The sequence below is a fragment of the Kushneria indalinina DSM 14324 genome, assembly GCF_003385845.1.
GTDB classification, from domain to species: domain Bacteria; phylum Pseudomonadota; class Gammaproteobacteria; order Pseudomonadales; family Halomonadaceae; genus Kushneria; species Kushneria indalinina.
The window spans coordinates 688,053-745,723 of the sequence record NZ_QRDJ01000008.1; the positions used below are offsets into that span (position 1 = coordinate 688,053).

At 60.0% G+C, this 57,671-nt stretch carries 51 protein-coding genes, 6 tRNA genes and 1 other RNA gene (2 of these 58 cut by a window edge); 34 read left to right on the plus strand and 24 right to left on the minus strand.

Going from position 1 to position 57,671, the window contains the following annotated elements:
* On the plus strand, positions 1-1,472 hold the 3' portion of the coding sequence (gene rlmKL / locus C8D72_RS14080; protein ID WP_115855147.1) for a bifunctional 23S rRNA (guanine(2069)-N(7))-methyltransferase RlmK/23S rRNA (guanine(2445)-N(2))-methyltransferase RlmL. It extends 736 nt beyond the left edge of the window; 1,472 of the gene's 2,208 nt are visible here — the last part of the coding sequence; its start codon lies off the left edge, out of view; the stop codon is at positions 1,470-1,472.
* Here rlmKL and C8D72_RS14085 read toward each other — a convergent pair whose 3' ends face one another.
* Positions 1,473-1,754: a hypothetical protein gene (locus tag C8D72_RS14085; RefSeq protein ID WP_115855046.1), complete on the minus strand. Its 282-nt coding sequence runs from the start codon at positions 1,752-1,754 to the stop codon at positions 1,473-1,475.
* Positions 1,755-1,928: 174 nt separating this feature from the next.
* On the opposite strand from C8D72_RS14085, the gene pdxB reads away from it, so the two are divergent.
* Positions 1,929-3,080 (plus strand): 4-phosphoerythronate dehydrogenase PdxB, encoded by a 1,152-nt coding sequence (gene pdxB / locus C8D72_RS14090; protein WP_115855047.1) that lies wholly within the window; start codon positions 1,929-1,931, stop codon positions 3,078-3,080.
* An 88-nt stretch (positions 3,081-3,168) separates the two neighbouring features.
* Here pdxB and C8D72_RS14095 read toward each other — a convergent pair whose 3' ends face one another.
* From C8D72_RS14095 to C8D72_RS14125, 7 genes are all read right to left on the minus strand, one after another.
* Entirely contained in the window at positions 3,169-4,329 is a 1,161-nt protein-coding gene (locus C8D72_RS14095) for an MFS transporter (RefSeq protein WP_115855048.1), read from the minus strand.
* Entirely contained in the window at positions 4,326-4,892 is a 567-nt protein-coding gene (locus tag C8D72_RS14100; RefSeq protein WP_115855049.1) for a TetR/AcrR family transcriptional regulator, read from the minus strand. Before C8D72_RS14100 ends, C8D72_RS14095 begins: the two co-directional genes overlap by 4 nt.
* Positions 4,893-5,105: 213 nt before the next feature.
* Complete coding sequence (gene htpX, locus C8D72_RS14105) at positions 5,106-6,008, minus strand: protease HtpX (protein WP_115855050.1); 903 nt, start codon at positions 6,006-6,008, stop codon at positions 5,106-5,108.
* A gap of 133 nt (positions 6,009-6,141) precedes the next feature.
* On the minus strand, positions 6,142-7,362 hold the full coding sequence (locus tag C8D72_RS14110; protein ID WP_115855051.1) for a pyridoxal phosphate-dependent aminotransferase: 1,221 nt from the start codon (positions 7,360-7,362) through the stop codon (positions 6,142-6,144).
* Positions 7,363-7,531: 169 nt separating this feature from the next.
* Positions 7,532-8,452 carry a ribosome biogenesis GTPase YlqF gene (ylqF, locus tag C8D72_RS14115; protein ID WP_115855052.1) on the minus strand — a complete coding sequence of 307 codons (921 nt, stop codon included), beginning with the start codon at positions 8,450-8,452 and terminating at the stop codon, positions 7,532-7,534.
* A gap of 120 nt (positions 8,453-8,572) precedes the next feature.
* Entirely contained in the window at positions 8,573-8,971 is a 399-nt protein-coding gene (gene msrB, locus C8D72_RS14120) for a peptide-methionine (R)-S-oxide reductase MsrB (protein ID WP_115855053.1), read from the minus strand.
* Between the two features lie 161 nt (positions 8,972-9,132).
* Positions 9,133-10,755: a gamma-glutamyltransferase family protein gene (locus tag C8D72_RS14125; RefSeq protein WP_115855148.1), complete on the minus strand. Its 1,623-nt coding sequence runs from the start codon at positions 10,753-10,755 to the stop codon at positions 9,133-9,135.
* Between the two features lie 319 nt (positions 10,756-11,074).
* Between C8D72_RS14125 and C8D72_RS14130 the strand changes: the two genes are divergently transcribed.
* The 11 genes from C8D72_RS14130 (at position 11,075) to C8D72_RS14180 (ending at position 15,973) form a co-directional block, all read left to right on the plus strand.
* Positions 11,075-11,150 (plus strand) — tRNA-Glu (locus C8D72_RS14130).
* A gap of 23 nt (positions 11,151-11,173) precedes the next feature.
* Positions 11,174-11,248: transfer RNA gene (locus tag C8D72_RS14135), tRNA-Gly, on the plus strand.
* Positions 11,249-11,339: 91 nt separating this feature from the next.
* Positions 11,340-11,415: transfer RNA gene (locus C8D72_RS14140), tRNA-Glu, on the plus strand.
* 13 nt (positions 11,416-11,428) lie between these two features.
* Positions 11,429-11,503 (plus strand) — tRNA-Gly (locus C8D72_RS14145).
* Between the two features lie 169 nt (positions 11,504-11,672).
* Positions 11,673-11,748, plus strand: a tRNA-Glu gene (locus C8D72_RS14150).
* 320 nt (positions 11,749-12,068) lie between these two features.
* Entirely contained in the window at positions 12,069-13,022 is a 954-nt protein-coding gene (locus tag C8D72_RS14155; RefSeq protein WP_115855149.1) for an ABC transporter ATP-binding protein, read from the plus strand.
* On the plus strand, positions 13,022-13,795 hold the full coding sequence (locus tag C8D72_RS14160; protein ID WP_115855054.1) for an ABC transporter permease: 774 nt from the start codon (positions 13,022-13,024) through the stop codon (positions 13,793-13,795). The genes C8D72_RS14155 and C8D72_RS14160 overlap by 1 nt, the downstream gene beginning before the upstream one ends.
* 2 nt (positions 13,796-13,797) lie before the next feature.
* Entirely contained in the window at positions 13,798-14,622 is an 825-nt protein-coding gene (gene queF, locus C8D72_RS14165; protein ID WP_115855055.1) for an NADPH-dependent 7-cyano-7-deazaguanine reductase QueF, read from the plus strand.
* A 14-nt stretch (positions 14,623-14,636) separates the two neighbouring features.
* Positions 14,637-15,197, plus strand: coding sequence for a nitroreductase family protein (locus tag C8D72_RS14170; protein WP_115855056.1), 561 nt, complete (start codon positions 14,637-14,639; stop codon positions 15,195-15,197).
* An 82-nt stretch (positions 15,198-15,279) separates the two neighbouring features.
* A tRNA-Ser gene (locus C8D72_RS14175) sits at positions 15,280-15,367 on the plus strand.
* A gap of 309 nt (positions 15,368-15,676) precedes the next feature.
* Positions 15,677-15,973: a hypothetical protein gene (locus C8D72_RS14180; protein WP_115855057.1), complete on the plus strand. Its 297-nt coding sequence runs from the start codon at positions 15,677-15,679 to the stop codon at positions 15,971-15,973.
* Positions 15,974-16,054: 81 nt separating this feature from the next.
* Here the strand turns inward: C8D72_RS14180 and acuI are convergent, their stop codons facing one another.
* On the minus strand, positions 16,055-17,041 hold the full coding sequence (gene acuI / locus C8D72_RS14185) for an acrylyl-CoA reductase (NADPH) (protein ID WP_115855058.1): 987 nt from the start codon (positions 17,039-17,041) through the stop codon (positions 16,055-16,057).
* Between the two features lie 587 nt (positions 17,042-17,628).
* On the minus strand, positions 17,629-18,900 hold the full coding sequence (locus C8D72_RS14195) for an acyltransferase family protein (protein ID WP_115855060.1): 1,272 nt from the start codon (positions 18,898-18,900) through the stop codon (positions 17,629-17,631).
* A 244-nt stretch (positions 18,901-19,144) separates the two neighbouring features.
* Between C8D72_RS14195 and gnd the strand changes: the two genes are divergently transcribed.
* Both gnd and C8D72_RS14205 read left to right on the plus strand, forming a co-directional pair.
* Positions 19,145-20,251, plus strand: coding sequence for a phosphogluconate dehydrogenase (NAD(+)-dependent, decarboxylating) (gene gnd / locus C8D72_RS14200; protein WP_170140612.1), 1,107 nt, complete (start codon positions 19,145-19,147; stop codon positions 20,249-20,251).
* Between the two features lie 96 nt (positions 20,252-20,347).
* The gene (locus tag C8D72_RS14205) at positions 20,348-21,529 is read left to right on the plus strand and encodes a BaiN/RdsA family NAD(P)/FAD-dependent oxidoreductase (protein ID WP_115855062.1); all 1,182 of its coding nucleotides are present in this window, start codon (positions 20,348-20,350) and stop codon (positions 21,527-21,529) included.
* A 46-nt stretch (positions 21,530-21,575) separates the two neighbouring features.
* Here the strand turns inward: C8D72_RS14205 and C8D72_RS14210 are convergent, their stop codons facing one another.
* From C8D72_RS14210 to C8D72_RS14225, 4 genes are all read right to left on the minus strand, one after another.
* Complete coding sequence (locus C8D72_RS14210; RefSeq protein ID WP_115855063.1) at positions 21,576-21,857, minus strand: YqjK family protein; 282 nt, start codon at positions 21,855-21,857, stop codon at positions 21,576-21,578.
* Positions 21,844-22,269, minus strand: a complete 426-nt coding sequence (locus C8D72_RS14215; protein WP_115855064.1) for a phage holin family protein — start codon at positions 22,267-22,269, stop codon at positions 21,844-21,846. The genes C8D72_RS14210 and C8D72_RS14215 overlap by 14 nt, the downstream gene beginning before the upstream one ends.
* The gene (locus C8D72_RS14220) at positions 22,269-22,595 is read right to left on the minus strand and encodes an ElaB/YgaM/YqjD family protein (RefSeq protein ID WP_115855065.1); all 327 of its coding nucleotides are present in this window, start codon (positions 22,593-22,595) and stop codon (positions 22,269-22,271) included. The genes C8D72_RS14215 and C8D72_RS14220 overlap by 1 nt, the downstream gene beginning before the upstream one ends.
* A gap of 93 nt (positions 22,596-22,688) precedes the next feature.
* Positions 22,689-23,594 (minus strand): phospholipase A, encoded by a 906-nt coding sequence (locus C8D72_RS14225; RefSeq protein ID WP_115855066.1) that lies wholly within the window; start codon positions 23,592-23,594, stop codon positions 22,689-22,691.
* A 210-nt stretch (positions 23,595-23,804) separates the two neighbouring features.
* Here C8D72_RS14225 and mscK point away from each other — a divergent pair, with 210 nt between their 5' ends.
* Positions 23,805-27,200 carry a mechanosensitive channel MscK gene (gene mscK, locus C8D72_RS14230; RefSeq protein WP_245955271.1) on the plus strand — a complete coding sequence of 1,132 codons (3,396 nt, stop codon included), beginning with the start codon at positions 23,805-23,807 and terminating at the stop codon, positions 27,198-27,200.
* A 6-nt stretch (positions 27,201-27,206) separates the two neighbouring features.
* Here mscK and C8D72_RS14235 read toward each other — a convergent pair whose 3' ends face one another.
* The 4 genes from C8D72_RS14235 to C8D72_RS14250 form a co-directional block, all read right to left on the minus strand.
* Complete coding sequence (locus tag C8D72_RS14235; protein WP_115855067.1) at positions 27,207-27,968, minus strand: TlyA family RNA methyltransferase; 762 nt, start codon at positions 27,966-27,968, stop codon at positions 27,207-27,209.
* A 70-nt stretch (positions 27,969-28,038) separates the two neighbouring features.
* Positions 28,039-29,145 carry an ABC transporter substrate-binding protein gene (locus C8D72_RS14240; RefSeq protein WP_115855068.1) on the minus strand — a complete coding sequence of 369 codons (1,107 nt, stop codon included), beginning with the start codon at positions 29,143-29,145 and terminating at the stop codon, positions 28,039-28,041.
* A complete protein-coding gene (locus tag C8D72_RS14245) occupies positions 29,145-30,512 on the minus strand; it encodes a sensor histidine kinase (protein WP_115855069.1) in 1,368 nt (455 codons plus the stop codon). Before C8D72_RS14245 ends, C8D72_RS14240 begins: the two co-directional genes overlap by 1 nt.
* A 3-nt stretch (positions 30,513-30,515) precedes the next feature.
* On the minus strand, positions 30,516-31,184 hold the full coding sequence (locus C8D72_RS14250; protein WP_115855070.1) for a response regulator transcription factor: 669 nt from the start codon (positions 31,182-31,184) through the stop codon (positions 30,516-30,518).
* Positions 31,185-31,377: 193 nt separating this feature from the next.
* On the opposite strand from C8D72_RS14250, the gene ffs reads away from it, so the two are divergent.
* The 7 genes from ffs (at position 31,378) to C8D72_RS14285 (ending at position 36,988) form a co-directional block, all read left to right on the plus strand.
* Positions 31,378-31,474: signal recognition particle sRNA small type (ffs, locus tag C8D72_RS14255), an RNA gene on the plus strand.
* Positions 31,475-31,730: 256 nt separating this feature from the next.
* Positions 31,731-33,869, plus strand: coding sequence for a DNA polymerase III subunit gamma/tau (dnaX, locus tag C8D72_RS14260; RefSeq protein ID WP_115855071.1), 2,139 nt, complete (start codon positions 31,731-31,733; stop codon positions 33,867-33,869).
* Positions 33,870-33,919: 50 nt separating this feature from the next.
* Entirely contained in the window at positions 33,920-34,246 is a 327-nt protein-coding gene (locus C8D72_RS14265; RefSeq protein ID WP_115855072.1) for a YbaB/EbfC family nucleoid-associated protein, read from the plus strand.
* A gap of 14 nt (positions 34,247-34,260) precedes the next feature.
* A complete protein-coding gene (gene recR, locus C8D72_RS14270) occupies positions 34,261-34,872 on the plus strand; it encodes a recombination mediator RecR (protein WP_115855073.1) in 612 nt (203 codons plus the stop codon).
* 127 nt (positions 34,873-34,999) lie between these two features.
* Positions 35,000-36,154 carry a ribonuclease D gene (rnd, locus tag C8D72_RS14275; protein ID WP_115855074.1) on the plus strand — a complete coding sequence of 385 codons (1,155 nt, stop codon included), beginning with the start codon at positions 35,000-35,002 and terminating at the stop codon, positions 36,152-36,154.
* A 27-nt stretch (positions 36,155-36,181) separates the two neighbouring features.
* A complete protein-coding gene (locus C8D72_RS14280; RefSeq protein WP_115855075.1) occupies positions 36,182-36,496 on the plus strand; it encodes a YcgL domain-containing protein in 315 nt (104 codons plus the stop codon).
* Between the two features lie 42 nt (positions 36,497-36,538).
* Positions 36,539-36,988, plus strand: a complete 450-nt coding sequence (locus C8D72_RS14285) for a YcgN family cysteine cluster protein (protein ID WP_115855076.1) — start codon at positions 36,539-36,541, stop codon at positions 36,986-36,988.
* A gap of 108 nt (positions 36,989-37,096) precedes the next feature.
* On the opposite strand, the gene C8D72_RS14290 is transcribed toward C8D72_RS14285, so the two are convergent.
* A complete protein-coding gene (locus C8D72_RS14290; RefSeq protein WP_115855077.1) occupies positions 37,097-39,190 on the minus strand; it encodes a S9 family peptidase in 2,094 nt (697 codons plus the stop codon).
* A gap of 51 nt (positions 39,191-39,241) precedes the next feature.
* Here C8D72_RS14290 and C8D72_RS14295 point away from each other — a divergent pair, with 51 nt between their 5' ends.
* Genes C8D72_RS14295 through C8D72_RS14305 form a run of 3 tightly spaced genes read left to right on the plus strand, consistent with a single transcriptional unit; the run spans position 39,242 to position 42,271 of the window.
* Complete coding sequence (locus C8D72_RS14295; RefSeq protein ID WP_115855078.1) at positions 39,242-39,706, plus strand: hypothetical protein; 465 nt, start codon at positions 39,242-39,244, stop codon at positions 39,704-39,706.
* Positions 39,707-39,711: 5 nt separating this feature from the next.
* Positions 39,712-41,490: a VWA domain-containing protein gene (locus C8D72_RS14300; RefSeq protein ID WP_115855079.1), complete on the plus strand. Its 1,779-nt coding sequence runs from the start codon at positions 39,712-39,714 to the stop codon at positions 41,488-41,490.
* Positions 41,483-42,271, plus strand: coding sequence for a class II glutamine amidotransferase (locus C8D72_RS14305; RefSeq protein WP_147301545.1), 789 nt, complete (start codon positions 41,483-41,485; stop codon positions 42,269-42,271). The genes C8D72_RS14300 and C8D72_RS14305 overlap by 8 nt, the downstream gene beginning before the upstream one ends.
* A gap of 99 nt (positions 42,272-42,370) precedes the next feature.
* Here the strand turns inward: C8D72_RS14305 and cysK are convergent, their stop codons facing one another.
* Positions 42,371-43,339 (minus strand): cysteine synthase A, encoded by a 969-nt coding sequence (gene cysK, locus C8D72_RS14310; protein ID WP_115855081.1) that lies wholly within the window; start codon positions 43,337-43,339, stop codon positions 42,371-42,373.
* Between the two features lie 181 nt (positions 43,340-43,520).
* Between cysK and C8D72_RS14315 the strand changes: the two genes are divergently transcribed.
* The 7 genes from C8D72_RS14315 (at position 43,521) to C8D72_RS14345 (ending at position 54,347) form a co-directional block, all read left to right on the plus strand.
* A complete protein-coding gene (locus C8D72_RS14315) occupies positions 43,521-45,197 on the plus strand; it encodes an AMP-binding protein (RefSeq protein ID WP_115855082.1) in 1,677 nt (558 codons plus the stop codon).
* A 162-nt stretch (positions 45,198-45,359) separates the two neighbouring features.
* On the plus strand, positions 45,360-49,343 hold the full coding sequence (gene hrpA / locus C8D72_RS14320; protein ID WP_115855083.1) for an ATP-dependent RNA helicase HrpA: 3,984 nt from the start codon (positions 45,360-45,362) through the stop codon (positions 49,341-49,343).
* A 188-nt stretch (positions 49,344-49,531) separates the two neighbouring features.
* Positions 49,532-50,272, plus strand: a complete 741-nt coding sequence (locus C8D72_RS14325; RefSeq protein WP_115855084.1) for an MlaA family lipoprotein — start codon at positions 49,532-49,534, stop codon at positions 50,270-50,272.
* A gap of 32 nt (positions 50,273-50,304) precedes the next feature.
* A complete protein-coding gene (locus tag C8D72_RS14330; protein WP_115855085.1) occupies positions 50,305-51,447 on the plus strand; it encodes a PP2C family protein-serine/threonine phosphatase in 1,143 nt (380 codons plus the stop codon).
* Positions 51,440-51,931 carry an STAS domain-containing protein gene (locus tag C8D72_RS14335; RefSeq protein WP_115855086.1) on the plus strand — a complete coding sequence of 164 codons (492 nt, stop codon included), beginning with the start codon at positions 51,440-51,442 and terminating at the stop codon, positions 51,929-51,931. The genes C8D72_RS14330 and C8D72_RS14335 overlap by 8 nt, the downstream gene beginning before the upstream one ends.
* Positions 51,932-51,994: 63 nt before the next feature.
* Positions 51,995-53,197 (plus strand): Bcr/CflA family multidrug efflux MFS transporter, encoded by a 1,203-nt coding sequence (locus tag C8D72_RS14340; RefSeq protein WP_115855087.1) that lies wholly within the window; start codon positions 51,995-51,997, stop codon positions 53,195-53,197.
* A 64-nt stretch (positions 53,198-53,261) separates the two neighbouring features.
* Positions 53,262-54,347, plus strand: a complete 1,086-nt coding sequence (locus tag C8D72_RS14345; protein ID WP_115855151.1) for an AI-2E family transporter — start codon at positions 53,262-53,264, stop codon at positions 54,345-54,347.
* An 88-nt stretch (positions 54,348-54,435) separates the two neighbouring features.
* Here C8D72_RS14345 and trxA read toward each other — a convergent pair whose 3' ends face one another.
* Positions 54,436-54,759, minus strand: a complete 324-nt coding sequence (gene trxA / locus C8D72_RS14350; RefSeq protein WP_108843362.1) for a thioredoxin — start codon at positions 54,757-54,759, stop codon at positions 54,436-54,438.
* 124 nt (positions 54,760-54,883) lie between these two features.
* Positions 54,884-55,663 (minus strand): sulfite exporter TauE/SafE family protein, encoded by a 780-nt coding sequence (locus C8D72_RS14355; protein WP_342768076.1) that lies wholly within the window; start codon positions 55,661-55,663, stop codon positions 54,884-54,886.
* 169 nt (positions 55,664-55,832) lie between these two features.
* Here C8D72_RS14355 and cysB point away from each other — a divergent pair, with 169 nt between their 5' ends.
* On the plus strand, positions 55,833-56,804 hold the full coding sequence (gene cysB, locus C8D72_RS14360) for an HTH-type transcriptional regulator CysB (protein ID WP_115855088.1): 972 nt from the start codon (positions 55,833-55,835) through the stop codon (positions 56,802-56,804).
* 102 nt (positions 56,805-56,906) lie between these two features.
* Here the strand turns inward: cysB and C8D72_RS14365 are convergent, their stop codons facing one another.
* A complete protein-coding gene (locus C8D72_RS14365; RefSeq protein WP_115855089.1) occupies positions 56,907-57,527 on the minus strand; it encodes a phosphoadenosine phosphosulfate reductase domain-containing protein in 621 nt (206 codons plus the stop codon).
* A 101-nt stretch (positions 57,528-57,628) separates the two neighbouring features.
* Positions 57,629-57,671, minus strand: the end of a protein-coding gene (locus tag C8D72_RS14370; protein WP_115855090.1) for an ABC transporter ATP-binding protein. Its footprint extends 764 nt past the window's final position; the window shows 43 of its 807 coding nt (coding positions 765-807); its start codon lies beyond the right edge, outside the window; the stop codon is at positions 57,629-57,631.

Consider the following 57,671-nt stretch of genomic DNA (forward strand, 5'->3'; position numbering starts at 1 on the left):
GCTGGGCCGCACACGATGAAACGCTCTGGCAGGAAATCCACGGTGAGGCGGCCCATCGGGCGCGCGTCGGCCGTCGCGAGTGTCAGCTCACGCTCTGTGGGCGTGATCACAATCTGCGTGCGGTGGAGGCAGCACGGTCCAATGCCGGCCGCGCCGGTGTCGAGGCTCTGTTGCACATTGAGCACGGCGATGCACTGTCAGCGCCTCCAACAATGGCGTCCGGCCTTGTGATCACCAACCCGCCCTATGGCGAACGCCTGGGGGAACTGCCGGCGCTGATCAGCCTTTATCAGGGCCTGGGGGCGCTGTTGCGCGAGCACTTTGCCGGCTGGTCGGTGGCGCTTTTGACCGGTGATCCGAAGCTTGGTCACCGGCTGGGCATGAAGGCTCATCGCCAGTACGCCTTCAAGAACGGCAGCCTGGATACCAAACTTCTGCTTATTGATGTTCGTGAGCGTGCGCGTCCGGAAAAGAGCGAACAGGCGCAGGGCACCCCAAAAAGCGATGAGGATGCCGGGGCCGTGACCCATTCGGCCGGGGCGCAGATGTTTGCCAACCGGCTCAGGAAAAATCAGAAGCGCTTGTCGAAATGGCTCAAGCGCTCCGGGGTGGAATGCTACCGGCTTTATGATGCGGACATGCCCGAATACGCGCTCGCCATCGATATCTATGGCGCCTGGGTGCACGTGCAGGAGTATGCCGCGCCGCGCTCGATCGATGCCGGTCAGGCCGAGCGGCGCCTGCTGGAAGCGATCGGTGTGTTGCCGGAAGTGCTGGATGTCCCGGCGGATTACATCTTTTTGAAGCGCCGCGAGCGGCAGTCGGGCCGGGCGCAATACGAGCGCCGGGACAGCTCCGGGCAGCGCTTTCAGGTGGGGGAAGGCAGTGCGAAACTGTGGGTCAATCTGCGGGATTATCTCGATACCGGGCTTTTTCTGGATCATCGCCCCGTGCGGCGCTGGCTGTTCGAAAACGCCGCAGGCAAGCGGGTGCTCAATCTATTCTGCTATACCGCCTCGGCCAGCGTTCAGGCAGCCCTGGGTGGGGCAAGCGAGAGTCTGAGCATCGACATGTCCAACACCTATCTGGGCTGGGCCGAGGACAACTTCCGGCTCAATCGGCTCGACATGTCACGCCATCGACTGGCCCGGGAAGACTGCATGGCTTGGCTTGAGAGAACGGGGCCGCAGTTTGATCTCATCTTCATGGACCCGCCGACGTTTTCCAACTCCAAGAAGATGGACAACGTACTGGATATCCAGCGCGACCACGGCCACATGATCGAACGCGCCATGGCGCATCTGGCACCGGGCGGGACACTGCTGTTTTCCAATAACCTGCGTCGTTTCCAGATGGATGAGAGCGTCAATGCCCGTTTTGAGGTGAAATCGCTGTCAAAACAGATGCTGGACCCGGATTTCGAGCGGCGCCCGGACATTCATCACGTCTACCAGATTCGCCACCAGAGCTGATCAATGGGCGTCCAGCAGGGAGAGCTGGCGCACGGCGTCCCGGGCCTCGGGGGCGTCGTCGCTGGTTTCCAGCACCTTTTCAAAACCGCGCAGGCGCTGAATATGATCCACGTCACTGACCCAGGTCATGGCCTGGGTATAGTCCTCGGCCAGCGCGTGCTGGATACCCCCGTAGGCGGTGCCGGTCTGCCCCCAGGCGCGGACAAAGATCCAGTCACCAAACATGTCCTGATGGACGTGTACCAGCACATAGTCATGCTCGCTTTCCCAGCGGATGATCAAGGCAGCGCTCCTGTGTAGTATTGAATGCGAAGATGGCCGGAACAGTGCGGGCGTTGACGCCGACAGGGCGCAGATTGTAACGGTCGCGGGCGTTTCGACAAAGCAGAGCACACCGGCCGCCGTGCGCAGGCCGGTGTGCCCTTCATTCACGGCAGTCCAGGTATCGATTGAATCATGCGTATTGTGGCAGATGAGAACATTCCGCTGGCCGAGGCCTTTTTCGCGGATCACGGCGAGCTGATACGGCTGCCCGGACGCGAGATGACCCGAGAGCAGGTGCGTGACGCTGACATCCTGCTGGTGCGTTCGGTCACCCGCGTCAATGCCGAGCTGCTCGAAGGCTCTCGCGTGAAATTCGTGGGCACGGCGACCATCGGGCGGGATCACGTGGACCAGGACTGGCTGGCGGAGCAGGGTATCGGCTTTGCCAGTGCGCCGGGCTGCAATGCCGATTCGGTGGGCGATTATGTGATCTCGACACTATTGCTGCTCGGCGAGCAGGACGGCGTGGCCCTCACCGATCGCGTGGTCGGTGTCGTGGGCGCCGGCAACGTGGGCGCACGCCTGGTTGAGCGCCTTCGCGCGCTGGGCATTCGCTGCCTGATCTGTGACCCGCCGCGGGCCGAGCAGGAGGGCAGTGACGGCTTCGTTAGCCTTGAGACGCTGATCGAGCAGGCCGATGTGGTGTCCGTGCATACGCCGCTGATCCGTGACGGCGAGCATCCCACCCACCACCTTATCGGCGAGCAGCAGATCGAGGCGCTGCGCACCGAACAGATCCTGCTCAGCGCCGGGCGGGGGGACTGTGTGGATGGTCAGGCACTGAAGGCGCGCCTTGAGCGCGACCCCGATCTGCGCGTGGTGATTGATGTCTGGGAGCAGGAGCCGGATATCGATGAGGCGCTGTATCGCAAGGCCGTTATCGCCACGCCTCACATTGCCGGCTACAGCCTGGATGGCAAGCTGCGGGGGACCGAGATGCTTTATCAGGCCATGAGCCGTCATTTCGGTCTACCGGTGCGCAAGCGACTGGGGCAGCTCAAGCCTGAAAACTGGCTGCGCCGCATTGCCATCTCCCGGCGCGCGCCACCGCAGGAAGCGCTGCTGCTGTGTGCGCGTACCTGCTATGACGTGCGCCGCGACGCGCTGTTGTTCGAGCGCTATCGACGCCAGTACGGCATGGCCAGGGGCTTTGATCTGATGCGTCGTGAATACCCGTCGCGCCGCGAGTTTTCGACCCTGCGCGTGGAGCTCAAGCACAGTGCCGGCGCGGTCCGGGAGGTGCTGGAAAGCGCCGGCTTTGCCATACGCGCGCCGCGAAAGTAACGCCCTGTTCAGTACCGTCTTGCATGCGCCCCGTATCGGCCGGAACGCCCGGACAATGCCATCGAGGCGTCGCCCGGGTCGGCAGACACTATTTGTATCGATGCAGCAGCCAGATGCCCAGAGCACTGACGCCAAGGCTCAAGGCCGCAAACATCGTGAAGGTGGTCGTGTAGCCTTGAGACCCCACAAGCCAGCCGGCCAGTGGTGAGCCAACGACCTGACCGATCGAGGTGGCCAGCAGCGGCGGAATGGGGCCAAGGGAAGGGGTGTCCAGCATGATCTGTGTGCCCCTGACCAGATAGAAGCCGGTCAGGGTCATGTAGCCGGCACCGAACAGGGCCGCTGACAGCAGGGCCCGAGGGAAATTGCTCGGGTCCAGTGCCAGCAGACCAAGCGCCACGGCAATGACGACAAGTCCGGCCGCATGCGTCACGACTGCCCCAAAGCGGGCGATGAGGTCGCCGGCGCTGCCGCCGGCCAGCCCACCCAGCCCAACGGCAAGCCACATCCATGCTGCCTGACTGGACGCCATGCCACCGCCGGTCATGACAGCGTCAGGTGCAAATACCCAGTAGGCTGCGCTGGCAATGCCCATCAGGGCCGCCAGCCCACTCAGGCGCGCAATACTCCACCACTGCTTTTTGGCCACGGATGACAGCACTGCCCGTCGCTGTGGCAGGTCGACGTCGCGCACCTCTCCCGGCAGGTAGTACAGCGCCCCCAGAGCGCCAAGGGCTGCCAGCGCGGCAAAGCCGATATAGGCGCTGCGCCAGGCTTCGGCCCAGATCAAGACGGCCGGCATGGCAAAGGCAATGCCCACGCTGGTGCCTGCATTGGTAATGGCATTGACACGGCCTCTCAGGCTGGCAGGGACGATGCGATAGACGGCTTCGGCCATGACCGGTGAGGAGAGCCCGGTACTGATGCCACAGGTCAGCACGCCTGCTGCCAACACCGATGACGAAGGCGCCAGCGCAATCATGACCAGCCCGGCCGTGGCCAGAATTGTCGCAGCTACTGCGGTTCGTCTCACCCCCAGAAATCGTGTGATGCCAGGCGCGGCCACGATGGCGATGACAAAGCTCAGAAACGGCAGGGCGCCGATCACCCCCGCCATGGTGGGCAAAATGGTCATCTCATCGCGTATGGACGGCAGAAAAAGCCCGAACACGAAGCGCGCCAGACCATACGTAATGGCGATGATGCCGCTGCCGAGAATGGCCATGCTGACCGAGGTCAAGGGCCTCATGCCCCATCCCTCATTGCCGAATCGAGCACAAGGTCAATCATCTCCCGTGTGTCGGCAAGGGCCGTTGCCACGCCCAGAAGTGCCACTGTGGTGTTACTACCTTCAAGCACCGTGAGCAGTCGTCTTGCAAGCCCCGGACAGTGTCCCAGTCCATCACGGACTACCGTTGCCTCGATGCGCTGTAAAAAATCATTTTTGGCGCCGGTGGCGAGTGCATGAATGGCCGCGCTGTGCTCGGCGAATTCCCCCATGGCCTTGAGCATGATGCAGCCATGCTGACTGTAGGCTTCCAGCCAATAGCCATGCGCTTCGGCCAGGTGGCGTGTTGCCTGGCCGGCAGGGGCTTTGGCCACAGCCATGTCGAGGCTGTCCATGAAACGCTTGTGGCGTGCTTCCAGCACCGCAAGGATCAACGCTTCCTTGGAGCTGAAGTGATTGTAGAGTGTCATGCGGACCACGCCGGCCGCTGACACGATGCGATCAATCCCGGTGGCGTGAAATCCCTGCTCATGAAAAAGCTGTTCGGCTGTAGTCAGTAAATGATCACGTTTGGAAGCAGGCATGGGCGGCGTCGCCTTATATAGACCGGTCTATATAAATTCGAGGCACAGCCTCTGTCAAAGCGTTATCCATGGGTATCGACCAAAGAGATCCAATGCCCCATGAATGTGTGGTGATACGACGAACGGGACAACGAAAGCGTCATGAAACGACCATAAAAAAGGCCCGCCAGAGGGCGGGCCTTTTTATGTCAGCTGCAGCGTATGACCTTCCGGTTACTGCTGGTAGGCCGCCTTTTTCAACGCAGCGATGCGATCATCCAGCGGCGGGTGGCTGGCAAAGAGCTTTTCCATGATCTTGCGGGTCTGACCGGTAGTGATGGCAAAGGCGGTCAGTGAATCCGGCATCTGATCGGGCATGTTCTGCTGCGCCTTGAGACGTGCCAGGGCATTGATCATGGCGCCGCTGCCGGCAAGCCTTGCGCCGGCTTCATCGGCGCGATATTCACGGTAGCGCGAGAACCAGGCAACGATCACGGAGGCCGCCAGACCGAACACGATCTCCAGCACCATGACCACGGCAAAATAGCCCATGAACCCCAGGCCGCCGCCTTCATCGTCGCGGCGCAGGAAGCTGTCGATCAGCTGAGCGGCGACGCGGGCGAAGAACATCACGAAGGTGTTCAAGACACCCTGGATCAAGGACAGGGTGACCATATCGCCGTTGGCCACGTGGCCGATCTCGTGGCCCAGAACGGCACGCACCTCTTCGGGACGCATCTGATTGAGCAGTCCGGCCGAGACGCACACCAGCGCGTCGTTCTTGTTCCAGCCGGTGGCAAAGGCATTGGCCTGCTGTGCCGGGAAGACGCCCACTTCGGGCATCTTGATGCCGGCATCGCGGGACAGCTCGGCCACGGTGTCATAAAGCCACTGTTCGTTGGCATTGCTCGGGCGGTCGATGATCTGCGCCTTCGTGCTCATCTTCGCCATCTTCTTGGACAGCAACAGCGACACCAGCGAGCCGGCCATGCCGAACACAAAGCAGAATATCAGCAGCGAGGTCAGGTTGAGTCCGCTGCCGGCAAGGTAACTCTCTACACCCAGAAGGCGCAGCGTAATGCTTGCCACCAGCACTACTGCCAGGTTGGTGGCAAGAAAGAGGACAATCCTCATCATGACCGGTGGTCTCCATTGGGTAATACATCAAACGGTGGCCCGTCCATCGGGACCGCAGGGGTCTCCAGCGACAGCCCTTAGATAAGTTCTGTCGCCGGGAGTTTCAATCACGCCTTAAGCATCGTTTAGGTGATCACGCCTGACGGCGGCGGGCCAGAAACCGTCCCAGCCGGTCGATGGCGTCTTCAAGCTGATCGGCCCAGGGCAGCGTCACGATGCGAAGATGATCGGGGGTGGGCCAGTTGAACGCCGTGCCCTGTACCAATAACATTTTTTCTTCGAGCAGCAGATCGAGCACCAGCTGCTGGTCGTCTCTGATGTCATACATGGCCGGGTCGAGCCGCGGGAACATGTAAAGCGCACCATGCGGCTTAACGCAGCTGACGCCGGGAATCTCGTTGAGCTTCTCCCAGGCAGCATCGCGCTGGGCAAGCAGGCGGCCACCGGGCAGCACCAGGTCGTTGATCGACTGATAGCCGCCAAGGGCTGTCTGAATGGCGTGCTGTGCCGGCACATTGGCACACAGGCGCATGGAGGCGAGCATGTCCAGACCCTGGATGTAATCCCGGGCATGGCGCTTTTCGCCGGAAACGATCATCCAGCCGGAGCGAAAGCCGGCACAGCGATAGCTCTTGGAGAGCCCGTTCATGGTGATGATCAGGAGATCGCTGGCCAGCGACGCTGTCGGGGTATGGAAGGCACCGTCGTAAAGAATCTTGTCGTAGATCTCATCAGAAAACACGATCAGACCGTGCTCACGCGCCACCTGAAGCACGTTTTCGATCACCTGTCTTGAGTAAACGGCGCCGGTTGGGTTATTGGGGTTGATCAGCACGATCGCTTTGGTGCGGGCCGTGATCTTTTGTCGAATATCCTCGATATCCGGCTGCCAACCCTGATTCTCGTCGCAGAGATAGTGAACGGCCTGACCGCCGGCGAGATTGGTGGCCGCCGTCCAGAGCGGATAGTCGGGTGCGGGCACCAGTACTTCATCGCTGTCATCGAGCAGGGCCTGCATGGCCATGACGATCAGCTCGGAAACGCCGTTGCCGACATAGATATCCTCGATGCCTACGCCTTCCACGCGGTTGCGCTGGCACTCCTGCATGATCGCCTTGCGGGCCGAATAAAGCCCCTTGGAGTCACAATAGCCCTGCGCGGTGGGCAGGTTGCGCATGACATCCTGCAGGATCTCTTCGGGGGCTTCGAAGCCAAAGGGTGCGGGGTTACCGATATTGAGCTTCAGGATGCGATGCCCCTCATCCTCGAGCCGTTTGGCGTGCTCAAGTACCGGACCGCGAATGTCATAGGAAACGTGGTCTAGCTTGTGGGATTTTTTGATCGGCGTGGTCATGCTGCTCAAGGGGTCCGCTGAAATGAAAGGGGGCAGCCATCGGCCGGCAGGGCGGCGTCCGGCATCTCTGCCATAACCATGAAAAATGACAGGCCTGAAAAGAGTGCCTGTCATTCCAGCATACCGCGCTGTCTGCCCGTGATGCCATCGCTGTATCACGGTGCTGATATTACGGCTCGGAAGGGGTGTCATCGTCGAGAAAGGTTTCGCCGCGATTGAAGCGCTCGCGTTCGGCGCGCATGGCCTCGAGCGCCGCTTCATCGGCGATGTCCTGCGGGGTTTCAAGCGTGATGCGCCCGAGCTTGCCGCCGCGCAGATCCATCAGCAACACCTCGGCACCGCGATGCATGTCGACCTCACCGCCGGCACGCAGGCCGCCGCGGCGCATGGCAATCTCGCGCACGATGGACTCGCCGGTATCGCCGAGAGTCTCCAGCTTGTAGCGCGATTTGAGGGCGTCGGGGTAATGCTCGGCCAGCGCCAGGGCGGATACCGAGGCCACATCGACATATTCGAGTGCGGTATCACGGATGGCGCCACTGGCGGCCAGCCGGTAGGCACTGTTTTGATCCTCGATGCGCGGCCAGAGCACGCCGGGGGTGTCGGTCAGGGCAATGCCCTGACCGATGCGGATCTTCTGCTGACGCTTGGTGACGGCAGGCTCGTTACCCACCTTGGCAATTTTCTTGCCGGCAAGCGTATTGATCAGCGTGGATTTGCCCACGTTGGGGATGCCCATCACCATCACGCGCACGTCGCGATCTTCACGAACATGACCGGCGAGTTCATGGCAGAGCTTGTAGAGCGGCTTGAGCGCTCGCGTGTCGGTGGTGACCACCGCCATGGCGCGTACATCGGGCTGGGCGTCAAAGTGCTCGATCCATTCCCTTGTTCTGTCAGGGTCGGCCAGGTCGGCGCGTGACAGCAGCTTCAGTGACGGTTTGTGGCGAATCAGATCCCCCAGCATGGGGTTGGCGCTGGAGTAGGGCAGGCGTGCATCCAGCACCTCGATAACCACATCAATTTCGGGCAGGGCTTCGCTGATCTGGCGTCTGGCCTTGTTCATATGCCCCGGGAACCAGCCCAGCATAGGTCTCTCCTGTTGCTTTACGGTTGGGCGGGCACACTGCGCGCCCGCAATGGCGGCCGCGCAGTGTACCCTGGCAGGCATCGATGCCGAAGCGCCGGGCGGGGTAGCGGTGGTGGAAGGCTATTCGCCCTGATGGAACGTCATGGCCACCGAGTTGATGCAGTAGCGCAGCCCGGTCGTGTCACGCGGGCCGTCAGGGAAGACGTGGCCCAGGTGCGCATCACAGCGCCGGCAGGTGACCTCGATGCGGCGCATGCCCATGGTGTCATCGGTATGCTCTTCCAGCGCGGCATCAGCCAGCGGCCGATCAAAGCTTGGCCAGCCGCAGTGCGACTCGAACTTGTGCTCATTTTCAAACAGCGGCGCATTGCAGCAGACGCAGTGATAGATGCCCTGGACGGGCTCGACCTGATAGTCGCCGGTATAGGGGCGCTCGGTGCCCGCCTGACGGGTTACGCGATACTGCTCGTCGGTGAGCGCCTCGCGCCATTCGCTGTCGCTTTTGTGTACCTTGTCCATGAAATCCTCCTCGGTCCCTGTTCATGCACGTCAGTCATGCCAGCCAGACGGCTGCCCGGACAGGCCGGCATCCTAACAGGATAGAACGGTGTGTGCCTGCCCGTGCAGTGACATGAATCAGGCTGCGTCACCCATCGCGGTCCTGAGCGACAGGGGGCAGCCTATACGCTGGCGGCGCCGCCATCGCTTCGCGGGTCGTGAGCACTTTCCAGCAGACCGTCAGGGTGGTGCACGATGGCACCGGCATGCCCCATGGTATCGGTAAAGGTCTCGGGCAGGACCTCTACGTCATGACCGGCCTGTCTGAGCTCGTTGACCAGAGGTGTGTAGACGCGTGACTCCAGCTTCAGGTTGGTACTGTTTTCGCCCCAGGTGCGCCCCAGAAGCCAGCGCGGTGCTGCAATCGCCTGTTGCAGGGGCATGCCGTGCATGGCATAGCGCGAAAAAATGGCCGCCTGGGTCTGCGGCTGGCCTTCACCCCCCATGGTGCCATAGACCATGGTGCGCCCGTCCTTGAAGCGTGCCAGTGCCGGGTTAAGGGTATGAAACGGTTTGCGCCCGGGGGCCAAAGCCCGCAGGTCATCCGGGTCCAGCGAGAAACTGACGCCCCGGTTTTGCCACAACACGCCGCTTTCGGGCAGCACCACGCCGCTGCCGAACTCCCAGTAAAGGCTCTGGATAAAGCTGACCGAGCGGCCTTCGCTGTCGACCGTACCCATCCAGATAGTGTCCCCGGGTTCGGGCGTGTGTGGCCAGGCCAGGGCCTTTTGCGGATCGATCATGGCCGCTTCGCGATCTAGGCGTTCACTGCTCAGAAGGCTCTGGAGATCCATTGTCATGCTGGTGGGATCGGTGATGTATTGATCCCGCAGCAAAAAGGCGCGCTTGGTGGCCTCGACCAGGCCGTGCAGATGGGCGAAACCTTCACCGCTGTCGATGTTGAGACGCTCGTAGAGGCCCAGAATCATCAGCGAGGCCATGCCCTGGGTCGGTGCAGGCAGGTTGTAGAGCGTGGCATTGTTGAGCTCGACTTCCAGCGGGGTGACCACCTGTGCCTGGTAGTCGTGAAAGTCCTGCAGGCGAAGCGGGCTGCCAAGCGATTCAAGGTCTTTTGCCATGCTGTGGGCCAGCTCGCCGCGATAAAAATCATCGAGCCCGGCATCGGCGAGGCGTCGCAACGTGGCGGCCAGGCGCGGCTGACGCAGGCGCTGACCTTCGCGAGGGATATCGCCGTCGATTAAAAAGGCCTCGTTGAAGCCGGGGCTCTGTGACAGACGCTCGAAATGCTTGCGGGCCAGCGCTTCCTGACTCCTGGACACGGCGATGCCCTGTTCGGCGTAACGAATGGCATCCCCCATGATGGTGCTTAATGGCAGGGGGGTTCCCCAGTCTGCACCAATATCGAGCGCTTTTTGCCAGCCGCTGATGGTGCCGGCCATGGTCAGCGCGGCTTTGGGCCCGCGTTCCGGAATGCTTGAGTCACCGGCGTAAAAGTCGGTACTGGCAAGCCCGGCCGCGTTGCCGCAGGCATCGATGGCCACGGGCGTCTTGCCGGGTTCATTGATCAGCCAGAAGCCGTCGCCGCCGAGTGCGTTCATGTGCGGGTAGGCCACCGCGATGGCAGACGCCGCCGCTACCATGGCCTCGATAGCGTTGCCACCTTGTTTGAGCACGTCGCGCCCGGCATTGGCTGCCAGATGGTGCGGTGCGACACAGCTGCCGCCCCCGTAGCTTCGCTGGGTATTGAAGGCCGCATCAGGCTGGAAGTCGGTGGTAGCCGGCATCTGTTGTTCGTCCGGGGCCTGGGCATTGCTCATTCGGGGAAACCCCATGGTCAGGCCTGCTGTGGTAGATGCGGCTGTAGCGCTTAGGAATCTGCGACGCGTAAAGGACATCAGGCACCTGTGTTTCGTGAGTGAATCTCACTGGATGCAAAAAACGCGCCAGATATCAGTCTGGTAGGGCAGTGTCATGCTCTAGCGGTCAATCTCCCGTCATGCCGAGGGCAAGTCGAAAAAATTGATTTTGATGTGTTGTTACATGCTTGACACCTCTGGGCTGCGTGGGTAATATGCGCGCCACTCGTTGAGACGAGGCAGGCACGTCCCGTTCGTCTAGTGGTCCAGGACACCGCCCTTTCACGGCGGTAACAGGGGTTCGAACCCCCTACGGGACGCCACTTCGCTTTCATCGATGACCGGTGCGGGAATAGCTCAGTGGTAGAGCATCGCCTTGCCAAGGCGAGGGTCGGGAGTTCGAATCTCCTTTCCCGCTCCATTTTTTGGTAGCGTAAAGCAGCAGGGTCGTAAGCCGGTGTGCCGGTTCAATAGAACGTCATTCCGATCGATCTTTTTTTCGCGCCAAATGCGTCCCGTTCGTCTAGTGGTCCAGGACACCGCCCTTTCACGGCGGTAACAGGGGTTCGAACCCCCTACGGGACGCCACTTCTTGTTGTATGCGGGAATAGCTCAGTGGTAGAGCATCGCCTTGCCAAGGCGAGGGTCGGGAGTTCGAATCTCCTTTCCCGCTCCAATTCTGGTAGTGCAAATCAGGCAGCATGGGTCGTGAGCCGGTGTGCCGGTCCAATGGAACGCCAGCCCGGTCGATCTCCTTTCCCGCTCCAGTTTCAGCAATACTCTCAGACATACCGTGTTGTGGTTCGATACACCGATCCCCTCGGTTTTCCTGTCTGCATTGATACGTCCCGTTCGTCTAGTGGTCCAGGACACCGCCCTTTCACGGCGGTAACAGGGGTTCGAACCCCCTACGGGACGCCACTTCCAGGCTTTGAATTTCTCCCTGTATGTCGCCTTGCTGTATCGATCCTTTAGGGTTGTGCAGGACAGGGGCCTGACGTCTGCTTTTTTGTGGCTGAACAGTGCTGACTATCCTGTGTTCGGCTATCATTGCTGCCTGGCAATACGCATCCCTGTCAGCGTCGATTGATGACGTTGAGACGAAGGATGCTTTCATTTCAACGCCCCTTTCCGGGTGTTTCTCTATCGCCGCCTTTTTCTGTCCTGTCTTCACAGGCTGAGGTATCTCACCTTCTGGTGCGTGCATTTGCGGCGATATTTTCGATCGTCATGGAGTCTTGATTGTGCATGCTGCCCTCTCCATAAGAGGCCTGACCAAGGTTTACGACAATAGTTTTCACGCCCTCAAGGGCATCGATCTGGAAGTGCCCCAGGGTGATTTCTTCGCGCTGCTTGGGCCCAATGGGGCCGGCAAGTCCACAACGCTTGGTGTGGTCAGCTCGCTGGTGCGCAAGACGGCAGGCGAGGTCTCGATTTACGGCATTGATGTCGATCGGGATTTTGCTCGAGCGCGTTATTATCTCGGCGTCGTGCCCCAGGAGTTCAACTTCAACCAGTTTGAAAAGGTTGAAGATATCGTGCTGACCCAGGCGGGATACTACGGCATCCCGCGTCGTCAGGCCGAGGAGCGCGCCCACCAGCTGCTGGAGGATCTCGGTCTTTGGGACAAGCGTCACGACGCAGCGCGAATGCTTTCAGGCGGCATGAAGCGACGCCTGATGATTGCGCGTGCCCTGATTCATCGACCGAAACTGCTGATTCTCGATGAGCCCACCGCGGGCGTGGATATTGAGCTGCGCCGCAGCATGTGGGAGTACATGAAGCGCATCAATGAGCAGGAGGGCACCACCATTATCCTGACCACGCACTATCTGGAAGAGGCGGAAAGTCTGTGTCGCAATATCGCCATCATCAATCATGGCGAAATCGTGCATAACACCAGCATGCGAGAGCTTCTGGGCCAGCTTAGCCGCGAGACCTTCGTGCTGGATCTGGCCTCGCCGGTGGCGCAGTGTCCGGTCATCGAGGGCTTCGATGTTGAACGCCTTGATGACAGCCAGCTGACACTGTCGGTCGACAAGGGGCAGCGAATCAACGACGCCTTTGCCCGGTTGAGCGAGCAAAATATCGAAGTCGTATCGATGCGTAATCGTGCCAATCGGCTCGAGGAGCTTTTTGTGCGCATGGTGGAAGGCAGTAATGGAACACAAGGTCAGCAGGGGGGCATTCGCTGATGAACGCTCGACAAAAGCTGGTGGCGCTATGGACCATCGTGCGCAGCGAGATTCGCCGCTTCATGCGTATCTGGCCCCAGACGCTGCTGCCGCCTTCCATCACGATGACGATGTATTTCATCATCTTCGGCAATCTGATCGGTTCACGTATCGGTCAGATGGATGGCGTGGATTACATGGACTATATCGTGCCCGGTCTGATCATGATGTCGGTCATCACCAACAGCTACTCCAACGTGGCGTCCTCGTTTTTTGGCAGCAAGTTTCAGCGCAGCGTCGAAGAGATGATCATCTCGCCGATGCCCAACTGGCTGGTGCTGTCGGGCTTCGTGATCGGCGGGGCCGCGCGCGGCCTGGCCGTGGGCATTATCGTGACCGCCGTCTCGCTCTTTTTTACCGATCTGCAGATTCAGCACCCGATTCTGACCATCCTGGTCGTGATCATGACCGCAGTGCTTTTTTCCATCGGTGGCTTTATCAATGCGCTGCTGGGCAAGAAGTTTGACGACATCTCGATCGTGCCCATTTTCGTGCTCACACCGCTGACCTATCTGGGCGGCGTATTCTACTCGATCCACACGCTGCCCGAATTCTGGCAGAACGTTTCCTTGATCAATCCGATCCTGTATATGGTCAACACGTTCCGATACGGTATTCTTGGCGTTTCCGATATCAATGTTGGCGCAGCTGTCGGAGCCATCGCGGTGTTTATCGTGATTTTCTTCTCCGCGGCCATATGGCTGCTGCGCCGTGGCAAGGGGCTGCGTAGCTGATCATGAGCGACGACCTGAAGGATGCGCCACTGGGACACACCAGTGCCTACATCACCGAGTACGACCCGTCACTGCTGTATCCCATCGCGCGCAGTGCCAATCGGGCGTCGCTGGATCTTGACGAGGACGATCTGCCCTTTGAGGGCGAGGATGAGTGGCAGGCCTTTGAGCTCTCCTGGCTGACGCCCACCGGCAAGCCCGTAGTGGCCATTGCACGTTTTCGGGTGCCTGCCGACTCGACCTGGCTGATCGAATCCAAGTCCTGGAAGCTCTATCTCAACAGCTTCAACCAGACCCGGTTTGCCTCTTCCGTTGAGGTGCGCCGGGTGCTCAGGCAGGACCTGTCGCGGGTGGTGGATGCCGAAGTAGAGGTCACGCTGTTTGGGGTAGATGACATGGCACTGGCCCCTGGGCGGCTGCCCGGGCTCTGCCTGGATGATCTCGAGGTCGAGGTCGATACCTATCAGCCCGACCCCGAGCTGATCATCACCGACAACGAGATCGTCGAAGAGACCGTGCACTCGCACCTGCTCAAGTCCAACTGTCCGGTCACCGGCCAGCCCGACTGGGGCAGCGTGCTGATCCGCTATCGAGGTCCGGCACTCGATCATCATGCGCTGCTGGCCTATATCATCTCCTTTCGTGAGCATCAGGAGTTTCATGAGCACTGCGTGGAGCGCATGTTCATGGACATTCTGCGTGAGGCCGAGCCGGATCAGCTGCTGGTCATGGCGCGCTATGTGCGCCGGGGCGGGCTTGATATCAGCCCCTGGCGGTCATTGCCCGGCGAGACACCGATCAAGACACTGCGTCTGATGCGTCAGTGAGTCAGGAGACGGTTATGGATGCCATGGCACTGCTGCTGGATCGTCAGTCTCACGCCAGTCTGGAAGGACCTGATCCGACGGCCGAGCAGATGGAAATGCTCTATCGCGCCGCGCTGAGGGCGCCGGATCACGGCGAGCTGCGTCCGTGGCGTTTTATCGAATACCGCGGGCGAGGGCGAGAGACGCTGGGAGAGATATTCGCTCGCGCCGAGCTTGAGGATAACCCTGACGTTAGCGACAAAACGCTTGAGAAGGCGCGCAGCAAACCCCTTCGTGCGCCTGTCGTGATTGCCGTCATCGCGGCCGTAAAGGCCAATCACAAGGTGCCGCGCGTTGAACAGGTCATTTCGGCCGGTTGTGCAGCGCATGCGATGCTCTATGCCGCGCACGCACAGGGTCTCGGCGCCATGTGGCGAACGGGGGGCCTTGCCCATCATCGGCATGTGCGCCAGTCGATGGATCTTGGTCAGGACCATGAACTCGTGGGCTTTCTCTATCTGGGCCATTGCGCTCGTGGTGATCGTGATCTGAAGCCGCTTGAACCCGCTGATTTTGTCGAGCGAATCGAGGGTTAACATTATCCGTGCTTGCAATCACCAACCCATCATGGCAGGATGTGCGCCGTTCTCGCAGGTAATCCTGCGCGGATAACAATGCGGAGGGGTGTCCGAGTGGTCGAAGGAGCACGCCTGGAAAGTGTGTAAGTCGCAAGGCTTCGAGGGTTCGAATCCCTCCCCCTCCGCCACGAGTTAAGAATCAGCCGGCTCCCGTAGCCGGCTTTTTCATGTCTGAAAAATGGTTCGATGCAGGAAGAGGGCGCCGACAGCATTCATGTGCGGTGAGCTGCCAATCCCTCTCACAGCGCCGCGCAATATTGAAGGGGAAGCAGGCCAGTGCCTGCTTCCCCTTTTTCGTTTCTTTCTCATATGAGCGAGAAATGTGATGAGGCAGGAAGATCAGTGCTGTGACACGAAGTTAATGACGCACGAAAGCCAGCTTTCTTGCAGAGCATTTCCGGTCCATGCTTGACGCAGACACCAACGCAGGAGAGACCATGCGCTACTACTTCAATTACCAGTATCTTCCCAGGGGTGCCGAGCAGCCCGTGGAGACAGGGGATGCCGTTAATATCACCGATGAGCAGACGGCGAAACCACCGACCCTTCCTGCCGTAGGCGATTATGTGCAAATCAGTTATGTTGGGGGAGAGGGTGAGGGCCTCACCGGCAAAGTGAAGAGTCGTCTCTTCAAATATCTGGTAAGTGATGATGAACCGGATCTTCATCAGTGTCTGGTCAATATCGTGGTTGAAGAAACCGATGAGGACTGGGGCAAGCTGATAAGGGAATAATATTTTCTGAAGTTTCAGGGCGCTCGGTCACTTGCCGAGCGCCTTTTTTATTTGGCTTCGCGCCGTCGCAGGGAGCAGGGCTCAGCCGTTGACGTTGACCACCAGGCGACCGCGGACCCTGCCGGCCAGAAGATCGTCAGCGGCGCTGATGGTCTCCAAAAGGCCGATCTCCCCGGTTGTGGTATCAAGCGCGCCGGTGTCGATCTCGTTGGCAAGTCTTGACCAGGCTTTCTGACGCTGCGCCTGTGGCCTTGTCACACTGTTGATGCCCAGAAGCGTCACTCCCCTCAGGATGAATGGCGCCACGGTGGCCGGAAAGTCCATACCCTGAGCCAGACCGCAGGCCGCGACCAGTCCGTCTTCACAAGTATGGGCACAGGCATTGGCCAGCGTATGGCTGCCTACGGAGTCAATGACGCCTGCCCAGCGCGCCTTGCCCAGAGGTCGGCCCTGAGAGGTCAGTTCATCACGGTGAATGATGTCCGAGGCGCCCAGCGTTTTGAGATAATCCTGTTCTTCGGTGCGGCCGGTGGCGGCAATCACGCGATAGCCCCGCCTTGCCAGCAACATGACGGCAAACGTGCCCACGCCGCCGCTGGCGCCCGTGACAAGAACATCACCGCCATCAGGCGTCAGCCCATGATGCTCGAGCGCCATAAGGCTCAGCATGGCCGTATATCCCGCTGTGCCGATCGACATGGCTTCTCTTGCGTTCAGGCTTTCGGGAAGGCGCGTCAACCACTTCGATGGCAGTCGCGCCTTTTGCGCCAGCCCGCCCCAGTGACTTTCGCCAATGCCCCAGCCATTGACCAGCACGCGATCGCCGGGTGACCAGTCTGCGCTGTCGCTGTGTTCTACCACGCCGGCAAGGTCGATGCCCGGTACCATCGGAAAATGGCGAACGATCGCTCCCTTGCCTGTGATGGCAAGCGCATCCTTGTAGTTGAGCGTGCTCCAGTCGATATGCACCTGCACATCACCTTCGGGAAGCGCCTCAGGGGACAGTTCGGTTACCGCTGCATCAGTGGATTGATCTTCTGCCTGGCGGATCAAAATGGCACGAAACATGGCACTCTCCTTTATCAGGGACACGAACCCTTCATCAGGGACACGAACCGGCACGGACGTTTTGATCTGAATGGCCGAAACATGGACATCGAGAAACGTGCTCGTTTCCGGGTAACCCCTGGAGCGTATCATCGCGCGCCGAACGTCACTTCATCCGATGGCCTGACCATGGCATGCCATCAGATCGCGACCATCGATGCCAGACCTCATGAGTTGAACGATGCCTGTCAAAGGTAACGCTTTGTAGGGCCTTGACGTGCATCAAATATCGCTAAAGAAAATATCGGACACTGCGCGTGGGCAGGAAGCCTGGATGGTCACGGAAAACCTTCTGCACAAGGATGTGCTTGCTTTTGCAACTGTTCACACGGTCTGGAAGGGGCAGGGAAGACATTCAATTTATTTCAGACATAAAAAAAGGCCGGCTGCGAGGGTGCGTTACCGGCCTGAAATCCCGTCGTGGTTGTTCACCAACAACGTATTCATATTGTTACACAATGTGTTTGTTTTGGTAACAATATTTTAGCTTGGAAGATGCCTCTCATGTGCACCTGATCGTTTTTCACTTTTCCCCAAATCTGACCGTATCAGGCATGCCCATGAGACATTCCGGGGCGGCTGCGCTTTTTCTTGTCCAGGATTCTTTCCTGGATGGCCATGCGCATTCGGTTAACCAGCTGTTCCTGGAAGAGCACACAAACCACTACGACGCCTGCCAGAAAGAACGGATACATCCAGAGTTCCCGTGTTTGTTCACCTGCCAGGCTCAGCATTGATGATACGGAGACAGGCGCCTGGGTGGTAAGCATCTCGATGGTCCCGAGTATCAGCTTTTCGATCTTCGAAGACATCATGTTGAGTGGGGTGTGCAATGCGAAGATGGACAGCGATGCCACCCCCAGCCGCGTGGCCACTCTTGCCTGAGCCGTATTGCTGTCGGGTTGAAACCAGGCGCACATCAATACCAGCAGCAGCTGTGAGGGCAGGAGCAGGCCGTTGTGCAACAGGTAGTACCAGCCACCCCTGACTTCGGCATGTATCCAGGCACTCAGTGCAAAGCAGCCCAGGATGAAGGCCAGCGAGAGCAGCGTGCCCCTGGCACTGAAAAGCGAGGCCAACAGCAGTTTGTGACGCAGATAGATCTGATGCAGCACTACGCCTGCCAGAAACTCTGGAAGTCGGATTAAGGGATTACGGTGCATGAGACCATGTGCGATGACATTGTCGTTGATACCGGCAAGGAACATGTAAAGTGCCGGCAGTGCGTAAATGAGGCCGATAACAACCAGCGCCAGCAGCGGGCGGTGAATGCGTGCCAGGGCCGGCCCGATAAAGGGAAAGACCAGATAGAAGAAAAACAGGGCCGAAAGTGACCAGGTCGCAAAATTGAAAGTAGTGTAAAACGGGCTCCAGGCATGCAAAAGGCTGACATGCAGCAGAAGATTGCTTAGAAAGCCGCCCATACCAAGCATGTGCGAGGCAATGCTGCCGCCTTCGGCCCAGTCATTGGTGTTGGGGGTCACGGTAATCTGCGTTACACCACCGGCATTGATAACGACCAACGGCAACACAATGATCAACGCCAGAATGTGAATGGGGTAAAGCGAGGCGAATCGCTTGATCCAGAAGCGCTTGTAATCGAGGTTGCATCCCTGGTTTCTGCCAATATAAACATGTGCCAACAGAAAGCCGGACAGTACAAAGAAGGTACTGGTGGAATAAAAGCCCAGGCTCATGCTGCTGTATATCCACTGTATGGCCCTGATGTCGCCATACTCCTTTAGGGTATGGAATAGCACCAGATAAATAGCCAGTGCAAAACGCAACCAGTCAAGAGCAATAAATTTTTCCCGGTGCATAGAGCTAACACTCCCTGTTGGGATTGTGGTGACGGGTATGTCAGTCAAAATGTTACTTAATGCATTTTTAAGTTATAAAACGTAACTTGAGGGTGTACGTTAACTGATAGCTTGCGCTTTATGAATGCTCGCTCTGTGCCATGTTGCGCGCCCGCGTGTTCGCATTAAGGCTCATATAAAAGCCCGAACACATTGGCATAGTTGAGAGAGGTGTCTATAGTCCTGGACTATCAGTATTCGGGTAATGCAAGTCGTGGCAAGAGGCAGGAAACAGGCTCCTTTGTTAGACTCGTTATCACGATATCGACGTGGTCGGGCCTGGCGGTCTGACTCGCAACGAAACGGGAGCGCGACAGTGAAACTAGGAATTGTTGGTCTTGGCAGAATGGGCGGCAATATTACTCGCCGTCTGATGGACGCCGGTCACGAATGCGCCGTATTCGATACCAGCGACGAGGCAAGAGAGGCGCTTCAAAAGGATGGTGCCGATAGCGCGGATTCCCTGCAGGCGCTGGTGGAAAAACTGCCCGCGCCGCGTAGCATCTGGTTGATGCTGCCTGCAGGCGAGATCACCGAATCAACCATCAGTCAGCTCTCTGATTTGCTCGATCCGGGGGACACCTTGATCGAGGGCGGCAATGCCTTTTTCAAGGATGATGTCCGTCGCGCTCGCGAGCTTGCTGAAAAAGACCTTCACTACGTTGATGTCGGGGTTTCCGGTGGCGTGTGGGGACGAGAGCGTGGCTACTGCCTGATGATTGGCGGTGAAAAGGATATCGTTGAAAACCTCGATCCCATTTTCAACACGCTGGCGCCCGGTACCGGTGATATCGACAAAACGCCCGGTCGCAAGAAAGAGCGGTTTGATCCTCGTGCCGAAGAAGGTTACCTGCACTGCGGTCCGGTGGGTTCGGGTCACTTCGTCAAGATGGTTCACAACGGTATTGAATACGGCATGATGCAGGCCTATGCGGAAGGCTTTGATATCCTCAAGAACCGCAACCTTGAGACTCTACCTGAAGGCGAGCGGTATGATCTTGATCTGGCGGATATTGCCGAGCTGTGGCGTCGCGGCAGTGTTATCTCTTCATGGCTTCTGGACCTTACCTCGATTGCTCTGTCTGAAGATCACGAGCTGGAACAGTATAGTGGCCAGGTCAACGACTCCGGTGAAGGGCGCTGGACAATCGAGGCGGCCATTGAAGAGGCCGTGCCTGCCAACGTGCTGACCAGCGCACTCTTTACGCGGTTTCGCTCGCGCAGTGATAATACTTACGGCGAAAAGCTGCTCTCTGCCATGCGCCAGCAGTTTGGTGGCCATGTGGAAAAGCCCATGTCGCCTGACGAATAAGATTTTGGCGTCATTTAATGAACAGGGGCCGCTTTTGCGGCCCCTTTCTCTTTTGAAACATGCCCGTGCGGCCCTTCATGAGGATATGAAAAGCGAATGAATCACTGGGATGTAGTGATCATCGGTGCTGGTGCAGCAGGCATGATGTGCGCCCTGCAGGCCGGTTATCGCGGCAGGCGCGTGCTGTTGCTCGATCACGTCAAGCGCCCCGGCAAGAAAATACTGATGTCAGGGGGCGGGCGATGCAATTTCACCAACATGGCCACCGCCCCGGGTCATTTTTTCTCCCGTAATCCGCATTTCACCATTTCTGCGTTAAAGCGCTATACGCCGGCCGATTTCGTGGAAATGGTGGAACGTCACGGCATCGAGCCAATCGAAAAGGCACCGGGTCAGCTATTTTGTGCCGACTCCAGTCAGCCCATCGTGGATATGCTTTTGACCGAGTGTCAGTGGGCCGGGGTGGAGCTCAGACTGTCGACATCCGTCGAGCATGTCGACGTCGCGGAAGAGGGCGTCGAGCTCGTGACATCAACAGGTCAGATCCTTGCTGACCGGCTGGTCGTGGCGACCGGCGGTCTTTCCATTCCGACACTGGGTGCCACCGGATTTGCCTATGACATTGCACGTCAGTATGGCCTTGACGTCATTACACCTCGTCCGGCGCTGGTGCCATTGACACTGGATATGCCGTGGAAGGAGCGCATGGCAGCGCTATCAGGTGTTTCGGCATCGACCATCGTGCGATGTGGTGAAGCTCACTATCGTGACGCGACGTTATTGACGCATCGCGGCCTCTCGGGGCCTGCCATTTTGCAGGCATCGAGTCACTGGCAGGGCGGTAAAGAGATCCACATCAACTGGTTGCCTGAGGTGGATGATCTGTCTGCCACGCTCAAGGGAGTGCGACAGGATGCTCCCAAAAGAACGCTGGGCGGCTGGCTGGGCGAGCATCTGCCCAAAAGGCTGGCGCAGGCACTGGAAGAGTGGCTGGGACTTTCCGGCATCATGGCGGATTACAGCAACCAGAAGCTTGAAACACTGTCCAGACAGATCACGGACTTTACGATCAAGCCGGCAGGAACCGAGGGATGGCGTACGGCAGAGGTCACCATCGGGGGCATTGACACCCGCGCCATCTCGTCAAAGAGTTTTGCCGTGCAAAACCGACCAAGACTGCACTTTATTGGGGAGGCCCTTGATGTGACGGGGCAGTTGGGAGGATTCAACTTTCAGTGGGCGTGGGCTTCGGGGTATGCCTGTGCGCAGGCTCTTTAAGGCCTGCACACAGGAAAACGCCAACCCTGAAACAACATGATCATGGCTAGCGGCCGATCATCTTTTTGGCACGTCGCGCCATCGTATAAACAACAACGGAGCGCTTGAAAAGTCGGCCCACGCGACCCTTGTTACGTGACAGCATGGTCACGAGAAGCCCTGAGCCCAGCAGGATCGGGCCCTTGTAACGGGCAAGCTGCTGCCATCCCTGATCGATCGGCGCCGTTGATTCACGCCAGTCACGCACGGCGCCGGCTATCTGAAGGCGCTCCTGTATGATGCGCTGTTCAAAGCGATGGCGCCGGGCTGCCAGTTCATTTTTCTTCATGCCGTTCTCCCACACGGGTGTGGTCGATACGCGTTTGATCCAGCAGTTCCTTGTCTTCACTAAAGCGTGCAAGCGTTGAACGCAGCAGACTTGGTTCACGCGAGATGGCGCGTACACGTAGCGATACCAGAAGTCCTGACAGAATCAGTACTGCAGCTGCGATGCCGATCGCCATCAGGCGGTGATCCTGCCAGAAGGCCACGATGATCAGCAGCATCAGCATGCCGATGCCAAAGGCAAACAGCAGCAGGGCAATGCCTGCCAGCAGAAGCAGCGAAAAAAGCCTTGCGCGTTCTTCCTGAAGCTCGATAACAGCAAGACGCAAGCGCGTCTCGCCGGTATCCAGAAGGTTTTGTAGAAGACGCCGCGCGGCCAGGATAACGCGTTCGGCTGGGCCGCTACCGGAAGACATTAGCTGCGACCGAGAATCAGGCCTACCACGACACCCATCGCTGCGCCGTAGCCGACACTTTTCCAAGGGTTGCTGCGTACATACTGGTCAGCACACTCCATGCTGTCCTGCGCCTGATGGCGAACACGCTCGCCGCTGGCCGACAGGCGTTCCCGGGTCTCTACAAGTTTGGCTTCTGCGCGTTCACGAAGGCGGGCAACATTTTCGCGAGAGTCATCGGCAGTAGCGTGCATCAACTCCTCGATCGTGCCCGAAAGTTGACGCAGATCCTCGCGCAGTTGCTCCTGACTGTCGGTGTCATTATCCCTGATAGGCTTCATGGCCATGCTACGTCCCTCCGTTGACAATAAGATTGCATTTTTATCATAGCAGCCTGGGCGTTGGCATCAACGTAAAGACATTATGTTTTGATTAACGCTTCAAATGGTGTCCGGTATACCCAGAAACGACGTGTTAAGTGAAAAGCCAATACCGATCCGGCGATTGTAGTGATTGTAATCAATCATGCTTTCACCGTAGCCCTCATAATACTGCACCAGACCCCTGATCTTGCCATGGAGCGGAAAGGAGTAATCCAGCTGATTGCCGAAATGGCCCTTGGCGGGATTGCCGCGGGTCAGCAGCGTGATTTCGTGCTGATTGTCGAACAGATAGCCCACCGTAACATCGGCGTATCCGACATAGTCTTCGATATCAGGGTTGTCATCGTTGCTGCTGGATTCAGGAATACGCCAGAAGGGCGCTACGGACAGTGTCAGGTTGCCCTTTTGCCAGATGCTGTCCAGATAGATTCGGTTCCAGCTGCGCGACAGCGGGTCGGAACGACCATTGGATTGATGCAGCAACCCGACCCGGTTGGCCGTATTGTTCCAGCCGGCCAGGTCATAATCGTTGTCAAAGCTTATAAAGACTTCCGGCTCATAATTGGTCTCACGAAAGGGAGACGAGGCGTCAGCGTTATAGGCCTGCCACCACGAGCGCTGGGTATAGGCGAAATAGAGATCACCGTTGTCGCCAAAGATGTTGTCCAGAATACCCACCTTGACGCTGAACTGGAATTTCACTTCACCCCGATCAACGCCGGCCTCGTCGATCTCATTGAAGTTTTCGGCATTGGGACGGCTGTTGTAGGTGTAGGGCATCAGATAGTTGCGCTTGTACACCGTAATGGCCACGGGATTCATCATGGCCTGACGCTCCAGCGCCTGACGATCGCGTTCTCTGCTGAGCGTGTCATCGCCGTCGGTATCAGCATGTGCCAGGGGAGTGAACATCAGCGTGCATGGCAGCAGGGCCAGCAACAGACGTTGAACACAATGAGTCATAGAGATCCATTCCAGAGGTGACAGACGTCATGATGAGCTTATCATGGCGCCCTGAATTCGGCATGCCCCATGATGGGGCAGGCCCTGCCGAGATGACCGTCATTATCGGCAGTCTCGGGTAGCGTTTTAGTTATTTCCTCGTGGATCGATATTATGTCTACGCGAGAAGTTCTAATCCAGAGATCTTCATTCATGTGAGGTATGGCCAGCGTGGTAGCCCCCGTCACGGACTCGGTGCACCGAGGCATGCTGTTTTTAATGGTATTGATGCTGTGGCTGATGACGCCTTGGGCGATGGCCGGTGAGCAGGACATACCGTCTCGCCAATCCATCGATGAGCAGATCGGTCAGATCGAAGGCAATGACCCTCAAAGCGCAGCCGATCAGCAGGCGCTGGAAACGCTGAACCAAACGCGTGAAGCCCTTGAGGCGCTGGAAAAGACGCAAAAGGAACAGGCAGCGCTTGAAGATCGGGTCAATCAGGCCGATCGGCAGCGGCGTCAGTATCAGAATCAGCTGCAGGGACTGGAAAGCGATCGGGCGCTGGACAGCGAGGCACTGGGAAGAAGCTCGCTTGAGCAGATCGAGCAGCGACTGGGCAGCACCGTCGAGGATCTCCAGCGCCAGCAGGAACAGCTCAGTGAGGTCACGCGTGCTCTGATCAGCGCCCAGACCCTGCCGGAGCGGGTACAGGCCACCATCAGCGATGCGCGTCGCGAGCAGCAGCAGCTGGGCGACTCACTCGATTCAGGCGATGGCAATGCGCCGAGCAGTGAGCGGCGACAGCTGGTCAATACCCGCATGGCGCTGCTGGAGGCCAGCATCGAGCTGGGCCAGCGTCAGCTGGCCAACAGCACGATATTGCGTGACGTTAACCAGGTGCATCGAGAGCTCCTGGCGCGCCAGATCGATATCAACCAGAACGCGCTGCTGGTGCTGCAGGAAGCGATCAATCAAAAGCGTCGGGACGCCTCCGAGCAGGCCATCGCCGAGGCGGCCCACGTGGGGGAAAGTGATCGGGTCAGTAATCCGGTGGTGGACGAGGCGCGAGCGCAGAATCAGGCGCTGGCCCAGGAGCTTTTGCGCACCACGGATCGCGCCAATACGATGATTCGCGATGGCATCAATACCCGTGCCCGGCTCGAGCAGGTGCGTCAGGTGGAGCGCACGCTCAATGAACAGATCCAGGCCCTGCGGGGCAGCCTTTTGCTGTCACGCGTGCTGCGCCAGCAGCGTGGTTCGCTGCCGGATGTCGAGAATCAGCGCAGCCTGCAGGAAGAGATCGGGGATCTGCGCCTGCGTCAGTTTGATGTCGGCCAGTCGCGCCAGGCACTGACCAATCCGGCGCGCTATATCGAGGAGCATTCTGACGTCGAAAAACCCCTGCCACCCCGGGCTCGCCAGGCACTGTTACAGACCCTGGAGATGCGTCGGGACCTGCTTGATCAGCTCGACAGGGAATATGGCAACCTGCTGAGCCGGGCCATTGATGTGCAGCTCAATCAGCAGCAGCTTCTGGATATCAGTCGTTCGGTGCGCGACACCATCGAAGAGCAGCTGTTCTGGGTCGCCAACGGGCAGCCTCTGGGACTGTCGTGGCTTGGTGACCTGCCGGAACGCCTTGGGGAACAGCTGCTGGGCGGGGAGTGGCTACAGACCCTGCGATCGCTATGGGCACTGCCCTCGCCACAAGCACTGCTGGCAGCCCCCTTATTGATTGTGGCCGGGCTGATGGCCTTTTTTCGCCGCCGCATCAAGGCCTATCTATTGGAGCTGCACAATCAGATCGGCCGCCTCAAGCGGGATACGCAGCTTCATACGCCCCGGGCGATCGCGCTCAACCTCGTTCTTTCATCAACCCTGCCTCTGATCCTGCTGGCGGCGGGTATTGCCCTGTGGCTGGGCGGGGAAGGGTTTGCCATCTCGCTGGGACGGGCGCTGCTGCAGCTGGCGCTCGCCCTGCAGGTCTTTGGTCTCATCCGACGGCTTCTGGTGCCTGACGGGGTGGCAATGCGCCATTTTCACTGGCCTGCGCCCTATGTCGATCGACTGCGGCGCAATATCTTCTGGCTGGGCTGCAGCGTGGCGCCGGTCGTGGTCGTGGCCAGTATCGCCGAACAGGCCGATAGCCGGCTGGCCGAGCAGCCATTGGCGCTTCTGGTCATGCTGGCGGGACTGATGGGCATGAGCGTTTTCATGCTGCGCCTGATTCTTGCCCACGTACCATGGATGGGCGTGCGTCTTTTCCGTCTGCTGCTGGGGATTACGCTTGCCATGGTGCCGCTGGCGCTGATCGGCATGATCCTCTTTGGCTACGAATACACGGCGCTGCGTCTGTGTGGTCGCTTTATTCTGACGCTCTATATTCTGGCGCTGTGGCTTCTGGTCGAGGCCAGTGTGGTGCGGGGGCTGGCGGTGGCCGCCCGGCGCCTGGCCTATCGTCGCGCCGTCACGCGCCGTCGCGCTCAGGGGCGTGACGGTGCTGCCGAAAGCGGTGTGGAGCTTGTCGAGGAGCCGCCGCTGGACATGGAGCAGGTCAATCAGCAGTCGCTGCGCCTGTCCAAGCTGATCCTGTTTTTGATCTTCATCAGCGTGCTGTATCTGGTCTGGGCCGACCTGCTGGGTGTGCTCTCCTATCTCGATAACGTCAGCATCGGCCAGATCGAGGAGGGCGATGCGGCAGGTGGTGCTGTCAATGTGGTCACGCTGGCGGATGTGATGACCGCCCTGATTATCGTCGGGCTAATGGTGATCATGGCGCGTAATCTGCCGGGGCTTCTGGAGGTCATGGTGCTCTCCCGGCTCAATCTCAAGCAGGGCAGTGCCTATGCCGTCACCTCACTGCTGTCCTATACCATTGTCGGCGGCGGTATCGTGGCCGCTCTGGGCACGCTGGGCGTGACCTGGGACAAGCTGCAGTGGCTGGTGGCGGCGCTTTCGGTGGGTCTGGGTTTCGGTCTGCAGGAAATCTTTGCCAACTTCATCTCGGGTCTGATCATCTTGTTCGAGCGGCCGATCCGGATTGGCGACACCATTACGCTGGGCAACCTGCATGGCACGGTCAGCCGGATTCGTATCCGGGCCACCACGGTGACGGATTTTGATCGCAAGGAGATCATTATCCCCAACAAGACCTTCGTCACCGATCAGCTGATCAACTGGTCACTGACCGACAACATCACGCGCGTGGTGCTGACCTTCGGGGTGGCCCATGGCACCGATCTCGACCTTGCCCACCGCATCCTGCGGCGCATTGCCGATGAGCATCCCAAGGTGCTGGTCGATCCCGAGCCGCAGGTGTTCTGCATGGCCTACAGTCAGGACGCCTTCAACTTCGAGCTGCGGGTGTTCGTCAACGAGCTGATCGACCGGCTTGTGGTGACCGATGAGATCAACCGCCGGGTCGATGCCGAGTTCCGGTCCAACGGCCTGCGCGTGGCGTTCCAGCAGATGGATGTCTGGCTGCACAACGAAGAGGGCGAGAAGCGTCTGGTGCAGCAGAAGGCGACGCGGGACGGTCGCCCGTCACCGCATGCCAGCAGCGCTCACGATGGCGATCCGGGCGACGCTTCGCCGGGCGATGCCACGCCCGGCGAGCTGCCCTGATTGACCTCAGCAAGAAGCGCGTGTGGCGTGCATCAAAAACTCCCGATTACCGTCACCGCCGGTGATCGGGCTGTCGCCCCAGTAGTGCAGGCTGAACCCGTTCTGCGCGCAGCATGTGCGCAGGCGCGTCTCGACCTGATCAAAGTGGCGCGCATCGCGCACGATGCCGCCGCTGCCAATCTGCTCGGGGGAAAGCTCGAACTGTGGCTTGACCAGGCTGAGCAGGTGCGCGCCTTTGGATAACAGTCGGGCCAGCTCGGGCAGGATCAGCGTCTGGGAGATGAACGATACGTCCATGACGGCGCCAGCCAGCCCCTCGGGCGCCAGCGCCAGAATTCGGTCATCCGGCAGGTTGCGGGCGTTGATGCCCTCCAGACAGTGCACCCGCTCATCCTCGCGCAGCAGCGGATCCAGCTGATCATGGCCGACCTCGATGCCGATCACGCGCGCGGCGCCATGCTGGAGCAGGCAGTCGGTAAATCCGCCCGTCGACTGGCCTACATCCAGCAGGGTCAGCCCCTGAGGCGATAGGCTGGTGGCGTTGAGAAGCGCCTCGAGCTTGAGCCCTGCGCGTGAGACGTAGCGCTCCTCGGGATCCTCCACCACATGAAAGCGACTCTCTTCCGGCAGTTTCTCGCTGGGCCGGGTCAGGGTGCGCGGCTGGCTATCGCCGATCAACTGTACCCGGCCGTGGCGAATCAGACGCTGGGCGCGCGTGCGTGAACGGACCAGCGCCTGGGCGACCAGCAGCTGATCGACACGTAACATCCTGCTCATGTTTCTGTCCTGCAATACAAGAGGTGGTGGCCGTGCCGAGCGGCACGGCCCTTCAGACAGCCTATTCTACCTCGCCTTCAACGGCCTGCGGGACGACAGCGTCACCAAGGGTGAAGATCGTCTGCCAGCGATGAAGCAGCGCTTCGCGCTTGAGCGGGTCGATCAGGGCCAGTAGGCCCGGCGTCAGTTGAATGGGCTCCAGCGATTCGTTGGTCTTCGCGGGGTCCTTGTGGGCCAGCAGCGGGCTGCCCAATGGCGTCCGGGAGGTCATGATCTGCTGGCCCTGTCTTGACGTAATAAAGCTCAGAAAGCGTCGGGCCGTTTCGGGGTGCGGGGCCGTGGTTGGAATCAGGGCCAGTCTCTGCAGCGCCAGTGCGTAATCGGTGGGCACCTGCAGCACCAGTTCAGAATGTTCGCGTACGACGCGACGGGCGTAGGAGCCGATCAGGTTGTAGCCGATCAGATAGCGCCCCTCGATCAGCCCTTCGAGCATGGCTGTCGTTGAATCAAGCAGCTGCGTATCGGCTGCCCCCATGGCCTCGAACAGCCCCCAGGCCTCCTGTGAGCGCGCCATGTCCTGAGCCACCGCCATGAAGCCGGTCGGGCTTCGCGCCGGATCGTAGGTGGCCACGCGCCCTGCCAACGCCGCGCTTTCCTGATTCAAAAGCGCCAGCAGGCCTGCGTGGTCCACGGGCGGCGGTGCAATATCGGCAAGCTCGCGGCGATAGACCATCACCAGTGGTTCATGGGTCAGCCCGATCAGCTCATCACGCCAGCGAGCGCTCTCCGGCCAGGCAGGGTTGATGACGCCGCGGCCCAGCGGCTGGGCGTTACCGCCGTTGGCCAGTTGATACTGCTGCGCCATGGCCGAGGACATCAAAAGATCGACGTCGGCCGGTATCCCGGCAGACGGCTGGCGAGCGCCGCGCGAGGCGTCGCGATAGTTCAGCGTGATCTGCGGATAGCGCTGATGGAAGGCCTCGAGCACCGGATGCAGGACATCGGCTTCCACCACACCCTGAATGTTGAGGCGCTCGCTGCCGCTGCCGGGGAAGTGACGCTGGCCCGGCGATGAGACGGGAGGTTCCTCGGCGCCGGCCGTCGTCGCGAGGGCCAGCACTATCCCGATGACCACGATGCGCTGCAGGGTCCTGAAAAGCCTCGGCATCAGGAGGTTTCTCCGGGCAGATGCAGACCGATCATGAAGCCACCTTCCGGCCGGCGATGCATGATCATGTGGCCGCCGTGGGCTTGCGCCACACCATCGGCAATAGCAAGCCCCAGGCCGCTACCGCCGCCCTGTGCCTGATCGCTGTGAAAGGGGCGCAGGGCATCGGCCTGAGCCGAGTCGCTGATACCCGGGCCATCATCCTCGACATACAGCACTCGGCCGGCGGCATCGATGCCCACGGTGACACGGCTGCGGGCGTGGCGCAGGGCGTTGTCGATCAGATTGCTCAGGGCCTCTTCAACCTGCCAGCGGTCGGCATCGACTGACAGGGGCGGGCAGTGTTCGGCCAGTCCCAGATCGATACCGCGGCTGTCAGCGGTGGGCAGAAAGCGGATCAGCGATTCGCGGGCCAGCGTGTCCAGCGCCACCGGTGCCCGCGCAAGGGGTGCCTGCGGGGAGTAAAGGCGTGTCAGCGATAAAAGCTGCTCGGCCAGACGGGTGGCCCGACGCGTGCCGGTCTGGATCTCGTGCAGGGCCTGCTGCCAGCGATTCGTGTCATCACTTCTAAGGGCCAGCTCGGCGCTGGCCGCGATACCGGCCAGCGGCGTGCGCAGCTGATGAGAGGCGTCGCCAATGAAGCGCTGTTCGTGAACGCGTACCTGACGCTGGCGGGCCAGCAGGGCGTTGAGGGCGGCGAGAAGTTCTTCCAGTTCGCGCGGTACGGTCACATCAATCGGGGAGAGATCGTGTGCCGTGCGGGCCTTGAGCCGTGTACGCAGGTCTTTCAGCGGACGCAGGGCCAGGCGCAGGGTCATCACCAGCCCTGCCAGGGCCAGCACCACGATGCCGGCCAGACGCAGGCTGCTGTCGCGAAAAAGCTGCCAGGTCATGGCGCGTCGCGCCTCCAGCGTATGGGCCACCAGCAGGGTATAGGGTTCGCGGTGGTGCCAGCCGGTCAGGCGGGCGCCCAGTGCGCCGACGCGCAGCGATCGGCCGTTGAGAGTCGCCGGGCCGGCCTGAAAGGCACCCGGTGCGGGCAAGGGTGCCATCAGTGCTGCGAGATCGGCATTGCCACTGACGGGGTTGCCCTCGTGATCGACGAGCGCATAAAAGACGCGTTCGTCGCCGTGTGGTGCCAGCATGTTCAACGCCGAGGCGGGCACATCAAACCAGAGGCGATCATCGCGCCAGCCCACGTGGTCGCTCATGACCTGGGCCGCCGACGCCAGCAGACGATCATGGGCGCGGTCGGCGCTGCGCTGTGCGCTGTACCAGGACTGAAGCAGCAGCAGGATGCAGGTGAGCAGCAACAGCAGGGCGAGCCCGCCCAAAAGGCGCCGATGAAGGCTGGGTGCGGACGTCATGGCTCAGCGCAGTTCCAGACGATAGCCCATGCCACGCACGGTACGAATGTGAAGGTCGCTGCCTTCAAGACGCCGGCGCAGGCGGTGTACATAAACCTCCAAGGCGTTGTCACGCAGGGTGTCGTCACCACCAAAGGCCTCGGACATCAGATCGGCGCGGCTGATGATCTGCTCGGCGTGGCGCAGCAGACAGGCCAGCAGGCGCTGCTCGCGGGTGGGAAGTTCCAGTGCCGTGCGGTTCAGCTCAAGGCGCTGGGTGGGCACATGCAGCACCAGCTGTCCCAGCGCCAGTGTGTCAGGGGCAGCCGGTCGTGCGCGGCGAAGAAGCGCACGTACCCGGGCCTCGAATTCGCTGAGCGAGAAGGGCTTGGTCAGATAATCATCGGCGCCCAGATCCAGCCCCGCCACACGATCCTCCACCGAGGCGCGCGCCGTCAGAATCAGCACGGGGGTGCGGGTATCGTGCCGGCGCAGCGTGGTCAGCACATCAAGGCCGCTGCGCCAGGGCAGGTTCAGATCCAGAATCACCAGATCGAGCTTTCGGGGTGTGGCGAGGTGATCGCAGGCGTGATCACCGCGTGTGATGACCTCCAGCTGATCGTCATGGTCACGCAGCAGGGTTTCAAGAGTCTGTGCCAGCAGCACGTCATCCTCGATGAGCAGTAGCGCCATGAAGGCTCCGCAGCAACAAAACGGAAAGGGCGTCAGTCTACCCTGGACGACCCACCCATCACGACTGTCCTGATCATGTAGCGGCATCGCTTGCGATGAGGGAAGTCATGCTGCTACCATGCGCGCTCGGTTGATCGGGGGCTGGCCAGCGGCCGGCAGATAACATGCCCTGACATCCGGTGATGGTGACCCTCGATGGTCCTCTCGCAACGCGATATCGCGAACCCCGCCAGGCCCGGAAGGGAGCAACGGTAGTGATGGATGCGTGTGCCGGGATGTGGCTGTTGAGGGTCGCCACCCTTTCCTGAAAGTGATCCTCCTCGTATTACCCTTTCCGATGACGACTCCTGGTCGGCAATCCTGTGCTGTGTCGTGTGTTTCCCCTTGCCTGGCAATGCGGTCCCGCAGGGCTGACGTCGTGACCGATGGCAGGGATTGATTGGCGCGTGTGCGCTCAGTCGATAGAATGGGCAGCCTATCCATCCAATCGACGACCCTTTCCATGCGTCGACACTCCACCGCTTTGATTACAGGCTATAGCGCTGCATGAGCTATCAGGTACTGGCCCGCAAATGGCGGCCGCGCACATTTCACGAGCTGATAGGGCAGGAGCATGTCAGCCGTGCGCTGGTCAACGCGCTTGACCAGGGGCGATTGCATCATGCCTATCTGTTTACCGGCACGCGCGGGGTGGGCAAGACCACGCTGGCCCGCATTCTGGCCAAATGCCTGAACTGTGAAACCGGCGTGACGTCACTGCCGTGCGGCCAGTGCCGGACCTGTCAGGACATCGATCAGGGACGTTTTGTGGATCTGATCGAGGTGGATGCCGCCTCACGTACCCGCGTTGAAGATACCCGCGAACTGCTCGATAACGTCCAGTATGCGCCCACTCAGGGGCGCTACAAGGTGTACCTCATTGACGAGGTGCACATGCTGTCGACGCACAGCTTCAATGCGCTGTTGAAAACGCTGGAAGAGCCGCCTCCGCACGTACGTTTTCTGCTGGCGACCACCGACCCGCAAAAGCTGCCCATCACGGTGCTGTCGCGCTGTCTGCAGTTTGCCCTCAAGCGCATGACCCCTGAGCGCATCGTCGATCATCTCGACCACGTGCTCACCCAGGAGCAGACCGCCTTTGATGCTGCGGCCCTCTGGTTGCTGGGACGCGCGGCTGATGGCTCCATGCGCGATGCCATGTCGCTGACCGATCAGGCCATTGCCTTTGGCCACGGTGAGGTGCGCGAAAACGATGTCATCGCGATGCTCGGCACCCTCGATCATCGCCAGATTCTGGCGCTGGCCGAGTCGCTGGCAGGCGGTGACGCCGCCGATGTGCTGGCGCGCGTGGCCCATCTGGCCGAGCAGGGCCCGGACTTTGCCGGGGTGCTGGATGCCCTGTGCGGTGTCTTTCACCGTCTGGCGATTGCACAGATGGTGCCGGCCGCGCTGGACAACGCCCAGGGCGATCGCGAGGCGCTGGTCGCGCTTGCCGCCCATTTCACGCCCGAGGATGTGCAGCTCTACTATCAGATTGCGCTCAACGGCCGGGGCGACATGGACAACGCACCGGAGCAGCGAACGGCGCTGGAGATGACGCTGCTGCGCATGCTGGCCTTCCGACCCCAGGGGGCGCCTGCCCCGGAACACAAGCCGCTGCCGATCCAGGGCGCTGCGTCGTCGACGCCACCGACCAGTCACGAAGAAAGCGCATCTTCGCAGGCGGCGCCTGCCGATGATGCTGCCGTGTCGGATAGCGCGCAGGCGCAGGCCCCGGAACGGAGCGAGCCGGCCGAGGCAGAGCCATCGGCCTCGGCGGCACCTGCCGAACCGTCAGACCCGGTTGAACCTCCGGTTGCCCCTGCACCGGCGCCGCCCTGGAATGATGATGATGCCGCTGTCTCGCTGGCAGATGCTGCCGAGAGTGCTGCCTATGGTGAAGCGTTGCAGGCAGAAGCAGGTGAAACTGCCCCTGCCGATACCGTTCAGCCAACGGTCGTCCCGGACGAGCCGGAGGTGGCGGATACGCGTCAGGCGCTCTTTGGTGCCGCGCCTGCCGCCGATGATGAGCAGGACGATGCGCTTGATGAGTACATGAACGAAGCGGTTGGCGATAATGCCGCCGGGCAGGCCAGTGCGCTGGAGGCGATGGTTGATGGCCTTTCGGGCGAGTCATCGCCGGAGACGCTGGAGGCACCAGAAATGCCGGCGCCGGATAATGAGACGGCATCCGAGGGTGCTCGCGCTCTGCCGGTCGAGGCGGATCACACGCCGATCGACAACGCTCGCTGGCTCGAACTCTTTCCCGGGCTGGGGCTTTCCGGCATGACGGGCAACCTGGTGGCCAACTGCGTTGTCCGCCATGATGACGGGGAACAGCTTGGCATGTGGCTGCATCATTCCCAGAGTGCCATGAATGCAGAAGTGCATCGCGAGCGTCTTGAAAAGGCACTGGCGGCGCGTGGCCTGTCACGCCGGGTGTCCATCGAGGTAGGGGAGATCGATGAACAGATCGAAACCCCGGCACGCCGCCGTGCCCGCCTCGAACAGGCGCGATTGCAGCGCGCCATTGAAGCCTTGCGTGATGACCCGCATATTCAGTCCCTGCAGGACGTTTTCGGTGCCCGGTTGCTGGAGCGCAGCGTCACCTCGTTCGAGCAGGATAATGCTGGCGGCGGCAACTGAACGTACCTATCGATAACGGTTTGACTCAACGGCTCTCGAGGGAGGCAATCATGATGAAAGGTGGCATGGGTAACCTGATGAAGCAGGCTCAGGAAATGCAGGACAAGATGCAAAAGGTGCAGGAAGAAATTGCTGACACCGAAGTGCATGGTGAGTCCGGTGCCGGCATGGTCAAGGTGACCATGAACGGTCGCCATGATGTCACATCGATCGAGCTCGATCCGGCCATCATGCAGGAAGAGAAGGAATTTCTTGAAGACCTGCTGGCAGCGGCAGTCAACGATGCGGTGCGCAAGGTGGAAGTCAACTCGCGCACCCGGATGGAAGAAGTCACGGAAGGCATGAACCTGCCGCCCGGCTTCAAGATGCCGTTCTAGGATAGATATCATTCATGGCGACATTTTCACCGCTGATCGATCGTTTGCTCGAAACGCTGCGGGTGCTGCCGGGCGTCGGCCCACGCACCGCGCAGCGCATGGCCTTTCATCTGCTGGAGCGTGACCGCGAGGGCGGACGCCGGCTGGCGGAGGTGCTGGGCGAGGCGCTTGAGAAAGTGGGCTACTGCGAGCGCTGTCGTAACCTGACAGAAAGCCAGCAGTGCAGTATCTGCGACGATGCGCGCCGTGATGATCGCGCCCTGTGTGTGGTGGAGTCTCCGGCAGACCTTCTGGCCATCGAGGAGGCCGGCGGCTTTCACGGCCGCTATTTCGTGCTGCATGGGCATCTCTCGCCCATCGACGGCATTGGCCCGGGCGATCTGGGACTGGATCAGCTTGAAGCGCTGGTGCACCAGCGACAGATCGAAGAGCTGATTCTTGCCACCAACCCGACTGTGGAAGGTGAGGCCACCGCGCACTATATCGCCGAGCAGCTTCGCGCACTGGGCGTGCGCTGTTCGCGGCTGGCCTACGGTGTCCCCATGGGGGGCGAGCTCGAATACGTGGACGGCGGGACGCTGTCGCGTGCTTTCATGGGGCGCCAGCCCTTTGGCGAGCAGGGCTAGCAACCGATGTGATGACGCTCACCCCTGCAGGCACGAACATCATGGATGCGACAAGCCGCTGTGCGGCTTGTTTTACTTTATTACCTGTTGGCCAATGTGCCGGCGGGCAGCTGTAGACGGAATGACCATGCCCACTGACGTAACCTGGCACTTTATCGAAACCGAAGAGGCACTCGAGCGCGCCTGTGCCGATCTCGCCACCCGCGAGGTCATCGGTGTAGATACCGAATTTATGCGTGAAACCACTTTTTATCCGGTGCCTGCGCTGATTCAGCTGGGGGATGCCGATGTGGTCTATCTGATCGACCCGACCGTGGTGGCACCCACGGCCTCACTGCGCGCACTGCTGGGTGATGCCGGGCCGCTGAAGATACTGCACGCCTGCAGTGAAGACATGGAGATCTTCACGCTCTGGGCAGGGGACGTTCCCGCTCCGGTCGTGGATACCCAACTGGCCCACGCCCTGGTCGGCGAGGAGAGCTCCATCAGCTATCAGCGCCTGGTGGATTACTGGGTAGAGCAGCATGTCCCCAAGGGGGAGACCCGCTCCAACTGGCTGCAGCGCCCGCTGAGCGAGGAGCAGTGTCGCTATGCCGCGCTGGATGTGGTCTGGCTGCCTCTGATCTGGCAGCGCCAGCAGGATCGTCTTCGCGAGCAGAACCGCCTTGAGTGGCTGCTCGAGGATTGCCATGCGCTGGTCGAGGCGGCGCGAGGGGTGCGCGATGATGAGCGCTGGTACCTGCGCCATCGTAACGCCTGGCGGCTGGAGCCTCGTCAGCTGGCCGCTTTCCAGCGGCTGTGTGTCTGGCGTGAACGTGCCGTGCGCGAGCGCAATCTGCCGCGCAACTGGCTGGCCAGCGACGCGATCCTGATGGAAATCGCTGCGGCGCTGCCGGCCAATCGCTATGAGATTTCCCGGGTGGATGGCATCAAGCCCACCCTGATCAAGCGGGAAGGCGATACGCTGCTGGCCCTGGTTCAGGAAGCCGCCCTGCTGGATGAGTCCGTGCTGCCCACTGCCTTGCCTTCTCCCATCAGTGATGCCTATAAAAAGCGCATGAAGGCGCTAAAAACTGCGGTCAACGAGCGTGCCGGCGCACTGTCACTGCCGGGAGAAGTGCTGGTGACACGTCGAGAGCTGGAGCGCTGGATCAGCGCGGATCTTCAGCGTACCGACTGGCCCTGTCTGGGCGGCTGGCGTGGGGAGGTGCTCAACGATGCCCTGATATCGGCCCTTTCAGGCAAGAGTCGTACGCCTGCTTCTACTTCTGATGAGCATTGAAACGCCCATGCGTTTGCGGAGAACATCATGACCCCGACACCGCTTTTGTGTCAGATCTACAAGAGTGCGCGCCATGAAGAGATGTTTCTCTATGTGGACCGTACCCGCGGGCTGGAAGTGGTGCCTCAGGAGCTGCTGGCAGGCTTTGGCACCCCGCAGTCGATCATGATAATGGTCATGACGCCGGAGCGAACGCTGGCGCGGGTGGAGACCACTCGGGTCATCGAGGCCCTGAAGGAGAAGGGGTATTACCTGCAGATGCCGCCGGGAGGTGATGCACGAACGCGTGACCTTGCCTTTGATGTCAGCGCCAGCGCCGACGATCACGGGCCGGTGTCCTGACGGGCGTTCTGGCAGACCTGACAGGGGGGGTGGGAGAGCAGTATGCGTGAGCGTTTTTGGGAAAGATTTTCGCTTGAGGAACTGACGCCCAGCGAATGGGAAGCCGTCTGCGATGGCTGCGGACAGTGCTGCCTGGTCAGACTCGAAGATGAAGAAAGCCAGGAGATCGTGACGCTGTCGGTCGCCTGTCGACTGTTTGATACGCATGCCTGCCGCTGCAGCGATTACGAGCACCGCTTCGACAAGGTGCCGGACTGTCTGCAGCTGACGCCGGAGCGGGTGCGCGCGTTTCACTGGTTGCCGGAGACCTGTGGCTATCGGCGCCTTGCGCAGTCAAAACCGTTGCCCAAATGGCATCCGTTGCGCAGTGGAGACGCAGCCGGCGCGCGCAAGGCCAGTGTCAGCATGCACGGCATGGCCGTCAGTGAAGCGGTTGTCCCCGAGAGGGATTATGAGGACTACATCATCGCCGTGATGCCCTGCCAGTCCTGATGGTTTCAGGGAAACCGGTAGTCGGCATGTGGTGTTCAAAAAAGGGGCACGCTTCAGACATGAAGCGTGCCCCCTTTGCGTTCAGTCCGGCCTGGACATCAGCCGCTATCAGGCGTCCTGCGAGGATGCTTGTGACGTTGTCATGACGTGGGAGAGCCCCAGTGCCCACAGGATAAAGGCGTCCTGACGGGCGACATCATGCCAGGCATGAAAACGACCGGAAGCCCCGCCGTGGCCGGCACTCATGTCGGTGCGCAGCAGTACCGGACCGCGGGCACTGTCGAGTTCGATCAGACGCGCGTAGAGCTTGGCCGGCTCCCAGTAGGGCACGCGCGAATCATGCCAGCTACCCTGTAGATAAACGGCCGGCCAGGGCGCAGGCAGCAGATTGTTCAGCGGCGAATAGCCCTTGATGCGGCGATGGGCTTCAGGCTCCTCCGGATTGCCCCATTCGGTATATTCCGCGGTGGTCAGCGGCAGGTCCGGGTTCTCCATGGTGCGCAGCACATCGACAAAGGGCACATCCAGGACGGCCGCACAGAAGGCGTGCGGGTCAAGGTTGACGCTTGCCGCCACCAGCAGCCCGCCGGCGCTGGCGCCATAGGCGGCAATGTGGCGCTCATCGGCCAGGCCGTGCTCCACCAGCACGTTGCGTGCGGCCAAAAAGTCGCGAAAGCTGTTTTCCTTGTGTTCCAGCTTGCCTGCCAGATACCAGGGCTCGCCCCGGTCGCCGCCGCCTCGAACGTGGGCCACGGCAAAGGCCGCGCCGCGCGTCAGAAGCTCAAGGCGCGAGATCGAAAACCATGGGTCAAGCGTCTGGCCGTAGGCACCATAACCATAGAGCAGTGTCGGCAACGGCCCGCGATCGATCAGATCGGCCCGTGCCACCACGGATACCGGAACCCGCTCGCCATCAAAGGAGGTGGCCCAGACGCGTCGACAGGCCAGCTGCCCGGGCTGAAGATCGCCATAAATGGGCTGCTGACGCAGCAGACGACGCTCGCCGCTGTCGATGTCGAACTCGATCCAGCGTGGCGGCGTAATAAAGGACTCTTCGTGCAGGCGAAGCTGGCGCGTCCTGAAATGTGGGGTGTCTGCAAGGGCGAGGCTGCAGGGCGTTTCGGCGATGGGCAGCCACTCATCACGCGTCACCTCATGGTGCTCATCGAGCTGCATCAGACGCAGATGCACCTGAGCGCTGTCATGATCCCGTTCGGTCAGCACCAATCCCCACGAGAAGGCATCGACATCCTCCAGCGTGGTACTGGCGCGATGTTCGATCATTGGCAGCCAGTGCTCGAGCGCATGCTCTTCTGCGCGCTCAAGGCAAAAGTGGACGGCGCCTCTGTTGTGGAGCACATAGAACATGCCCGGGCGGTGATCGATGCCATACTCCACGCCGGTTTCGCGCGGGTGGAAGCATCTGGGCGTTGTCTCCGGGGCGGTAGCGGGAACCAGATGGGTCTCGCTGGTGTCCTTGGAGGCGGTATGAATGACCAGCCATTCGCGTGAGCGGGTCTTGTCCAGACCGACCCAGAACTCGACGTCGCTTTCTTCAAAGAGACAGACGGCGTCATCATGGTCGCGATGGCGCCGCCAGACCGTGGCCGGGCGCTGGGTGGTGTCATAGCGGGTAAAGAGGATCGTGGCGTTATCTTCTGCCCAGCACAGGTCCGGCCCGATACCGCGTTCTAGGCGGATCGTCTCGCCATTGGGCAGATGCCGCAGATAGAGGTCGAAATATTCGTTGCCCTGGGTGTCCAGCGTCCAGGCCATCCACTGCTCGTCTTCAGACAGGGCGAGATCGCCCAGCTCGAGAAAGCTGCTGTGCGTGGAGAGCTCCTGAAGATCGATCAGGCACTCATGGCCGTGACGCTCGACATCGAGGTGATCGAAACACTCACCGATCGGATGACGCCAGAAGACCGGATAGTCGGCATCGGCGGCCGTCTCGCTCCAGTACACGAAATGATCAAAGGGTGTGGCCAGACCCGTGACAGAGAGCTCGCGGCGAGCAAGATGGCTGTCAAACAGGGTCTGGGTGAGTGATTCAAGCGGTTCAAACCACTGATCACTTGCCAGATTCACGGCTTCAAGAAATTGTGCCACCTCTGGTGTGTCCCGGTTTTCAAGCCAGTGCCAGTGGGGGTCGTCGACTTTCCTGAAGCGCGCAACCGGCGCGGGGGATGGGTGTTCTTTCATAATGTGCAGTGTAACATTGATCGCTGTATTTAACCCGGAGGTACCAAGGGCGTGCTGATTTCTGACTCGATCCCACTATTGTGGCTATGCTGGTTCGTATTATCCGTTGCGGTGCTGGTGTTTGGCTATTTTGCCATTTCATTTCTGCCGCGCCTGCCTCGCTGGCTGATTGCAGGCGGGGTGGCGGGCATGCTCTGGATGCCGGCCTTCTTTTCGGTCCCCGGTCCCGAGTCGGAGCTTGGCTATTCGGGGTGGGCGCCGTCGCTGGTGGTCACGGCGGTCGGCTTTCTGCAGCACAACGGTGGCCAGATCTTTCTGGGCGGCGTTCTGATGACTATCGGCGCATTGCTGGGCGTGCTGGCAGCCTTCTTTATCGGCCGCCGCGGCCGGCAGGACAACAATGATGATGACCGCTCGGGCGATTCCCGGACAGGTGGCAAGGGTGCTGAGCGTGATCACTCTCGTCGACGTCAGGAAAGTGCGCCAGCGCGTCGAGAGCCTTCGCTCGGGAGATAGGCCCTATGCTGTATCGGTGGCTGATGACAGGTGCATGGTTGTTGCTGAGCCTGATGGCACTGCCGGCTCAGGCGGCGCCACAGGGCTTGCCTGAACAGGACGATGTTCGTCTGGCGATCGACGTCTCCGGCAGCATGAAAGGCAACGACCCCGACAACCTGCGTGCCAGCGGCCTTCGCCTGCTGGTGGATCTGCTGCCGGACAATGTTCGCGCCGGGCTCTGGACCTTTGGCCAGCAGGTCGCCAATCCACTGGCCATGGGCACCGTCAACGATCAGTGGCGCCAGCGTGCGCTCTCCGTATTGCCGCAAATGACCCGCTACGAGCAGTTTACCGATCTCGAGTCGGCGCTTGATCTTGCCACGCAGGGGGTGACAGGTGATGGCCGTACGCATCTGATCGTGCTGACCGATGGCATGGTGGATGTCCCCGCCATCAACGACAAGCCTGCCCGGGATCGCGCCTCGCGCGAGCGTATTATCGAGACGCTGGCCCCGGATCTGGGCGAACGTGATGTGGTCATTCATACCATTGCCCTGTCCCGCAACGCCGATATCGATCTGATGCGCACCATTTCCCAGCAGACCGGCGGGCTGGCCTCGGTGGCAGAGGATTCCCGGGCGCTGTTGCGCTCCTTTCTGGATGTTCTGAACCAGGTGGCACCGCGCCAGCAGCTGCCGCTGGAAGACGGTCGGTTTCAGGTCGACGATCAGGTGCGTGAGTTTACGGCGCTGATCTTTCATGATCGCGATGAAGGCCCGGTGACGCTGATCACCCCCGATGGCGAGCACCTGAGCATTGACTCCCCCGGTATGGCGAGCCGCTGGCGTCATGATGATCGCTATGAGCTGATCACCGTGCCCGAGCCGACGGCCGGAAAGTGGCAGATTGAAGGGCCGGTAGGTGCCGGCTCGCGTATCCTGATCGACTCATCACTCAGGCTGCGAAGCGCCGAAATACCGGCCACGCTCTACGCGCATATCGATCAGCCTCTCGAGGTCTGGCTGGAAGGCCACGACGAGCAGGGCGATACATCGTCGCCGACTGTGTCCGTTGATGCAGCGCTACAGGGTGCGGAGGGCGAAATTACCCGGACTCGTTTGCAGCGTGAAGCGGACGGACGTTACCGTGGGCGTCTTGATCGCATCGACCGGACGGGTAATGCCGAGCTGGCGCTTGAGGCGCGCAGCGAGGGGTTTGCACGACTGCTGACTCATAGCGTCAACGTGGTTCCGGTTATCGATGCCGCACTGGTTGATCATCAGTCCCATATTGCGCTGACCGCGGCCTGGTCGCGCTTGACGCGGGACAATACCCGTATCCATGCGGAGCTGCTGGGAGAAACGCTCGACGTTGAGCCTGTGGCAGATGATCGCTGGCGGGTCACGCTACCTGACACGTTGCCTGATGAATCCGTCCCGGTAGAGCTTGCCGCAACCGTGGCACTGGATAACCGAATACTCGATATCCCGCTGCCCCCGGTAGTGCTCAATCGCGAGGCGGCTACCAGTCTGTCTGCTGCCCGCCTTGACCGCGAGGCGATCAGCGGTGAACAGATGGCTTCCCCTGATGATGAGGAAGATCAGGGATGGTCACTGCAGCGTTTATGGCATCTGGCGCAGGGCAACTGGCCTGCGGCCAGGGCACAGGCCATGCAGTGGATGCAGGACCCGCGCGCGTGGTGGGTGGCTGCCGGGTTGATATTACTCTGTCTATTGCTTGCCTTCAGACGACGTCGTTTGCGACGTCAGCGTCCCCGACACAGGAGAGACCCGAGTGTGTGAGCTATTGGGCATGAGCGCCAACCAGCCGGTGAATACCGGTTTCAGCTGGCGTGGGTTCAAGCATCGAGGGGGAGATGATGGCCCCCATTGCGACGGATTCGGTATCGGTTTTTATCGTCGTGACGGCTATCACGACTTTCATGATGTGCGCGCGGCAATGGATTCACCGCTGGCGGATCTGCTGGGTAGTGACGATATTCCGGCTCTGATCATGCTGGGCCATCTTCGTCATGCCAATGAAGGCAGCATTGAGATCCAGAATACCTACCCGTTTACGCGGGAAGCGAAAGGGCGGCAATGGTGCTATACCATGCAGGGTCAGTTGGAGGGCTTTGAAGCGCTGACGCTTTCCGGCCGGTTTACGCCATTAGGTACGACGGATGGTGAACATGTCTTCTGCTGGCTGCTGGATCAGCTGTCAGAAGAAAATTGCGATGATCCCTCTGCTGTCTGTGAGCTGCTGCGTGAGTGTGGTGACCGGTTGGCGCAGATGGGCGTTTTCAACATGATGCTCAGCGATGGACGGGTACTTTATACCTACTGCAGCAAGAAAATGTGCTGGCTGACGCGGCGTGCGCCCTTCGGTACCGTCACTTCGTTGGACAGTGGGGAACATATTGACCTTGCCACACGCTGTGACAGCGCCACGGTCTATACCCTGCTGGCGACGGCGCCCCTGACCAGCGAATCAGGCTGGCAGGACATGCATCCGGGCGAGGCGATGGCCTTTTGCAATGGCGAGCGATGTGACATCAATACACCGGAAGCCGTGCTGGCCTGACCCGGCCCGGGGATGAAGCAGCATTGGCGGACCCCAAAAGGCGCCGCAGACACGACAGGTGTCTGCGGCGCCTTTTTTCAGCGTTCAGCTCAACGCTTTCTAGCTCAGCTCTTCTTCGCTAAACATGCCTTCAAACAGCGCGGTTGAGAGATAGCGCTCGCCGCTATCGGGGAGGATGACGGCAATGGCCTTGTCCCTGTACGCCGAGTCTTCGGCCAGGCGCAGGGCGGCGACCATGGCGGCGCCGCAGGAAATACCGACCAGCATGCCTTCCTCGCGCATCAGGCGGCGCGCCATGGCCATGGCCTCTTCACTGCTGACCGCTTCGACCTGATCGATATAGGCCAGATCAAGATTGGTAGGGATAAAATTGGCACCAATGCCCTGGATCTTGTGGCCGGCAGGCGTTAACTCTTCACCGCGCATGCGCTGACCGATAATGGGCGATTCAAGCGGCTCGACGGCCACGCTGTGAAGCGCCTTGTCTTTCGTTTTTTCGAAATAACGTGAAATGCCGGTGATGGTGCCGCCGGTGCCGACGCCGGCGACCAGGACATCGAGATCGCCGTCGGTGGCGTCCCAGAGTTCGGGGCCGGTCGTTTTTTCATGAATCTCGGGGTTGGCAGGGTTTTCGAACTGGGCCGGCATGAAATAGCGCTCCGGCTCGGCATCACGCAGTTCGGTGGCGCGCTCAACTGCGCCCTTCATGCCGCGCGCGGGCTCGGTCAGCACCAGCTCGGCGCCCAGGGCCTTGAGGACCTTGCGTCGCTCGATGCTCATTGAGGCCGGCATGGTCAGCTTGACCCGGTAGCCGCGCGCGGCGCCCACAAAAGCGAGTGCAATGCCGGTATTGCCGGAGGTGGGTTCGATGATCTCCATGCCCGGTTTCAGGGCGCCGCGCTTTTCGGCGTCCCAGATCATGTTGGCACCGATCCGGCATTTGACAGACAGTGCCGGATTGCGTGATTCAAGCTTGGCATACACTCGAGGGTGATCGGTCAGGTGTCTGATCCGGACCAGCGGCGTTTGTCCAATTGCCTGAGAGTTGTCTTCCAGAATCCTGCTCATTGCGTGCTCCGTGTCATTCGACTGCCCGACAGGGCAGTGCAAGGGATGTCTCATTGTGTCGGGGGCCGTGACCGTCGTCGAGTCCTGAAGCATCCGCCTGGGTCACGGGCTTTCATGCTATTTTAGAGTCTTTCCATGAAACGGTATTTGGCCGCAAGCGGCATGATGATCGGGAGAAGGCATGAGCGAGATGAAGACGGCACCGGCACTGCTTGAAGGGCCTGCGCTCGAGAAGGATGACGACTACCGATCGATTCTCGATGTGTTCGAAAGGGCCTGTACGCAATATGCTGACCGCCCTGCCTTTACCTGCATGGGGAGCACGCTGACCTACGCGGGCATGCAGGATCTGGTGGATCGGTTTGCACACTGGATTATCACGCGGACCGATATGTCGCCCGGTGATCGCCTGGCCATTGTGCTGCCCAATCTGTTGCAGTATCCGGTGGCCGTGTTCGGGGCCCTGAAGGCTGGCCTGGTCATCGTCAATACCAATCCGCTCTATACTGCCGACGAGATGTACCATCAGTTTAAAGATGCCGGCGTGACCGGGGTGGTGGTGTTTGCACACATGGCCCACAAGCTGGAAGCCGTGCTCAAGCGCATGGCGATTGCCCATGTGATTGTCACCGAAGTGGCGGATCTTCACCCCTGGCCATCGCGTTTTAAATACAACCTTGGGGCGCGCTATATTGCCCGCCAGGTGCCGCGCTACCATCTGTCCGATGCCGTCACGATGCGTCAGGCCCTGAAGCAGAAAGGGCAGGTCGATGAGAGCCGCCAGGGGCGTGACGATGATCTGGCCATTTTGCAATACACCGGTGGCACGACCGGCACGCCCAAGGGGGCCATGCTTTCTCATGCCAATCTGGTGGCCAACATGCGCCAGACCGGAGAGGTGCTGGGCAGTGCCATCTCGCGCGGATATGAGACCATTATCGCGCCGCTGCCGGTCTATCATATCTACACCTTTACCGTGAACTGCATGTTCGGCTGTGAAACCGGCAATCACAGCATCCTGATCCCCAACCCGAAGGATCTTGACGGCTTCGTCAAAACGCTTGCCAAACAGCCCTTTTCTGCCTTTATCGGCCTCAATACGCTGTTTGCCGCCCTGTGCCGGCGCGAGGACTTCAAAAAACTGGATTTCAGCCATCTAAAGCTCAGTGTCTCCGGCGGCATGGCGCTCAATACCACCACGGCCAATCGCTGGCACGAGATTACCGGCTCTGCCGTGCTGGAAGGCTATGGCATGACCGAGACCTCGCCGGTGGTATGTGTCAATCCGCCGGACAGGATTCAGCCGGGGGCGATCGGCCGACCGGTGGCCGGTACCCGGCTGCAGGTGCTGGATGACAACGATCAGCCGCTGGGCTATGACACGCCCGGGGAGCTGTGTGTGCAGGGGCCGCAGGTCATGAAGGGGTACTGGAACCTGCCCGAGGAAACCGCCAAAGCGCTTTTCGATGATGGCTGGGTCAGATCAGGTGATATCGCCGTGCTGCAGCGTGACGGGTTTGTGCGTATCGTGGATCGCAAAAAGGACATGATCGTCAGCTCGGGCTTCAATATCTACCCCAATGAGGTAGAAGACATTCTCCTGCGCCACGAAGACATCCATGAGGCCGCCGTGATCGGCGTGCCGGATGAGGACAGCGGTGAAAGCGTGGTGGCGTTCATCGTGCCGCGCAACGGGGCAAGTCTTGACCCCGAGACTCTGAAAAAATGGTGTCGACAGGAGCTGACAGGCTACAAGGTGCCACGGCGCTTCGAATTTCGTGATCAGCTGCCGCGCAGCAATGTCGGCAAGGTGCTGCGTCGGGCCCTGCGCGATGAGCTGGCAGATACCGCTCGTTAGAACACTCGTCAGGGCGTCGACCGATTGGCCGCCAGGCCCTGATTGGCGCTACAATAATGGCCCTGTTACCAGTATCCGAAACACCTTTCTCCCAGACGGTCATGGCAGTGCCATGGCCGTTGTCACTACCGCCTTGGCGGTTTCAATAGTCCAGAGGGTACCTTGAGCGATAACGTGACTGACTCCGGTGAGTCGGCGCAGCAGGCGCTTGCATCACTGCGTCGCCGCCTTGATGACGTGCTGATCAGCGACGCCACGGCGCAGGGGCAGCGACTGGAACGTCTGACCGGGCGCATTCGACGCGGCCAGCCCGTGGACAAGGCCCTGAACGATATCGAGGCCCGCCTGACGCGTTCAGAGGGGTTTGTGCAGCGGCGTCGCGACCAGCCGGTGACGCTGGAATACCCGCCTGAGCTGCCGGTCGCCGAGCGCCGCGACGACATACTCGAGGCCATTCGCGATCATCAGGTCGTGGTGGTGGCCGGCGAGACCGGCTCCGGCAAGACGACCCAGCTGCCCAAGATGTGTCTGGAGCTGGGGCTCGGGCTGCGCGGTCTGATCGGCCACACCCAGCCGCGCCGTCTGGCCGCGCGCAGCGTGGCGCAGCGTCTGGCTCAGGAGACCAGTACCTCGCTGGGTGGTGTTATCGGTTATCAGGTGCGCTTTACCGACCAGACCGACCCGACTACTCGGGTCAAGCTGATGACCGACGGGATCCTGCTGGCCGAAACCCAGCATGATCCGCAGCTTTTGCGCTATGACGCGATCATCATCGATGAGGCGCACGAGCGCAGTCTCAACATCGATTTTTTGATGGGCTATCTCAAGCGACTGCTGGCGGATCGCCCCGACCTCAAGGTCATCATCACCTCGGCCACCATCGATGTGGACCGCTTTTCGCGTCACTTCGGTCAGCACCATGACGATGGTACCGTCACGCCGGCGCCGGTGATCGAGGTCTCCGGACGGACGTACCCCGTGGAAACGCACTATCGTCCGTTGGTGCGTGATGAGCGCGAGGAAGAGGATCAGACGCTGCAGGAAGGCATTGTGACGGCTGTCGAGGAGATCGGGCGTATCGAGCGCGAAAAGCGCTGGTATACCGGTCCGCGCGATATTTTGATCTTTTTGCCCGGCGAGCGCGAGATCCGTGAGACGGCCGATACGCTGCGCCGCCTCGAGCTAAGGGATACCGAGGTGCTGCCGCTGTATGCGCGTCTTTCCAACAGCGAACAGAACCGAGTGTTTGCCCCGCATACGGGGCGACGCATCGTATTGTCCACCAACGTGGCGGAAACCTCGCTGACGGTGCCCGGTATTCGCTACGTGATCGACCCGGGGCTGGTGCGTATCAGCCGCTACAGCTATCGCGCCAAGGTGCAGCGCCTGCCGATCGAGCCGATCAGCCAGGCCAGTGCCGACCAGCGCCGCGGTCGCTGCGGGCGTATCGCCGAAGGCGTGTGTATTCGTCTCTACAGCGAAGAGGATTACCTGTCGCGCCCGGCCTATACCGAGCCCGAAATCCAGCGCACCAATCTGGCCTCGGTCATTCTCTCCATGCTGTCGCTGGGGCTGGGGGATATCGGAAAATTTCCCTTTGTGGATGTACCGGACAGCCGCTTTATCAAGGATGGCTTTCGCCTGCTCTTTGAGCTGGGCGCCGTGGATGAGCGCCAGCATTTGACCAAGACGGGGCGCCAGCTGGCGCGACTGCCGATCGACCCGCGACTGGCGCGCATGGTGCTGGCGGCCAGCGAGTTCGGCAGCCTGCGTGAGACGCTGATCGTGGTCAGTGCGCTGTCCATTCAGGACCCGCGGGAGCGCCCGGCCGACAAGCGTGAAGCGGCCGATCAGAAACATCGTCAGTGGCTGGACAAGGACTCCGATTTCACGGCCTGGATCAATCTGTGGCAGGGCTTTGAGGCCAGTCGGGCGGAGCTTTCGGCCAATCAGCTGCGGCGCTGGTGTCGCGACAACTATCTGAGCTATCTGCGTCTGCGCGAATGGCACGACACCTATCGCCAGCTCAAGCAGCTGACCCGAGAGCTGTCACTGGTCGAAAACGAGGGCGAGCCCGACATTGCCCGCCTGCATCAGGCGCTTTTGACCGGACTCCTGTCCAATCTGGGCATGCACGCCGCCTCGGACAAGGAGCCACGAGAATATCTGGGCGCCCGCAATCGCAAGTTCATGATCCACCCGGGGTCCGGGCTTGCCAAACGCAGGCCCAAATGGATCATGGCCGGCGAAATGGTGGAAACCACGCGATTGTTCGCCCGACAGGTGGCCGGCATCCGCCCGGAGTGGATCGAGCCACTGGCGACGCATCTGACCAAACGCAGCTACAGCGAGCCACACTGGGAAATGAAGCGTGCCCAGGTGGTGGCGTATGAGCAGGTCACGCTGTTTGGTTTGCCGATCGTGGCCCGACGCAAGGTGCATTACGGCCCCATTGCCCCCGAGGAGTCCCGCGAGCTGTTTATCCGCCATGCACTGGTGGAAGGGCAGTTTCAGACTCAGGGGGCGTTTTTCGAGCACAACCGGGCGCTGATTGAGGAGGTCGAGGACCTCGAGGACCGCGCCCGGCGTCGCGACATCATGGTCGACGAACAAACGCTGTTTGAATTTTATGATGCGCGCATTCCTGCCGATATCTACAACGGCAAGAGTTTCGAGCGCTGGCGGCGTCACGCCGAGCAGAACGATGGAAACGTGCTGTTTCTCGACATGGAAACCCTGCTGGCACGCGAGGCCAGCGAGGTCACTGTCGAGCAGTATCCCGATACGCTTGAGCTGAGCTATCAGGGCGGCGGGATTCGCTATCCGCTTTCCTATCACTTTGCACCGGGCGAGCCGGATGACGGGGTCACCGTGACGGTACCGGCCTCGATGCTGTCGACCCTGCCGGGTGAGCGCTTGGAGTGGCTGGTGCCGGGCCTGCGTCGGGACAAGGTGATTGCGCTGATGAAGTCGCTGCCCAAGCAGTACCGCCGCCAGGTCGTGCCGATTCCTGACTGGGCAGATGCCGCGCTGTCGGCGCTCACGCCCGGCAATGTGTCCTTGACTTCGGCGCTGGCAGAATTTCTGCGCCAGAAAACGGGCATCCGTCTGGCGGCTGATGAATGGCGGCCGGAGCAGCTGCCGGTGCATCTGATCATGAACATCCGGGTGGTGAATCATGACGGCCATGTGCTGGGGGAAGGGCGTGATCTGAATGCGCTGATCGAGCGCTTCGAGCGGGAAGCCGAGGCGGGCACAAAAGCCATGGCGGGTGACGCGCTGTCGCAGCAGGGGTTGACGCAGTTTCCGGCCGGGGAGCTGCCGCAGTCTCACGTGCGTGATCAGGCCGGCATTCGTGTCGAGGCCTGGCCGGCACTGGTGGATGAAGGCGATACGCTGGGCGTGACACTCTTTGACCATCCCGACAAGGCGTATGAGCAGCATCGTCATGGCATCAAGCGGCTGGCCATGCGTCGCCTGCCGGACCAGGTTCGCTTTCTGGCGCGTGATCTACCCGGGCTTGAGCGTTGCGTACTGCTTTATGCCAACGTCGGTACGCGGCGGGATCTGGTGGATGATTTCATCGAAGCCGTGTTCCTGAGAGTATTCGCTTTTGATCCGTTGCCGCGTGATCAGGCGGCCTTCGAGGCGCGTCTTGAGAGCGAGCGCTCGCGACTGCATGAAACGGCCGAGGCACTGGTCTCACTGCTGGAGCGCATCCTCAAGCGCCATCTTGAGGTCAGCAAGGCCCTCAAGGGCAAGGTTGCCTTCAATCTGGCCCTGAGCTGGAGTGATATTCGCGCCCAGATGCAGCGGCTGGTCTATCCGGGCTTTATCAGTGCGGCAGGAGAGTGGCTGGCGCAGTATCCGCGTTATCTGGAAGCAGCGCAGATCCGGCTTGAAAAGGCCCCGCGCGAGGTGCGCCGCGATCAGCTGTCGATGGAGGAAGTCAATGACTTCCAGCGGCGGCTTGAGGAACGGCGCAGCAGAAACGGTGCTTCCTCCCTGCAGGACCAGGCGCTGGAAACGTTTGGATGGTGGCTTGAAGAGTTGCGGGTGTCGCTTTTTGCTCAGCAGCTGGGAACGCTGGCGCCGGTTTCCAACAAGCGCCTGGAGCGTCAGTGGCAGGAGCTCACGGCTTCCTGACTCATGACTGATGGCCGGTGGGCTGTACAGTGGCCTGAAATCGGCTGACAATGCGGCGTTTGGTCCTTTGCGCGCTATCGAAATCGTGGGCGTTGGATGGATGCAGGATGCAGGCGGTTGCCGCAGTAGACGTAGAAGATGATGCAGTTGCCTTGAGCGCTGCAGACAACAAGGGACAGGGTGAACGAATGAAAACATGGACGAACATTGCCGCGGCGACCTTTACCTGTGTCACGCTGGCGGGATGTGCCGGTGCGCAAACGCAGGACAGCAATCCCCAGGATCCCTGGGAGGGCTTTAACCGGGGCGTTTATTCCTTCAACGATACGCTGGATCGCTATGCGCTCAAGCCGGTCGCGCAGGGGTATGACTACATTACGCCGACACCCGTGCAGCAAGGGGTAGGCAATTTCTTCTCCAACCTCGGTGAGATCAGCAACTCCTTCAACAGTCTGCTGCAGTGGAAGCTGACCAATTCGGGTACCTCGCTGGGACGGCTCTTGATCAATACCACTCTGGGGCTGGGGGGCTTTCTTGATCCGGCATCTCGCATGGGGATCGAGCAGCATGATGAAGACTTTGGCCAGACACTGGCGGTCTGGGGCGTGGGTTCCGGGCCTTATCTGGTTCTGCCTTTCCTGGGGCCAAGCACCGTGCGTGATACGGCCGGTCTGCCGGTCGACTGGTATACCGATCCGGTCACCTATATCGATGATGACGCTACCCGCTGGAGCGTGCGGTTTATCGATCTGGTGCAGACGCGGGCGTCACTGCTGGATCAGGAGCAGCTGATTCGAGGCGATCGCTACTCGTTCATTCGCGATGCCTACCTGCAGCGCCGGGAGTTCTTGATCAACGATGGCCGCTCCGGAGAAGATCCCTTCGCCAGCGACGATCTTGAGTTCGATGACAGTGACTTTGCAGAATAAATTCTTCGAACGACCATGGCGGAAAAGCGTTCATGCCTGTCACTACGGATAGGATCGCGCTTGTCGATCAGGCTGGAGCGCGTCGCGACGCGCTCTATCAGGCGTTATCAGCGTGTGACCGGTTCATGTTGCTGGTTGCCGAGAATATCGAGGCGCTGCCCGAGGGGCTTGATGGCCTGATCGTTCACGTGGATATCGTGCCGGCTGCCCACTGGGGGGCGATGGCGCGACGCCTGCCCACGGTAGTCATCAGCCAGAGCCGCGATAGTCAGGAGCTGCTGGCGGCCGTGGATGCCGGCATTCTCGATTATGTGGTTGATCCCGTGGGGCAGGGCGAGCTCTTGACGCATCTCATGCTCAGGGCGCTGGATTGTCGACGTCAACAGGCCTCGACGCTGCGCGACAGGGATCGTCTGGAACAGCTCAACGAGCAGCTTCAGACGCATCTGAGCACGCTGCGTACCGATCTTCAGGCCGGGGGGCAGATTCAGCGACGGTTGCAACCCATGCCCTGTACCCGGCTCAACGGTATCGAGGGCGATTACTGGATGGCGCCCTCGCTCTATCTGTCGGGGGATTTTCTCGACTATCAGGCCCATGGTGAGCGTCACGTTCTGTTCTGTTTTGCTGATGTGGCAGGCCATGGCGCCTCGTCTGCCTTCGTCACGGTGCTTCTCAAGGCGCTCTTTCAGCGCTGGCTGTCGCGCTGGAACGCTCGCCTGCCGGAAAACCTGCCGGCCCGGTGGCTTGCCCGTCTCAATCGGGAGCTGCTCGATACCGGTATCGGCAAGCATGCGGCCATCGTGGTGGGGGTTATCGATTGCCATACACGCATGCTGCACTATTCTCTGGGCGCTCAGATGCCCATGCCGATTCTGGCCACCAGGGACAGCGTGCGCCAGCTTGAGGGGGAGGGGCCTGCCGTCGGGCTGTTCCCGGATGTTGAATATCCGACCTATCACTGTGAACTGCCGGAACATTTCAGGCTCTGGCTCTGCTCGGATGGTGTCTTTGACTGTCTGGCAGGAGACAATCTTGAGGAACGACTTTCTGCGCTGTGCGAGCATATCGGCAATGCAGAGAGCATCAGTGATCTGAAATCATCACTGGCCCTGTCCGATGCATTACCGGATGACATTACCTTTCTTACCCTGAGCGGTTTTAACGATGGATGAAGGACGACTTCAGGCGGCTTTCGAAAAGGGCACCTTCGTGCTCCGACTGACCGGAGATGTGCGCCTGACACTGTGTGCTACCCTGGACCAGCAGGTACAGCCGCTGGCAGAGCTGCCGGGACTTGAGCGCGTCATCATCGATCTGCGTCAGGTGGTCAACATGGATTCCACGGCGCTGGGCTTTCTGGCCAAGATTGCGCTGGCCGTGCGTCATCGTATCGCTGGTCAGCCGCTGGTAGCCGTCGATCATTCCGATGTCCGGCGCATGCTCGATGTCATGGGCTTTCAGAGCTATGTCACCATTATCGACATGCCGTGGTCGGAGCCTGCCAGCTTCAGCGATCTCCCTGCCATGGAAACCAGCGAAGAAGAGCTGCGCTCACGGATCATCGAAGCGCACCGTACGCTGGCGGCGATGAGCGAGCAGAACCGAATCGAGTTTCAGCCGCTCATCGATCTGCTGGAGTCCCAGCGAGAACACTGATCGTGGTGGGCGTGTCTCCGGCAGGGGACAACACGATACCCATGATCTGATCTGGAGAATGACTTGCCTATTATCGGGGCCAGACGCCTGGCTTTGCTGGTGGCCGCCAATACGGCGCTGGCACCCTTCGCCATTGATGCCTACCTGCCCGCCATTCCTGCCCTTGCCTTGCATATCGATGCCAACATTCATCTGACCGAGCTTTCGATCAGTATCTTTTTGCTGGGCATGGCACTGGGCCAGCTGATTTTTGGCCCCCTGTCGGATCGAATCGGGCGTAAACCGGTGCTGCTGGGGGGGATCACGGTCTTCACCCTATCCAGTCTGCTGCTCACGCAGGTAGATACCTTCTGGGCGCTCATGATGCTGCGATTTTTGCAGGCGCTGGGCGGTGGTGCCTGCGTGGTTAATTCGCCGGCCATCGTGCGTGACTGCTTCTCGGGGCGGGAAGCGGCGCGGGTGCTTTCCACCATGGTCATGATTTTAATGCTGGCCCCGCTAGTGGCGCCGACGGTGGGCAGCATGCTGCTGACGCTTGTCGACTGGTGGGCCATTTTCCTGTTTCTGGCCCTTTATGGCGCCGCACTGCTGTATCTGATCACGACTTATCTGCCTGAAACCCGCATGCCGGATCGCCAGGCGCCTCGTGGGGCAGGGCAGGTCATCCGCAATTATGCGCTCGTGCTCAAGCATCGCGAAGCGATGGGCTACATTGCCGCCGTATCCTTTTCCTTTGCCGGCATGTTCTGCTTTATTACCAGTTCTCCATATGTCTATATGGAGTATTACGGCGCATCCAGTCAGCTTTATCCGTTCGTTTTTGGTGCCAATATCATTGTCATGGCGCTTTCCAATCGGCTCAACATACGGCTTCTGGCGCGCTATTCTCCTCAGCAGCTGCTCAGGCTGGGACTCGGCATTCAGCTGGGGGCCGGCGTGCTGATCGTACTGTCGGTGCTTGCGGGTCTGGATACGCTATGGTGGATGGTAGTACTGGTCATGTTTTTTGTTGGCGTTAACGGTCTCATTTCACCCAACGCCGTCTCCTCCATGCTGGATCACTTTCCCAACATGAGCGCCACGGCCAACGCCGTACTGGGGAGTTTGCAGTTTACGGCAGGTGGATTGGCAGGCGCGCTGGTCAGCGGACTTCAGATGGAAAGTGTCTGGCCGATGGTATTGGGTATGGTCGGCGCAAGCCTTTGCGCCAATACGCTTTTGCGTGTACTGACACCGTCTGTTCATGCAAGGGAAAAAGCATTGTGAAACGAGTGTTGCACAACGGGTGCAGACGGTCGCAATGTTTGATATCGGTATTCAAGAGGCTGCCATGGAAAACGACCCCGAACAGGACCAGCACCATTTCCCCTATCATCTGATACTGACCTTTGCGTCGCTGGTCATCATCGTGACAGGGCTGAAGCTGGGGGCCGGCCTGTTCATCCCGGTACTTTTGTCGCTGTTTATTGCCATTTTGTGTTCTCGCCCGGTTAAATGGCTCCATGGCCGGGGTTTCAGCGTCAATTTGTCCATTCTTTGTGTGTTGTCGGTCGCGGCGCTGACAAGCGCTTTGTTGATCTGGCTGGTCACGGCACGCTTGGGAGACCTTGTCAATCAGCTACCGGCGCTTGAGCAGTCACTGAGTGATCACTACGCGGGTCTTTTGCAGTGGTTCGATGCACTCGGACTGCCGTTTGATGCACAAGCGCTGCAGGATAATCTGGATCCCGGCATTCTCATGGATTCCCTGCCGTCGCTTCTGGGCGGTATCGGTAATTTCATTACCCAGCTGGGCATTATTATCATTTTGATCATTTTCATCCTGTACGAAACGCTGGATTTTCCCTATAAGCTTTCACAGGCCATTCAACAGCCCCACGGCAGTCTGGCGCGCTTTACGCAATTTTCCAGAACGCTACAGCGCTATCTGCTGGTCAAGACGGTGATCAGTGCCATTACCGGTGCGCTCATTGCGGCCTGCTGTCTGGTCCTGCAGGTCGAGTTTGCACTGCTATGGGGGGTGCTGGGCTTTTTCCTCAACTTCATCCCCAATATCGGGTCGATCATTGCCGCGGTGCCGGCGGTGCTTCTGACCCTGATCATGCCGGACGGTGGCGTGGTGAAGGCCGCGATTCTCAGCGGTGCCTATATGATGATCAATTTTGTGCTGGGAAATCTCATTGAGCCCCGCATCATGGGACAGACGCTGGGAATGTCCACTCTGGCGGCCTTCATGTCACTGGTGTTCTGGGGCTGGCTTTTCGGCCCAGTGGGGCTGTTCCTGTCGGTGCCCCTGACCATGTCCCTCAAGATTCTGCTCGACAGCCATCCCGATACGCGCTGGCTGTCGATACTGCTCGGGCCCAATCGGGAGCGGCGGCGGCGCGCCAGGGAAGGAATGCCCAGGGAAGACTAGGGGGCTACTGGTAGACTCGAACGTACAATGGCAGGCATAAAAAACGCTCCCCGATGGGGAGCGTTTTAGCGAATACAGCGGGGCAGGATCAGGCGTTCTGATCGATGAACTGCACCAGCTGTGTCTTGGACTGGGCGCCGACCAGGGAAGCTACCTTGGCGCCATCCTTGAACATCATGACGGTCGGGACACCACGAACACCCTGTTCGGCGGCAATATCCTGAGCATCATCAACGTTGATGCTGACGACCTTGAGTTCGCCCGACTTCTCTTCTGCGACTTCGTCGACCACCGGGGCCATCATCTTGCAGGGGCCGCACCACGGGGCCCAGAACTTCAACAGTACAGGCTTGTCAGCCTGCATGACTTCCTGGTCGAAATTGGCGCTGGTAACGTCAACATTGTTAGCCATGATTTACTCCAGTGATTACATGTACAGGCTGTATACAAGGGATGGTAGCGGGTACCGGGGGGCGAGGCAAATGTGTCTCTGCGATGGTATCCATTGAGTAAAGCGATGGACGCCACATTCCTGTTCAAAAAAATGCATATCGAATGCCCATGCTCAGCAGCAAAAGCGTCAGCATGACGCGCAGTAGATTGTCCGGTAGATACTTCGAAAGCCAGGCGCCCAGATGGATGGCCGGGACAGAGCCGACCAGCAGAGCCAGCAAAAGGGCGAAATCAACGTTACCCAGCAGCAGGTGTCCGCCACCGGCCACCAGTGTCAGAGGCACGGCGTGGGCGATATCGGTGCCCACAATGCGGCCCGAGGTAAAGAAGGGGTAGAGCAGCATCAGTACGGCAGTACCAAAAACACCGGCACCTACCGATGACAGCGTGACACAGACACCCAGCACGATACCCGCGACCAGGGTCAGGGGAGCAACGTGTCGGTTGACCCAGCGATCTCCCTGACCGGTCCAGCGCTGCAGCGGCGTCTTGAAGATCAACACCGCGGCCGTCAGGATCAGCATGATGCCCAGAGTCGTGGTGATCAGCCCGCTGTAGTCGTGAGCACCGGTAAAAAAGCGGTTAAGCAGAAAAACGGTCACGATCGCTGCCGGCACACTACCGGCAGACAGACGGAGCATGACCTTCCAGTCGATATGGCCCTGCCTTTGATGACTGGCGATACCGCTGATTTTGGTAAAGGCGGCGTATAAAAGATCCGTGCCCACGGCGACATGTGGGGGAAATCCAAAGGTCAGCAGGATAGGGGTCATCAGTGAGCCGCCGCCGATGCCAGACAGGCCTACTGCGATACCGACACCCGCGCCGGCAAGTACATAAAGCAGAAAATCGATAAGAGACATGCTAAATCCCGTGGCATTGGCAAGAGCATTGCGCTGCAGGAATCTAGGGATAATCTTTTATTCTGAAAAGGAATGATTGTTCATTATTTTAGACCCTGATAGCATTAGCAGCCGATTTTGCGTCCTTTCCTGCCCGGTTGTCGGGCCCGTCCTGCAGGAGGTTAATGCCTTGAAACTTCAGCAGCTTCGCTATATCTGGGAGGTTTCCCGGCATAATCTGAATGTGTCTGCCACGGCACAGAGTCTTTTTACCTCCCAGCCCGGCATTTCCAAACAGATACGATTGCTGGAAGACGAGCTTGGGGTCGAGATATTTGCGCGAAGCGGCAAACATTTGACGAGAATCACACCGGCCGGAAGACCCATTGTGGAACTTGCCGGCGAGGTGCTGCGCAAGGTGGACGACATCCGCCATGTGGCCCAGGAGTTCAGTGATGATCGGCGTGGCAGTCTGTCGATTGCCACCACTCATACCCAGGCGCGTTATGCGCTGCCTGCTGTCATCAGCGGGTTTACCCAGCGCTACCCGGACGTTGCGTTGCATATGCAACAGGGCACGCCGCGTCAGATCGCCCAGATGGTCTGTGAGGGCATGGCCGACTTTGCCATCTGCACCGAGTCACTGGATCTGTTCAATGATCTGGTCCTGCTGCCCTGCTATCGCTGGAATCGCTGTGTGCTGGTGCCAAAGGGGCACCCACTGGCCGGTGTCAGCGATCTGACACTCGAGGCGCTTGGCCAGCATCCGCTGGTGACCTACACCTACGGATTTACAGGTCGTTCCCAGCTTGATGATGCTTTCAAATCGCACGGTATCACGCCCAATGTGGTGCTGACGGCCGCAGACTCTGACGTTATCAAGACCTATGTACGACTGGGCCTGGGCGTCGGTATTGTCGCCCATATGGCGGTCGATCCGGTGGCGGATCATGATCTGGTCGCGATCGATGCCAGCCATCTGTTTGAAAGCTCCGTGACTCGTATCGGTATTCGCCGCGGCACTTTCATGCGCAACTACATGTTTGATTTTATCCATGAGTTTGCTGCCCACCTCGATCGCGACACGGTCGAAGCTGCGCTGGAGTCGAGTCCGCACGCTGAAAATGCACTGTTTGATAACACGGAGTTGCCCGTCAGATAGTCGGGGGATATTTCGGCATAAATCTTCATGAAAAAGGCTCGCCAGCGGATATGGCGAGCCTTTTTTATTGATGCCGATACGGTGCGTTTCAAAAACGGCGCATCAGTGCTGCAGGTGCAGTCCGCATTCGCGGGTTTCTTCACCCTTGGTCGGGTCAAAGTAATCAAAGTTGTTGGGCAGGTCATGCCTGACCAGATAGTCGTGCATGTCCTTGCTGCTCCAGTGCAGTACGGGGGCGACCTTGATCAGACCATCCTGATTGATGCTGACCGGCTGCATCTGTGCACGGGTAGCGGTGTCGGAGGCGCGCAGCGCTGTAAACCAGACGCCCGGGCTGGTCTCGCGCAGGGCGCGCTCAAAGGGCTCGAGCTTGACCTCTTTTGTAAACGCCTCGTGGTGAGGATCATCCAGGGCGGGTGTCGGCCCGTCGACGGCTTCACGATGCGCACGTGAGCGCAGCGGGACGTAGATGATGCGATTGAGCCCGAGCTTCTGGCTCACCTCATCGGCAAACTGATAGGTCGCGGGGGTGTTGTAACCGGAGTCCATCCAGACAATGGGAATGTCGGGACGAACCTGCGACACCATATGCAAAATGACGGCTTCGAAAGGACGAAAATTCGTGGTGCAGATGGGACGTTTATCTAGCGACAGGGCCCACGCCACCAGGGCCTGAGGATCATGGCCCAATCTTTCATTGATTTCATCAACATTCAGCGACATTCGATGTCTCCATTTTCAATGGCAGATGGCCTTTAAAGGCCGTTTGGCAGGCACGATAGCAAACCACTCGAGCCCCTCCCCAATACCATTTGGTTTGAAGTTTAGAAGTCCTGCCCCGTGCCCTGTGCGCCAAGCTGGCGTGTG

Coding starts and splice junctions, on each gene's coding strand:
- pdxB (WP_115855047.1), top strand. CDS start 1,929: ATGCGTATTGTGGCAGATGAGAACATTCCGCTGGCCGAGGCCTTTTTC.
- C8D72_RS14095 (WP_115855048.1), bottom strand. CDS start 4,329: ATGAGGCCCTTGACCTCGGTCAGCATGGCCATTCTCGGCAGCGGCATC.
- C8D72_RS14100 (WP_115855049.1), bottom strand. CDS start 4,892: ATGCCTGCTTCCAAACGTGATCATTTACTGACTACAGCCGAACAGCTT.
- htpX (WP_115855050.1), bottom strand. CDS start 6,008: ATGATGAGGATTGTCCTCTTTCTTGCCACCAACCTGGCAGTAGTGCTG.
- C8D72_RS14110 (WP_115855051.1), bottom strand. CDS start 7,362: ATGACCACGCCGATCAAAAAATCCCACAAGCTAGACCACGTTTCCTAT.
- ylqF (WP_115855052.1), bottom strand. CDS start 8,452: ATGCTGGGCTGGTTCCCGGGGCATATGAACAAGGCCAGACGCCAGATC.
- msrB (WP_115855053.1), bottom strand. CDS start 8,971: ATGGACAAGGTACACAAAAGCGACAGCGAATGGCGCGAGGCGCTCACC.
- C8D72_RS14125 (WP_115855148.1), bottom strand. CDS start 10,755: ATGCCGGCTACCACCGACTTCCAGCCTGATGCGGCCTTCAATACCCAG.
- C8D72_RS14160 (WP_115855054.1), top strand. CDS start 13,022: ATGAACGCTCGACAAAAGCTGGTGGCGCTATGGACCATCGTGCGCAGC.
- queF (WP_115855055.1), top strand. CDS start 13,798: ATGAGCGACGACCTGAAGGATGCGCCACTGGGACACACCAGTGCCTAC.
- C8D72_RS14170 (WP_115855056.1), top strand. CDS start 14,637: ATGGATGCCATGGCACTGCTGCTGGATCGTCAGTCTCACGCCAGTCTG.
- C8D72_RS14180 (WP_115855057.1), top strand. CDS start 15,677: ATGCGCTACTACTTCAATTACCAGTATCTTCCCAGGGGTGCCGAGCAG.
- acuI (WP_115855058.1), bottom strand. CDS start 17,041: ATGTTTCGTGCCATTTTGATCCGCCAGGCAGAAGATCAATCCACTGAT.
- C8D72_RS14195 (WP_115855060.1), bottom strand. CDS start 18,900: ATGCACCGGGAAAAATTTATTGCTCTTGACTGGTTGCGTTTTGCACTG.
- gnd (WP_170140612.1), top strand. CDS start 19,145: ATGCAAGTCGTGGCAAGAGGCAGGAAACAGGCTCCTTTGTTAGACTCG.
- C8D72_RS14205 (WP_115855062.1), top strand. CDS start 20,348: ATGAATCACTGGGATGTAGTGATCATCGGTGCTGGTGCAGCAGGCATG.
- C8D72_RS14210 (WP_115855063.1), bottom strand. CDS start 21,857: ATGAAGAAAAATGAACTGGCAGCCCGGCGCCATCGCTTTGAACAGCGC.
- C8D72_RS14215 (WP_115855064.1), bottom strand. CDS start 22,269: ATGTCTTCCGGTAGCGGCCCAGCCGAACGCGTTATCCTGGCCGCGCGG.
- C8D72_RS14220 (WP_115855065.1), bottom strand. CDS start 22,595: ATGGCCATGAAGCCTATCAGGGATAATGACACCGACAGTCAGGAGCAA.
- C8D72_RS14225 (WP_115855066.1), bottom strand. CDS start 23,594: ATGACTCATTGTGTTCAACGTCTGTTGCTGGCCCTGCTGCCATGCACG.
- C8D72_RS14235 (WP_115855067.1), bottom strand. CDS start 27,968: ATGTTACGTGTCGATCAGCTGCTGGTCGCCCAGGCGCTGGTCCGTTCA.
- C8D72_RS14240 (WP_115855068.1), bottom strand. CDS start 29,145: ATGCCGAGGCTTTTCAGGACCCTGCAGCGCATCGTGGTCATCGGGATA.
- C8D72_RS14245 (WP_115855069.1), bottom strand. CDS start 30,512: ATGACGTCCGCACCCAGCCTTCATCGGCGCCTTTTGGGCGGGCTCGCC.
- C8D72_RS14250 (WP_115855070.1), bottom strand. CDS start 31,184: ATGGCGCTACTGCTCATCGAGGATGACGTGCTGCTGGCACAGACTCTT.
- dnaX (WP_115855071.1), top strand. CDS start 31,731: ATGAGCTATCAGGTACTGGCCCGCAAATGGCGGCCGCGCACATTTCAC.
- C8D72_RS14265 (WP_115855072.1), top strand. CDS start 33,920: ATGATGAAAGGTGGCATGGGTAACCTGATGAAGCAGGCTCAGGAAATG.
- recR (WP_115855073.1), top strand. CDS start 34,261: ATGGCGACATTTTCACCGCTGATCGATCGTTTGCTCGAAACGCTGCGG.
- rnd (WP_115855074.1), top strand. CDS start 35,000: ATGCCCACTGACGTAACCTGGCACTTTATCGAAACCGAAGAGGCACTC.
- C8D72_RS14280 (WP_115855075.1), top strand. CDS start 36,182: ATGACCCCGACACCGCTTTTGTGTCAGATCTACAAGAGTGCGCGCCAT.
- C8D72_RS14285 (WP_115855076.1), top strand. CDS start 36,539: ATGCGTGAGCGTTTTTGGGAAAGATTTTCGCTTGAGGAACTGACGCCC.
- C8D72_RS14290 (WP_115855077.1), bottom strand. CDS start 39,190: ATGAAAGAACACCCATCCCCCGCGCCGGTTGCGCGCTTCAGGAAAGTC.
- C8D72_RS14300 (WP_115855079.1), top strand. CDS start 39,712: ATGCTGTATCGGTGGCTGATGACAGGTGCATGGTTGTTGCTGAGCCTG.
- cysK (WP_115855081.1), bottom strand. CDS start 43,339: ATGAGCAGGATTCTGGAAGACAACTCTCAGGCAATTGGACAAACGCCG.
- C8D72_RS14315 (WP_115855082.1), top strand. CDS start 43,521: ATGAGCGAGATGAAGACGGCACCGGCACTGCTTGAAGGGCCTGCGCTC.
- C8D72_RS14325 (WP_115855084.1), top strand. CDS start 49,532: ATGAAAACATGGACGAACATTGCCGCGGCGACCTTTACCTGTGTCACG.
- C8D72_RS14330 (WP_115855085.1), top strand. CDS start 50,305: ATGCCTGTCACTACGGATAGGATCGCGCTTGTCGATCAGGCTGGAGCG.
- C8D72_RS14335 (WP_115855086.1), top strand. CDS start 51,440: ATGGATGAAGGACGACTTCAGGCGGCTTTCGAAAAGGGCACCTTCGTG.
- C8D72_RS14345 (WP_115855151.1), top strand. CDS start 53,262: ATGGAAAACGACCCCGAACAGGACCAGCACCATTTCCCCTATCATCTG.
- trxA (WP_108843362.1), bottom strand. CDS start 54,759: ATGGCTAACAATGTTGACGTTACCAGCGCCAATTTCGACCAGGAAGTC.
- C8D72_RS14355 (WP_342768076.1), bottom strand. CDS start 55,663: ATGTCTCTTATCGATTTTCTGCTTTATGTACTTGCCGGCGCGGGTGTC.
- C8D72_RS14365 (WP_115855089.1), bottom strand. CDS start 57,527: ATGTCGCTGAATGTTGATGAAATCAATGAAAGATTGGGCCATGATCCT.